Source organism: Streptomyces sp. TAA040 (assembly GCF_000424845.1).
The window spans coordinates 170,059-226,977 of record NZ_AUKR01000001.1 but is presented as its reverse complement, the minus strand read 5'-3'; the positions used below and the strand labels follow the sequence as shown (position 1 = coordinate 226,977).

The following is a 56,919-nucleotide window of genomic DNA, read 5'->3' as shown; positions in this document are numbered from 1 at the left end:
GTGCGCTGGTTCATGGCGGCCGGCGGGTCCCCGTGGGCCGCCCGGCGGGTCGGCCACGGCACCATCCAGGAAGTCGTCCGCAAGACCCTGCTGACGTACTGGAACACCGTCGCCTTCCAGGCCCTGTACGCGCGCACGGGCGGCTGGGCCCCCAGCCCCACCGACCCCGAGCCCGCTCGCCGGCCGCTGCTGGACCGCTGGCTGCTGAGCGAACTGCACGCCCTGGTGGACCAGGTGACGGTCGCCATGGAGGGCTACGACACCCAGCGCGCGGGCAAGCTGCTGTCCACCTTCGTGGACGACCTCTCCAACTGGTACGTACGCCGGTCCCGGCGGCGCTTCTGGCAGGCCGACCCGGCCGCGCTCCGCACCCTGCACGAGGTGCTGGAGACGGTCACCCGGCTGATGGCGCCACTGGTGCCGTTCATCTCCGAGCGGGTGTGGCAGGACCTGGTCGTCCCGGTGGCCCCTAACGCACCCGAGTCGGTGCACCTGGCCGACTGGCCGGTGGCCGATCCGGACGCGGTGGACCCGCAGTTGTCCGGGGACATGCTGCTCGTACGCCGCCTGGTGGAGCTGGGACGGGCCACCCGCGCCGAGTCGGGTGTCAAGACCCGTCAGCCGCTGTCCCGGGCACTGGTGGCCGCACAGGGCTTCGAGCTCCTCGACGAGGACCTGCGCGAGCAGGTGGCCGAGGAGCTGAACGTCAGCAGGCTCGCCTCGCTGTCGGATGTCGGCGGCTCGCTGGTGGACACCTCCGCGAAGGCCAACTTCCGCGCGCTGGGACGCCGGTTCGGCAAGGGCACCCAGCCGGTCGCCAGGGCGATCGCGGAGGCGGACGCCGCCGCGCTCTCCGCCGCGCTGCGCGCCGGCACTGCGGCGGTCGAGGTGGACGGCGAGCGGGTGGCGCTGGCCCCCGAGGAGGTCATTGTCACCGAGACGCCCCGGGAGGGCTGGTCCGTCGCCTCGGACACCGGCGCGACGGTCGCCCTGGACCTGGAGATCACGCCCGAGCTGCGCCGTGCCGGACTGGCCAGGGACGTGATCAGGCTCATCCAGGAGGCCCGCAAGAACTCCGGCCTGGACGTGGCGGACCGGATCGCGCTGCGCTGGCGGACGGCGGACGAGGAGCTGGCCACCGCGCTGGCCGAACACCGCTCACTGATCGCCAACGAGGTCCTGGCCACCGACCTCGGCGACGGGGTGCCGGACGACTCGTTCGGTGCGCCGTTCACCGACGAGGCGCTGGGGCTGGGCTTCCGCTTGCGCAAGGTCTGAGCAGCCGCGCCGCCCGAGCCGGGCGGCGCGGCGCGGCGCGGAGGGGAACTGTCCCGCGGGACAGTTCCCCTCCGCCTTCCGTCCCTCCGCCTCGCGCCGGCCCGTGCTCCGGGCGCGGCGAAGGGCCGGGTCCGCTGCGGACCCGGCCCCTGCGATATGCCGTGGTGTGGGCGCCCGCCGCTACGCGCGGCGGGCAGCTCCGCTCGTCAGCTGTCGTCCTCGTCGATGAGGAAGCCGCGCATCGGCGACGGGGCCTGCTGCATGGGCTGCGGGCCCTGCGGCCTGACCGGTGCCATCGGCTGCGTCATCGCCGGGGACATCTGCTGCTGCCCGCCGTAGCCCTGGTTGCCGCCACCCTGCGAGTGTCCGCCGTGGCCGCCCATCTGCTGGTTGCCGCCCATGGACTGGTTGCCACCCATCTGCTGGTGGCCGCCCATGGTGTTCCCGGAGGGCGCACCCGCCGAAGCCATCGAGGGCGAGGCCGGCAGCGAGGGGGCCGCCGGCGAACGCGGCGGGGCGAGCGAGTCGTCCGCCTGGTTCTCCAACTGACGCAGCTGGCTCTCCAGGTAGGACTTCAGCCGGGTGCGGTACTCCCGCTCGAAGCCGCGCAGGTCCTCGACCTTACGCTCCAGTGTGGCGCGGGCGGACTCCAGCGAGCCCATCGCCACCCGGTGCTTCTCCTGGGCGTCCCGCTCAAGGGCGTCCGCCTTGGCGCGGGCGTCCCGCTCCAGACCCTCGGCGCGGCTGCGTGCCTCACCGACGATCTTGTTGGCCTCGGAACGCGCCTCGGCGATCGCCTGGTCCGCGGTCTGCTGGGCCAGCGAGAGCACACGCGCGGCGCTCTCGTTGTTCTGGCCACCGCCGCCACCGCCCTGCTGCTGCGCCTGCTGCATCTGCGGCGGACCGCTGTGGCCGCCCATGGGGCCGCCCTGGCCCATGGGGCCGGGGCCGTGCGGACCGCCCTGGTGCTGCTGGTGCTGCTGTTGCTGGGGGTGCTGCTGCTGGTGCTGCGGGTGCTGCGGGTGCCCGCCAGGACCCGCCGGGAGTTGAGGAGCCCCGCCGGGGAGTTGGGGCGGTCCGCCCATCTGCTGGCCGGGGTGCTGCTGCTGGCCGGGGTGCTGCTGACCGGGAGGGTGCTGCTGGCCGGGGTGCTGCCCCGGGTGCTGCTGCCCCGGAGGCACCGGCTGCGGTCCGGATATGGCAGCGGGCACCGGGGCGCCCCCGGGTCGCTGCTGTTGCTCCTGGGGAGGCTCCTGCTTGCGCATGCCCTGTTGCTGCTGGTTCTGCGCCGCGGCCCGAGTCGCCGCGGCCAGCTTGGCGCGCAGGTCCTCGTTCTCCCGGAGCAGGCGGGTCAGTTCGGCTTCGACCTCGTCCAGGAAGGCATCGACCTCGTCCTCGTCATAGCCTTCTCGGAGGCGGACGGTCGTGAACTGCTTGTTCCGCACGTCCTCGGGGGTCAACGGCATCTCTTCACCTCAACGTAGGTCATCGGCATATCGGCAAGACCGTACTCGCTCACAGGCTGGCCACCACGGTGATCAGGATGTAAACGATGATCATCAATACGAAGAAGGACAGGTCGAGCGCCACACCCCCGAAGCGCAGCGGCGGGATGAACCGCCGCAGCAGCTTGAGTGGCGGATCAGTGACAGTGTAGGTGGCCTCCAGAACGACCACCATCGCCTTGCCGGGCTGCCATGAGCGGGCGAACATGAAGACGTAGTCCATCACCAGCCGGAAGATCAGCACGCCGAGAAAGCATTGCAGCGCAACCAGGATCACCTGTTGTGCGATGTCCATTCCGCGCTTCCCTCTCCCCTGCGGTCCTCCGGCCTGGTGGCCGGGGTCGATCCGGTGTCGTGACTCAGCTCTGGTTGAAGAACCCGCCCTCTGCGATGCGGGCCTTGTCCTCCGCCGTTACATCGACGTTAGCAGGAGACAGGAGGAACACCTTCTGCGTCACCCGCTCAATACTCCCGTGCAGCCCGAAGACCAGTCCGGCCGCAAAGTCGACAAGTCGCTTCGCGTCCGTGTCGTCCATCTCGGTCAGGTTCATGATCACCGGCGTGCCCTCGCGGAAGTGTTCCCCGATGGTACGGGCCTCGTTGTAGGTCCGGGGGTGAAGTGTGGTGATCCGGTACGGCTCCCGCTCCGACACGACCTTGGGCATGATCACCGGCGCACTCTTCTCCAGGTTCGGACGATCAGGTGTGATGGATGACACGGGGGCGATCCGGGCCGCTCGTCCCCCGTCGCCGACGAGGGCGGGAGATTGCTCACGTTCCCGTTGAGCGGGCGGGTGGACGGCCCGGACGGGCTCCTCCGGCTCCACTTCCTGCACCACCGGGTGGGCCTGGTGGCGCCGCCGGTCGCGCTCGGGCTCGGGCTCGGGTTCGAATTCGTCGTCGGGGTCGTAACCCCGGCCGTCATAACCATCGTCCTCCACGAGGCCGAGGTAGACCGCCATCTTGCGCATCGCGCCGGCCATGCTCCGCATCCTCCGCTCGGTGGTGGATCGGCTCCGTCACCGGTGGGCCTGGAATCCACGCGGTCCTCCCCTTCGTCGGGAATGACCATATTTTCTGCTGTGGTCCGACTTTCTTCGTGACGTTACCGGAGCCCGGGGCGGACTCCGAGTACCGCAGTGCCGACGCGTACATGTGTCGCTCCGGCCGCCACGGCGTCCTCCAGGTCCCCGCTCATCCCCGCCGATATCATGCTTGCAGCAGGAACCCGCCGCCGCAGGCCGGTTGAGATTTCGGCCAGCCGCCCGAAGGCCGCTCGCGGGCGTCCCGCCCAGGGTCCCTCCAGCGGCGCCACGGTCATCACCCCGGCGAGTCGCAGGGCGTCGGCATCCGCCACCGCGTCGGCCAACTCGTCCAACCCGGCCGGTTGCGCGCCACCGCGGCCCTCCGCGGCATCCGGTGACTCCTTGTCGAGGGCCACCTGGAGCAGGCAGCCCACCTCGCGGCCGTGCTGAACGGCGGCCCCGGAGAGCGCGGTCACCAGCCGCAGGCGGTCGACAGAGTGGACATAATCGCAGTATCCCGCCACGGAACGGGCCTTATTGGTCTGCAACTGCCCCACGAAGTGCCAGACCAGCGGGAGGTGGGCGCAGGCGGCCGCCTTCGGTGCCGCCTCCTGGTCCCGGTTCTCGGCGACGTGCCGGACACCCAGCTCCGCGAGCAGCCGAACGTCGGACGCGGGCCTGGTCTTGGTGACCACGATCAGGGTCACCTCGGAGCGCGGCCGGCCGGCCGCGGCGCACGCCGCGTCGATGCGCCGCTCCACGCGCTCCAGGTTCGCGGCCAGTTCGGCCCTGCGCGCCGCGGTCTCCGTCATCGTTCCGCTCACTCCTCCAGCCATACGTAACTCGCCAGCCGACCCGTGGTCCGCTCCCGGCGGTACGAGAAATGATCCGCCGACTCCAGTGTGCAGACACCGGCGTCGGCGACCCGGGGCACTCCGAGTCCGGTCAGTTGCGCGCGCACCCCGGCCGCCACGTCGAGCGCCGGCGTGCCCCGGCGGGTGACGGCGTACGCCTCCGGGACGACCGTCGCCACCTCCTCGCGCATCTCCCCGGGTACCTCGTAGCAGCGGCCGCACACCGAGGGACCGGTCCAGGCGGTCATGCGCGCCGGCTCCCCACCCCGTGCGGTCATCGTCCGGACCGCCGCGGGCACGACACCGGCCAGCAGTCCCGGGCGCCCGGCGTGCGCCGCGCCCAGGATTCCCGCCACCGGGTCGGCCAGCAGCACCGGCGTGCAGTCGGCGGTGAGCACCGCGAGCGTCAGCTCCCGCCGGGCGGTGACCACCGCGTCGACCTCCGGGAGCGGCTCCCCTGGCCAGCGGTCGTCGACGACCGCGACCTGCCGGCCGTGCACCTGGTTCATCCAGACCACGGTGTCCGCGGCACGCCCCAGGGCGGCCGCAGCACGCTCCCGGTTGGTGCGCACCGCCCCGGGGTCGTCCCCCACGGCACCGCCCAGGTTGAGGCCGGCATACGGAACGGCGCTCACCCCGCCCCACCTGTCGGTGAAGGCGAAGTGCGCGCCGCTGCCGGATTCGTGCTGCCGTATCACGTCGTGCCGGGCTCGGAGGCGATCGGCGGGAGGAGCGTCACTTCAGGAAGTCCGGGACGTCGAGCTCCTCGGCCTGGCTGTCCTGGTACGGACGGGCCGGCGGCACCTGCGGGGTGCTCGGCGCGGGCGCCGGGACCTCGCTGACGGGCGCCGGGTCGACCGGAGCGGGCTCCGGCTCCTCCTCGCGGGCGGGCACACTGCCGAGCCCGCCGAAGCTGCCGCGCTCCGGCTCGGTGGAACCGGCGGCACGGGCCGGCGGCTGGCCGTCCTCCTTGCCGTAGGCGCCGAGCACCTTGTCGCGGTTCTTCGACGGGGGCTGGCCGCCGTCGAACCCGGCCGCGATGACGGTGACCCGCACCTCGTCGCCGAGCGCGTCGTCGATGACCGCACCGAAGATGATGTTCGCCTCGGGGTGGGCCGCCTCGCTGACGAGCTGCGCCGCCTCGTTGATCTCGAACAGGCCGAGATCGGAGCCGCCGGAGATGGACAGGAGCACGCCCCGGGCGCCGTCGATCGACGCTTCGAGCAGCGGTGAGGAGATGGCCATCTCGGCCGCCGCGACGGCCCGGTCGTCGCCGCGGGCCGAACCGATCCCCATCAGGGCGGAACCGGCCTCCGACATCACGGACTTGACGTCGGCGAAGTCCAGGTTGATCAGGCCCGGGGTGGTGATCAGGTCGGTGATGCCCTGAACGCCGGAGAGCAGCACCTGGTCAGCCGACTTGAAGGCGTCGAGGACGCTCACCTGCCGGTCCGAGATGGAGAGCAGCCGGTCGTTGGGGATCACGATGAGGGTGTCGACCTCGTCCCGCAGGAGGGCGATGCCGTCCTCCGCCTGGTTGGCGCGGCGGCGGCCCTCGAAGGTGAACGGACGGGTGACGACGCCGATGGTCAGCGCGCCGAGCGAGCGAGCGATGTTGGCGACGACGGGGGCCCCGCCGGTTCCGGTGCCGCCGCCCTCGCCGGCGGTGACGAAGACCATGTCGGCCCCCTTGAGGACCTCCTCGATCTCCTCCCGGTGATCCTCCGACGCCTTGCGGCCGACGTCCGGGTTGGCCCCGGCGCCCAGACCGCGGGTGAGCTCGCGGCCCACATCCAGCTTGACGTCGGCGTCGCTCATCAACAGGGCCTGCGCATCGGTATTGATCGCGATGAACTCGACGCCCTTGAGACCGACCTCGATCATCCGGTTGATGGCGTTCACGCCACCGCCGCCGATACCGACGACCTTGATGACTGCGAGGTAGTTCTGCGGTGCTGCCACGTCGAAGGCCTCTCGCCTCGAGTTACGTGTCGCCGCTCCACGGTTGGTTGCGGTGCGCGCGACCTATGCCGATGGGACGGTTCCGAATGCCGACCCGAACCCTAACGATGAAGTTTAGGGTTACCAGTGCTGTCGTTCCTTGAAGTTCTCGGAACGGACACTAAGTCGACAAGCGCTGCGCGTTCAACGAACACGCCGAACCTCCCGTTTTTCTTTTCACCCTATGTGATCAGGCATTGCGCTAGCCAGTCAGGGGGCAGGGCGCTCCGTCGGTGCGTCAACTTCCGGCCACCGCCGGGGCGCTGGGAACGCTGACATCGAAGTGTCCAGCCTTCCCACGGGCCTTCAGCAGCGCACCGAGCGCCTCCGCCTTCGCCCCGCTCCCTTCCCGACTCCCCCACATCACCGTACGTCCCCCGCTGAGTTCCAGCGTGATGGAGTCGTAACTGCGGACCCGGATGGTGCCGGTGTCCCGGCGGACCGCGACGGGCAGCGCCGAGGCCACCTCGACGGCCGCCCGGCGCAACCGGTCGGCGCCGAACCGGCGGTCGGCGGCGGACGACTCCGGCTCCAGCACCAGGAGCGGGACGCCCTCCGGACGGCTCACGACCGTCGCGTAGGGCAGGCCCGTGCGGTCCACCTCGACGTACTTGCCGGGATCGGAGGACTTCTCCAGCACCACCTCGGGGCGGCGCTCGGTCACCTTGACGGCGACCGCGTCCGGCCAGCTGCGCACCACCTCGACCGAGGCGATGCGGCGGAGCCGCTCGGTGAGCCGGTCGGCGACCGCGTCCTTGTCGACGCCCGCCATCGGCTCACCGAGCGGGATGTCCGCCACCGTGCGCACCCGCTCCTCGGACAGCACCCGGGTCCCGCTGACCGCCACCCGCTCCACCCGGAGCCAGGAGGACCCGTACAGCGCCCAGGCGCCGAACGAGCCGCCGGCGACCAGCGCCACCGAGACGACCAGCGCCGTGCGGCGGCGCGGGAGCCGCAGTCGGCGCCGGGCGCGCTGCACCGGTGGTTCACCGGAGCCCGGCTGCCGGGCCCGGCCACCGCGTTCCTCCACGGTGGCTGTGCCACCGGTTGCGCCGCCCACGCTTCCCCGCTTCCCGCGCCCCGGCCGGGATCAGCCCTGCCGACGCGCCGCGATCGCTTCGAACACCATGCCGACCAGGAGTTCGTCGGCGTCCGGACGGCCGAACTCGGCCGCGGCCCGCGCCATGTCGTAGAGCCGGTGCGGGTCGGTGAGGACGGGCAGGACCTGCTCCTGGATCCATTCCACCGTCAGCTCGGCGTCGTCGACGAGCATTCCGCCGCCGGCCTTGACCACCGGCTGGGCGTTGAGCCGCTGTTCGCCGTTGCCGATCGGCAGCGGGACGTAGGCGGCGGGCAACCCGACGGCGGAGAGTTCGGCGACGGTCATCGCACCGGCCCGGCACAGCATCATGTCGGCCGCGGCGTAAGCGAGGTCCATCCGGTCCAGATACGGTACCGGGAGATACGGCGGCATTCCCGACATGTTGTCCGTGTGCGGCAATTCGTTCTTCGGTCCGACGGCGTGCAGGATCTGCACACCCGACCGCTGGAGCGACGGCGCGGCCGCGGCCACCACCTCGTTCAGCCGCCGTGCGCCCTGCGAGCCGCCCGAGACCAGCAGGGTGGGAAGGTTCTGGTCCAGCCCGAAATCGGCGCGGGCCTGCGGGCGCGCCGCGTTCCGGTCGAGCGTGGCGATGGAGCGGCGCAGCGGGATGCCGACGTACCGGGCGTGCCGCAGCTTGCTGTCCGGCGAGGAGACGGCCACGTGCTGCGTGTAGCGTGAGCCGATCTTGTTGGCGAGCCCCGGCCTGGCGTTCGCCTCGTGGACCACGATCGGCACGCCCAGCCGCTTGGCCGCCAGGTAGGCGGGCAGGGCGACGTAGCCGCCGAAGCCCACCACACAGTCGGCCTTGGTGCGCTCCAGCACCTGCTCGGTGGCCTTGATGGTGCCCCGCAGCCGACCCGGGACCGTGATCAGCTCCGGGGTCGGCTTCCGCGGCAGCGGCACCGCGGGAATGAGCTCCAGCGCGTAGCCGCGCTCCGGCACCAGCCGGGTCTCCAGGCCTCGTTCCGTGCCCAGTGCCGTGATCCCCACGGTCGGGTCCTGCCGACGCAGGGCATCCGCGAGGGCGAGCGCGGGCTCGATGTGGCCGGCGGTCCCCCCACCGGCGAGTACGACATGCACCGAAATTCACCGCTCTCCGGACGGCGGGCTCTTGACGCGCCGTCTCATCGTCTTCCGTCTCACCCCAGCCAGCGTCCCGCGGACACCAGGCTGCCGCATGGCCAGTGCCGCGTGTGCGGCGGGGTCGCTGCGCGCGAAAGCGATCAGCAGCCCGATGGCGAACATCGTCGGCAGCAGGGCCGACCCCCCGTAGGAGAACAGCGGCAGGGGCACACCGGCGATGGGCAGGAGCCCGAGCACCGCACCGATGTTGATGACGAACTGGACCAGGAGCCAGGTCGTCACCCCTCCCGCGGCATACCTGACGAAGGGGTCCTCCGTGCGTCCGGCCACGCGGATACCCGCATAGCCTAGAGCCGCGAAGAGGGTGAGGACCGACAGCGTCCCCGCCAGGCCCAGTTCCTCACCGGTGATGGCGAAGATGAAGTCCGTGTGGGGCTCGGGCAGTTCGCCCCATTTCTCCACGCTCGCCCCGAGCCCGGAGCCGAACCAGCCGCCGGAGGCCAGCGCGTAGGTGCCATGGAGGGCCTGCCAGCACCGGTCGTCCGGGCCCGGCTCGGTCGCGCCCAGGCAGGCGAGGCGGTTCATCCGGTGCGGACTGGACAGGATGAGGACGGTGCCGACCACCACGGCCGCCCCCAGCGCGCCGGCGAACAGGCGCATCGGCGCACCGGCGAGCCAGAGCAGGCCGAACAGTATGCCCGTGATGATCATCACGGTGCCCATGTCGTCACCGGCCATCACCAGTGCGCACACCAGCAGCGCGCCGGGCACCAGCGGCACCAGCAGGTGCTTCCACTGCCCCAGCAGCCGCTTCTCGCCCTTGCGGGCGAGCAGGTCGGCCCCCCACACCAACAGCGCCAACTTGGCGAACTCGCTGGGCTGGAGCATGAACGGGCCGCCGAGGCGGATCCAGTTGGTGCTGCCGTTGACCTCCACTCCCACGCCGGGGATCTGCACCAGGAGCAGCAGGAACAGCGCGGCGGTCAGCATCGGGTAGGACAGCGCGCGCAGCAGCCGCACGGGCATCCGGGAGGCGACGAGCAGCAGCACTGCGCCGAGCGCCGCGGCCACCAACTGCTTCCGGAAGTAGTAGGTGGCCGGCAGGTCGTAGCGCAGCGCCTGGATCTGGGAGGCGGAGAACACCATCACCAGCCCGAGCAGAGTGATCAGCAGACTGCCGCCGATGATGAGGTAGTAGGCGGTCAGCGGGCGGCCCCAGGCCCTTCTGGCCCGCTCGTGGGCCCGCCGTGCCGCCTGGACCGCCGGTGCCCACGGCGGTGTTCCAGGCGGCGCGGGCGGCGGGGCGCCGGACGGGCCGCGGGACCGCCCGGGCGGCCGCCGGGCCGTCCGGGCCCGCCGGGTGAGCCGGTTGTCCGCCGTCATCTGTCCACGTCCCCTCCTGGAACCCGCGCGGGCGGCCCCGGGGTGGGAACCGGCGGGTCACTGCTCGTGCACTGCGCTGCCGTCCGCCAGGTCGCCGACGGCGGCGGCGAAGGCGTCGCCGCGCTGACCGTAGTTGGTGAACATGTCCATCGAGGCGCAGGCCGGGGCCAGCAGCACGGTGTCGCCGGGGCGGGCGAGGTCCGCTGCCGCCCGCACCGCCGCCGCCATCGACCCAGTGTCCGTCCGGTCGAGGTCGACGACCGGCACATCCGGGGCGTGTCGCCGCAGGGCTTCGGCGATGGTGCGCCGGTCGGCACCCATCAGCACCACCCCCCGTAGCCGGGGCGCCGAGGCCGTCACCAGCTCGTCGAAGGCGGCGCCCTTGGCCAGGCCGCCCGCGATCCACACCACCGGGTCGTAGGCCGCGAGCGAGGCCTGTGCGGCGTGCGTGTTGGTGGCCTTGGAGTCGTTCACGTAGGCGACGCCGCCCACGTCCGCCACCCGGGCGATCCGGTGGGAGTCGGGGCGGAAGGCCCGCAGCCCGTCCCGCACCGCCTGGGCAGGCACTCCGTACGCCCGTGCCAGGGCGGCCGCCGCGAGCGCGTTGGCGATGTTGTGCGGGGCCGCACCACCGGTCCCGGGCGCGATGTCGGCCACCTCGGCCAGTTCCTGCGCCCGCGCGCCGCGGTCGGGGAGGAACGCCCGGTCGACGAGGATGCCGTCGACCACGCCGAACTCGGAGGGCCGCGGCACCCCGGGGGTGAAGCCGATCGCCCGCGCCCCCTCGGCCACGTCCGCCTCCCGGACCAGCGCCTCGGTCGCCGGATCGGCCGCGTTGTAGACGCAGGCCACCTGGTTGCCGGCGTAGATCCGGCCCTTGTCGGCGGCGTACGCCTCCATCGAGCCGTGCCAGTCCAGGTGGTCGGGGGCCAGGTTGAGCACCGCGGCGGAGTGCGCACGTACCGAGGGCGCCCAGTGGAGCTGGTAGCTGGACAGCTCGACCGCCAGCACGTCGTGGGGCACCTCGGAGAGCACCACGTCCACGATCGGGGTGCCGATGTTGCCGACGGGGGCGGTACGCAGTCCGGCGGCGCGCAGGATGGCGGCCAGCATCTGGACGGTGCTGGTCTTGCCGTTCGTGCCGGAGACCGCTAGCCAGGGCGCCGCGTTCGGGCCGCGCAGCCGCCAGGCGAGTTCCACGTCGCCCCAGACCGGGACGTCCGCCTCGGCCGCGGCGGCGAACAGGGCGGAGCCGGGCGACCAGCCGGGGGAGGTGACGACCAGCTCGGTGCCCTCGGGCAGGGTGTCGCCGTCGCCCAGCCGCGCGGCGATGCCGGACTCGGCGAGTTCGGCCGCGCGTTCGCGGTGCGTGGGACCGTCGCCGCCGTCCAGGACCGTGACCTCGGCGCCCAGCCCGGCGAGGACCCGGGCGGCGCTGACGCCGCTCACCCCGAGGCCGGCCACCGCGGCGCGGCGGCCGCGGAACTCCCGGGCGGCTGCCCGGGACTCCGCGTCCGCCGCCCGGCCGCCGGTCACTTCCGCGCCGCCCAGGCCGCGTAGAAGAGCCCGATGCCGACGATGGCGCACATGCCCTGGATGATCCAGAACCGGACGACCACCAGGACCTCGCTCCAGCCCTTGAGTTCGAAGTGGTGCTGGAGCGGTGCCATCTTGAAGACGCGCTTCCCGGTGAGCCGGAACGAACCCACCTGGATGACCACCGACATGGTGATCAGGACGAACAGTCCGCCCAGGATGGCGAGCAGCAGCTCGGTCCTGGAGAGGATCGCCAGACCGGCGAGCGCGCCGCCGAGGGCCAGTGAACCGGTGTCGCCCATGAAGATCTTGGCGGGCGAGGTGTTCCACCACAGGAAGCCGAAGCAGGCGCCCATGAGGGCCGCCGCGACCACCGCGAGGTCGAGCGGGTCACGGACCTCGAAGCAGCTCGGGCTGCCGGTGATGGCGCAGGAGTCCTGGTACTGCCAGACACCGATGAAGGTGTAGGCGCCGAAGACCATCACCGAGGCGCCGGTGGCCAGCCCGTCCAGTCCGTCGGTGAGGTTCACGCCGTTGGACATCGCCAGGATCATGAACAGCGCCCAGATGACGAAGAGCACCGGGCCGATCTGCCACCCGAAGTCCTCGGTGAAGGACAGCCGGTCTGAGGCCGGGGCGTTGCCCCGCAGGTCCTCGAAGTTCAGCGAGAGGACCGCGAACGAGATGCCGACGACCAACTGGCCGAGCATCTTCGCCTTGGCCCGCAGCCCCAGGCTGCGCTGCTTCACGATCTTGATGTAGTCGTCCAGGAAACCGACCAGTCCCATGCCGCCCATCAGGAAGAGCACCAGGAGACCGGACATGCTCGGCTCGCTGCCGGTGAGCATCTTGGTGAGCGCGTAGGCCACGAAGGTGGCCAGGATGAACGCGATGCCACCCATCGTGGGGGTGCCGCGCTTGCTGTGGTGGTCCCGCGGGCCGTCGTCCCGGATGAACTGCCCGTACCCCTTGCGGGCCAGCAGCTTGATCAGCAGCGGGGTGCCGATCAACGTCAGGAAGAGCCCGATGACCCCGGAGAAGAGGATCTGCCTCATCGACCGGCGACCTCGCCATCCACGTCGGTGAGCAGGTCGTGCGCGACCTGCTCCAGGCCTGCTGAACGGGAAGCCTTCACCAGTACGACATCCCCCGGACGCAGTTCACTGCGCAACAGGTCGATCGCCGCCCGAGCGTCGGACACGTGCACCGACTCCTCACCCCACGAACCCTCGTTCTTGGCGCCCATGTCCAGCCAGGCGGCCGCTCGGCCACCGACTGCCACGAGCTTGCTGACGTTGAGTCGGACGGCGAGCCGTCCGACCGCGTCGTGCTCCGCGAGCGCCGCCTCACCGAGTTCGGCCATCTCCCCGAGCACCGCCCATGTACGACGTCCACTGCCCCTGGTCCGTCCGCCGGCGATCGCCACGAGCGCGCGGAGCGCGGCCCGCATCGACTCCGGGTTCGCGTTGTACGCGTCGTTGACGACGGTCACGCCGTCGGCGCGTTCGGTGACCTCCATCCGCCACCGGGAGAGCGTGCCCGCGTCGCTGAGCGCCTGTGCGATGTGCTCGGCGGGCATGCCCAGTTCATGGGCAACGGCCGCCGCGGCAAGCGCGTTCGACACGTGGTGCTCACCGTACAGGCGCATGGTCACGGTGCTGCACCCGGAGGGTGTCCGAAGACGGAAGGACGGCCGTCCGTCTTCGGTCAGCTCGACGTTCTCGGCGCGCACCGCGGCGTCCGGGGAGATGTCGCCCTCGCCGAAGAACAGCACCCTGGCGCGGGTGCGCCCGGCCATCGCGCGGACGAGCGGGTCGTCGCCGTTGAGCACCGCCACGCCGCCGTCCACCGCGGCGGGCAGCCCCTCGACCATCTCGCCCTTGGCCTCCGCGATCTGCTCACGGCCGCCGAACTCCCCGATGTGGGCGCTGCCGACGTTGAGCACCACGCCGACGCGGGGCGGGGTCAGCCCGGTGAGGTAGCGGATGTGGCCCTTGCCGCGGGCTCCCATCTCCAGCACCAGGTGCCGGGTGTCGCGGTCGGCCCGCAACGCGGTCAGGGGCAGGCCGATCTCGTTGTTGAGCGAGCCGGGCGTCCACACCGTGGGGGCCAGGCGCTCCAGCAACTGGGCGATGAGGTCCTTGGTACTGGTCTTGCCGGCCGAGCCGGTGAGGGCGACCACGGAGGTGCCCAGCGCGGCCACGGAGCGGCGGGCCAGCACGCCCAGTGCGGCGACGACGTCCTCGACGACCACCGCGGGCGCCCCCACCGGCCGGGTGGCGAGGACGGCCACCGCCCCGGCGGCCACGGCCCGCCCGGCGAAGTCGTGGCCGTCCACGTGCTCGCCGTCGAAAGCGGCGAACAGGCTGCCCTCGGCGGCCTGCCGGGAGTCGATGACGACCGGGCCGGTGACGCGGACCCCGGGGTCCGGTATGTCGTGCGGTTGCCCGCCGGTCGCCTCGGCGATCTCGGCGAGAGTCAGGGGGATCATCGGTTCAGCCGCCCCTCGATGGCCAGCCGCAGCACCCGGCGGTCGTCGAACGGCCGGATCACCCCGTGGATGTCCTGGCCCTGCTCGTGGCCCTTGCCTGCGACGATCACGGTGTCGCCCGGTTCGGCCCTGGCCACGGCGACCGCGATGGCCGCCGCCCGGTCCTCCTCCAGCAGGACCGTCCCGCGCTCGTGCTGCGGCACCTCGGAGGCGCCGGCGAGCATGGTGGCGAGGATCGCCAGCGGATCCTCGGAACGCGGGTTGTCCGAGGTCAGCACAGCGGTGTCGGAGAGCCGCGCCAGTGCCGCCCCCATCGAGCGGCGCTTGTGCGGGTCGCGGTCGCCGCCGCATCCGAGGACGGCGTGCACGCTGCCCTCGGTCACCCTGCTCACCGCCCGCAGCACCGACTCGACGGCGTCGGTCTTGTGCGCGTAGTCGACCAACGCCAGGAAGGGCTGGCCGGCGTCCACCCGCTCCAGCCGGCCGGGGACGCCCGGCACGGCGGCCACCCCGTCGGCTGCCGTCCGCGCGTCGATGCCCGCGGCGACGAGGGCGACGAGGGCGGCGAGGGCGTTGGAGACGTTGAACGCGCCGGGCAGCGGCGCCTCGGCCGCCACCCGCGTCCCGTCGGGGCCGACCGCGGTGAAGGTGGAGCCGAGCGGTCCCACCTCCACGTCCTCGGCGCGCCAGTGGGCATCCGGGTGGCCCTCGGCGGAGAAGGTGACGACCGGGACCTCGGACTCCCGCACCAGCCTCAGCCCGTACTCGTCGTCGATGTTGACGACCCCGGTGCGGGAACGCGCGGTGGTGAAGAGTTGGGACTTCGCCCGGAAATAGTCCTCCATGTCCGGGTGGAAGTCGAGGTGCTCGGGACTGAGGTTGTTGAACACCGCCACGTCGAAGACGCAGCCGTCGACCCGGCCGAGCACCAGCGCGTGGCTGGACACCTCCATGGCGACGGAGGTGACACCGCGTTCGCGCATCACCGCGAACAGCGCCTGGAGTTCGGTGGCCTCCGGGGTGGTCCGCTCGGACTTGAGCCGCTCGTTCCCGATCCGGGACTCCACCGTGCCGATCAGGCCGGTGAGCTCGCCCTCCTTGGCGGCGGCCCGCAGCCCGCCGTCGATCAGGTAGGCGGTGGTGGTCTTCCCCGAGGTGCCGGTGATGCCGATCTGGAGCAGGTCGCGGCCCGGCTCGTCGTAGATGGTGGCGGCGAGCCGGCCCATGCGGGCCCGCGGGTCGGGCACGGCGAGCACCGGCAACCCGGCGGCCTCGGCGCGTTCGACCCCGGCGGGGTCGGTCAGCACCGCGGCGGCGCCCAGCGAGCGGGCCTGGCCGGCGAAGTCGGCGCCGTGGAACCGGGCACCCGGCAGCGCGGCGTAGATGTCGCCGGGACGCACCGCGCGCGAGTCGTGCGTGATGCCGGTGACGGCGGCGTCGGCTGCCGGCTGCCCCGGCGCCGGGACGTCCAGCGACCGGGCGAGTTCCCCGAGCGGGACCGGCCGGAGGCCGGTGGGGCGGGGCGGGGCGGATGGGTTCTGATCAGCTTGTGGCACGGCGGTGAGATTACCGGGCGGAGCGGGACGGCCGCGAAGCGAGGGGCCCGGCGGGCCGGCGGCGTCGGTGGTCGAGGTCACGTGCGTGCTTCCCCTCATTCACCCGGGGTGAAGGTGGTGGGCAGCCCCGGGGGCTTCTTTCCGCTCGGTGCGGCCTGGAGGGTCTTGAGCGAGAACTGCATCACTTCCTTGGTGACGGGTCCGCAGACCTCGCTGCCGTAGTAGCTGCCCTTCTTGGGGTCCTGGACGGCGCAGTAGACGGTCACCCGCGGATCGTCGGCGGGCGCGAACCCGGCGAAGGAGGCGGTGTAGCCGTTGTAGCGGCCGGTCTGCGGGTCCACCCGGTTCGAGGTGCCGGTCTTGCCCGCGACCCGGTACCCGGGGATCCGGGCGACCTTGCCGGTGCCCTCCTCGTCGGCGACGACCCCTTCGAGCATCCAGGTGAGCTTCTTCGCCGTCCCGGCGCTGACGACACGCCGTTTGTCGGGCTCGGGCGCCGCGGCGTACCGGCCGTCCGGGCCGATGGTGCCGCGCACCAGCGTCGGCTCGATGCGCACGCCGCCGGCGGCGATCGTGGAGTACACCGAGGCGGCCTGCATCGCGTTCACCGAGACGCCCTGGCCGAACGGGATGGTGTGCTGCTGGGAGGCGTTCCAGTCCTGCGGGGCGGCCAGCAGGCCGTCCGTCTCGCCGGGGAACCCGAGCCCGGTGGGGCGGCCGACGCCGAAGTCGCGCAGGTAGGAGTACAGCACCTCGTTGGCCTGCTCCTGCGTGGTGCCGAGCCGTTCGGCCGCCAGGATGGTGCCGATGTTGCTGGACTTCGCCAGCACCCCGGCCAGCGTCAGGTAGTACGTCTCGTGGTCGTGGTCGTCGGCGAAGGCCCGGCCCGCCCTGGACAGCCGGTTGGGCACGGTGACCCGGGTGTCGGGGGCGGCGACGCCCTCCTCCAGCACCGCGGCCATCGTCATCAGCTTCGCGGTGGAACCGGGTTCGTAGACGTCCTGGAGCGCCGGATTGCCCAGGGCGCCGGCGCCGACCGAGGAGAGGTCGTTGGGATCGTAGCCCGGCGCGTTGGCCATCGCCAGGATCTCCCCGTTGCGGGTGTCCTGGACGATCACGTAGCCGCTGTCGGCGTCCGACTTCTCCACCTGCTCGGTGATCGCCCGCTGCGCCGACCACTGGATGTCCCGGTCGATCGTCAGCTCCATACCGGTGCCCGGGGTGGCGGAGCGCTCCTCCGAGCCCGCGGTCGGCACCCGGCGGCCCGCGGACTGGGCGTAGGTGATCCGGCCGTCGGTCCCGGCGAGGCGCTTGTCCAGCTGCGCCTCCAGGCCGCCGCCACCGTCGCCCTCGGAGTTGACGAAGCCGAGCACGCCGGCGGCGAGCTCCTTGTTCGGGTAGACGCGCTTGGCCCGGGGCTCCGCGTAGATGCCCGCCAGCACGTTGGTGCCGGTCTCCTTCTGCTCCTTGTCGGCCAGGGCGCTCTTGAGGTCCTGGATCTGCCGCCAGGCCTGCGGGCTCTGCCGGCGGTCGAGCATGACGTACCGCGGGGCGGGCGGATCACTCAGCTTCCGGGTCAGTGCGGCCTCGTCCAGGCCCAGTATCGGGCCCAGCAGCGCGGCGGCACGTTCGGGGGCGTCGGGGATCCCGGCCTGCTCGGGCAGGAAATAGTACGGGTCGGCGGTGATGTCGTAGGCGTCGACGGTGGTGGCCAGCTCGCGTCCCCAACGGTCGGTGACCGTGCCACGCTCGGCCGCGATCGGCACCGTGACGTAGCGGTTGACGTCGGCCTGCTCGGCGTAGCTGGCCGCGTCGACGACCTGCACCTGGAGCAGCCGCACGGTGAAGGCCAGCACGATCATCGTCAGACCGATGCTGAGCAGGCGCAGCCGCGGCCTGGGGCGGCCCAGCCGCAGCGTGCCGCCGCCCGCGGCCTGCCGCCGCGGGGCGCGCGCCTTCGGCGGACGCGCCCCGGAGGCCGGTCGGGGGCGCGCGGCAGGGCGGGGCCGGGCGGCCGCGGGCTTCGCCGCGCCGGAGCCGGCCGGTGCGGCCCTCTCGGGCCCGCCCCCGCGGGTACGGCGGGTACGGCCGACCGCCGGCCGCGCGGCGCGCGGCGGCGCGGAGCGGGACGGACGGGGGACACGACGGCGCGGTTCCCCGCGCCCCCTGGCGGCCCCGGTGCGGTCCTCGGGGTCCTTGGGGCTCACCGGGCGGCCCCGGCACTGCGTACGTCACTGGGGGACGTCACGACGTCACCTCCCTGGATCGAGGACGGCCGGTGCGGGGTCGCCCGCTACGGAGCCGTCCGGGCGGAGGAAGACCGGGCTGCCGCCCGGGACCAGGCCGAGTTCGCGGGCGCGGCGGTCCAGCGCGTCCGGGGCCGCGTAGGCGTCCACGTCCTCCTGGAGCGCCTGCTCCTCGTCAGTCCACTCCTTGGTCTGCTGCTTGAGCTCGCTCAGTTCGAACGACCCCTGGTTGACCGAGGCGTTGAGCAGCAGCAGGACGAGCAGCCCGCTGCCCAGCAGCAGGACGATCAGCAGGACGAACGGGGTACGGGCCGCTCCGCCGCTGCCTGCGGGCGTCATCAGGTGCGAGAACCGGCCCGGGCGGGGCTGGGGTGTCATGCCGCGTTGTCCTCCCGAATCCGTTCCGCGGCCCGCAGCCGGGCCGGGGCGGCACGGCGGTTGCGGGCGACCTCTTCCTCGTCGGGCAGTTCGGCACCGCGGGTGAGCAGCCGGAGCCGCGGCTGGTAGCGCTCGGGGACGACCGGGAGCCCGTGGGGTGCGGTGCCGGTCGCGCCGGCCGTGAGCACCTTCTTCACCAGCCGGTCCTCCAGCGAGTGGTAGGAGAGCACGGCGATCCTGCCGCCGACCGCGAGGGCGCCGACCGCCGCGGGTATCGCCCGCTCCAGCACCGCCAGCTCCCCGTTGACCTCGATGCGCAGCGCCTGGAAGGTGCGCTTGGCGGGGTTGCCGCCGGTGCGTTTCACGGCCTGCGGCAGGGCCTCCCGGATCAGCTCGACGAGCCGCGCGCTGTGCGAGAAGGGTTCCTTCTGCCGCTCGCGCACCACCGCCTCCACGATCCGGCGGGCCTGCTTCTCCTCGCCGTAGCCACGCAGCAGCCGCACCAGGTCGCCGGCCGGGTAGGTGTTGAGCACCTCGGCAGCGGAGACCCCGGTGCTCTGGTCCATCCGCATGTCCAGCGGGGCGTCCTGCGCGTACGCGAAGCCGCGGTCGGCCTCGTCGAGCTGCATGGAGGACACGCCGAGGTCGAAGAGGACGCCCTGCACCGCGGGCGTCCCGAGCCGGTCCAGGACCGCGGGGAGTTCGTCGTACACGGCGTGCACCGCGGTCACCCGCTCGCCGAACCGGGCGAGCCGCGCGCCGGCGAGTTCGAGGGCGGAGCGGTCGCGGTCGAGGGCGAGCAGCCGGGCCTCGGGGAAGCGCTCCAGCAGGGCCTCGCTGTGACCGCCCAGGCCGAGCGTGCAGTCCGCCACCACCGCCCCCGGCCGCTCCAGGGCGGGGGCGAGCACATCCAGGCACCGCCGCAGCATGACGGGTACGTGCCGCTGGTCGCTGCTGGTCATGCGCCCTCCGAGGTCCGGCGCGGGCTGCTGCGGGTACAGCTCGGTCCCCGCCCGCTCTGAAGGGGAAGCAGCCTCCTGGCACCGGGGAAGCGGTGTCGGGCAGCCGTGAGCGGGAGGAGGTCGAACCGCCGTGTGCGCGGCCGCGCACAGGGGGGATGCCGGGCCGGGGCCCGATCTCGGCTGGACCCGCGCTCTCGCGCCTCCCACTTCGCGTCACTTTAGTCCACCCGTCCCCCCGGTCAACCAACCCCGGGGGCGCGTCACCCGACCGGCTCGCGGCCGCGCTCCGACCCGGCGCGCAGGCTGTTCGGCCGCGTGCTGTGGGGTAGCTCACAGGCCACTCCGCTGCCCGGCCCGCCCGGCCCCGCAGCGGGCCCCGCCGGCCTCGCCCGGATACCGTCTCCCCATGCCGACCTCACCGAACGACGGCACGGTCACCGACCGTCTTGTCGTAGCCAACAAAGAGTACGCGTCCCGCTTCACCGACCCCGGGATGGACGCCCAGCCGGTGCTGGGGGTGGCCGTGGTCGCGTGCATGGACGCCCGGCTGGACCTGCACGCCGCTCTGGGCCTGGAACTGGGCGACTGCCACACCATCCGCAACGCGGGCGGCGTGGTCACGGACGACGTCATCCGCTCCCTCACCATCAGCCAGCGCGCCCTGCGGACCCGGTCGGTGGTACTGATCCACCACACCGGCTGCGGCCTGCTCGACCTCACCGAGGACTTCCGGCAGGAACTGGAACTGGAGGTGGGGCAGCGCCCGACATGGGCGATCGAGGCCTTCCGGGACCTCGACCAGGACGTACGCCAGTCGATGGAGAAGGTACGCACCTCTCCCTTCCTCCCGCACACTGATGAAGTGCGCGGGTTCGTCTTCGACGTGACGACGGGGCTGCTGCGGGAGATCGATCCGCAGATCGGCACGGAACGGTGACGTGAGAGTCGATGTACATGAAGAATGAACCGTCCAGGGCATCCGTCGGCGACGCGGTGCCGGCGTGTTTCCGGTCGGATCGGTCCCGGTACCCCGGGAGCGTTCTGTGCAACGGGCCGAGGAGGGCCGGGTGACGACCTATGACGAGCGAGCGAGACTCAGCGATCTGACCACCACCGCGGACGCAATCCGCCGCGCGATGGAGCAGGTGATCGAGGGCAAGCCGGAAGTCGTACGGCTGTCGCTGACCGTCCTGCTCGCCGAGGGCCACCTGCTGATCGAGGACGTGCCGGGGGTGGGCAAGACCATGCTCGCCAAGGCACTGGCGCGCTCGGTCGACTGCTCGGTGCGGCGCATCCAGTTCACGCCGGACCTGCTGCCCTCCGACATCACCGGGGTGAGCGTCTACGACCAGCAGCGCAAGGAGTTCGAGTTCAAGCCCGGGGCCGTCTTCGCGCAGATCGTGATCGGCGACGAGATCAACCGCGCCTCCCCCAAGACCCAGTCGGCCCTGCTGGAGTCCATGGAGGAGCGCCAGGTGACCGTGGACGGGCAGACCTACCGGCTGCCGGACCCGTTCATGGTGGTGGCCACGCAGAACCCGGTCGAGATGGAGGGGACCTACCCGCTGCCCGAGGCGCAGCGGGACCGCTTCATGGCCCGGGTCTCCATCGGCTACCCGAGCCAGGAGGCCGAACTGGAGATGCTGGACGTGCACGGCGGCGTGTCGCCGCTGGAGGACCTCCAGCCGGTGGCGCACGCGCACGACATAGCCAAGCTCATCGAGGCCGTCCGCAACGTCCACGTGGCCGAGTCGGTGCGCCGCTACGCGGTGGAACTGGTGACCGCCACCCGCAACCACCCGGAGCTGCGGCTGGGCGCGTCTCCGCGAGCCACGCTGCAACTGCTGCGGGCCGCCAAGGCCGGGGCGGCCCTCGACGGCCGGGACTTCGTCCTCCCCGACGACGTGCAGGCACTGGCCGGCCCGGTGCTCGCCCACCGGCTGCTGCCGACCGCGCAGGCCCAGCTCGACCGGCGCTCGGCCGAGCAGGTGGTGACCGAGATCGTGCAGCGCACCGGCGTGCCGGACACCGGTCCACAGCGATGGCGGGACGGCCCCTGGCGGAACGACCAGCAGCCGCCGCGGAGGCCCTGATGGCGGCCGGGGACGGTGGCGGACAGCACGGGTCGCTGCGTGCCGCACTGGGCGGCCTCACCACCCGCGGCCGCTCGTTCCTGGCCGCGGGACTGGCGGCGGCCGTGTGCGCCTACGTGCTGGGCCAGGGCGACCTGCTGCGGGTGGGGATGCTGCTGGCGGCCCTCCCGACAGTCGGCGTCCTGGTCCTCCACCGGACCCGGCACCGCGTCACCGGGTCCAGACTGCTCGCCCCGAACCGCGCTCCGGTGGGCAGCCACGCCCAGGTGCGGCTGCGGATCGACAACATCTCCAAGCTGCCCACGGGGCTGCTGATGCTCCAGGACCGGGTGCCCCAGGTGCTCGGTCCCCGCCCGCGGTTCGTGCTCGACCGGGTCGAACCGGGCGGCCGCCGCGAGGTCTCCTACCGGGTGCGCTCCGAACTGCGGGGGCGCTTCCTCCTCGGGCCGCTGCAACTGCGGTTGACCGACCCGTTCGGCATGGTCGAGCTGACCCGCAGCTTCAGCGCCCGGGACACCCTGACCGTCGTCCCGCAGGTGGTGCACCTGCCCCCGGTGCGGCTGGCCGGGGACAACTCCGGCTACGGCGACGGGCGGCACCGGGCGCTGGCCCTCGCCGGCGACGACGACGTCATCCCGCGCGAGTACCGGCACGGGGACGACCTGCGTCGGGTGCACTGGCGCTCCACCGCCCGCTACGGCGGGCTGATGGTCCGCCGGGAGGAGCAGCCGCAGCAGGCGCACTGCACGGTGCTGCTCGACACCCGGCGGATCGCCTGGCGAGGCGGCGGACCCGGCTCCGCCTTCGAATGGGCGGTGTCCGGCGCGGCCTCGGTGGTGATGCACCTGCTCGAACGCGGCTACGGGGTCCGGCTGCTGACCGACACCGGCAGCACCGCCCCCGGCCCGGCCGGAAACGGTTTCGACGGGGACCCCTCGGACACCGCGGGACTGCTGCTCGACACCCTGGCCGGGGTGGAGCAGTCCGCGGACCCCGGACTCTCCCGGGCGTACGACGCGGTCAGGGCGGGCAACGAGGGGCTGATCGTGGCCTTCCTCGGCAGTCTGGACGCGGCACAGGCAGCGATCGCCGGCCAGATCCGGCAGCGGGCCGCCGGCGCGGTGGCCTTCGTCAGCCGAGAGCCCGGGCTCCTCCCCGCCTCGGACGGACCCGAACCCGTAGCCGGCGGCGAGGAGGGCGCCGCCCCCGCGCCGGACCCGGACGACGAGGGCGCGGCGGTCCGCCGGCTACGGGAAGCGGGCTGGACAGTGATCCCCTACTCCCCCGACGAGCCGCTGCCGGAGCTGTGGCGACAGGCCGACCGGGCGGCGACGAGCGGCGGAGGCATCTCCTGATGAGCGCACGGATCCGGCTGGCGCTGTGCGCCTGGATCGCCACGATGGCGTCCGCGAGCGCCCTTCTGCCGCTGGTCGAACCGTCCGACTGGCTGCTCCAGGTGGCGCTGCTGCTCGGGCTGCAGAGCGCCGTCGGGGCCGCGGCCCGGCGGACGCCGCTGCCGCGTCCGCTCGTCGCCGCGGTGCAGGCGCTGCTGGCACTCCCGCTGCTGACCTTCGTCTTCGTCCGGGATCACGCCTTCCTCGGACTCGTCCCCTCACCGGACAGCCTGGCGACGCTGGGCGCCCTGGTGACCGAGGGCAGCGAGGACGTCGGCCGCTTCGCCACCCCCGCCCCGCTGACCGAGGGCATCCGGCTGCTTCTGATCGGCGGCGTGCTGCTCGTCGGGCTGCTCGTCGACGTCCTGGCCGTCACCTACCGCAGCGCCGCGCCCGCCGGGCTGCCGCTGCTGGCCCTGTACTCGGTGGCGGCCGGCCTCGCGCAGGACGGCACCCGGTGGCTGTGGTTCCTGTGCGCGGCGGCGGGGTTCCTGCTCCTGCTGCTGGCGGAGGGCCGGGACAGGCTCGCCCAGTGGGGCCAGGTGTTCAGCGGCGGCCCCGGCCGGCCCGCCCGCGCCGCGAGCCCCGCCTACGGCGACCGGACCAGCGCACCCCTGCGCCACGGCCACCGGATCGGCGCCGCTGCCCTGGGCATCGCCCTGCTCGTCCCCGCGCTGCTGCCCTCGCTGGACAGCGGACTGCTCGACCCGACCGGCCGCGGGGGCGGCGGCAACGGCACCGTCTCCGCGGTCAACCCGCTGGTGGCGCTCCAGGACAGCCTCAACCAGCCGGAGAACCGCACCGTCCTCACCTACGAGAGCGACGCGGAGAGCGAGCAGGACCTGTACACGCGGATCGTCGCGCTCGACCAGTTCGACGGCTCCGCCTGGAAGCCTTCCGAGCGGCGCATCCAGGCGGTGCCGGACCCGCTGCCGCAGCCGATCGGGCTGTCCGCGGGGGTGGAGACCGAGACCGTCACCACCCGGGTGGCAACGGCCGACTGGTACGCGCAGAGCTGGCTCCCGATGCCCTACCCGGCGCAACGTGTCCAGGTCGACGGCAGGTGGCGGTTCGAGCCTGTCGGGCGAACCCTCGTCGGCGACCGCGGGCAGGACACCAAGGGCGCCCGCTACGAGGTGGAGAGCCTCGTCGTGCGGCCGACCGTCGAGCAACTGGCCAACGCGCCGCAGCCGCCCGCCAGCCTCCAGCGCGAGTACACCAGCGTGCCGGACTCGCTTCCCGGGGTGGTGGCGGAGACCGCCCGCTCGGTGACCGCGGGCTCCGCCGACAACTACGAGCGGGCCCTGGCGCTCCAGGAGTGGTTCGCCCGGGAGGGCGGCTTCAGCTACAGCACCGAGGTGCGCGCCGGCACCGGCAGCCAGGCGATCGCCCGCTTCCTGGAGCAGAAGGAGGGCTTCTGCGTCCACTTCGCCTTCTCGATGGGCGCCATGGCCCGCACCCTCGGCATTCCCGCGCGAGTGGCGGTCGGGTTCACCCCGGGCCGCTCCGCCGGCTCGGACGCCATGGAGATCGGGCTCCAGGACGCGCACGCCTGGCCGGAGCTGTACTTCGAGGGGGTCGGCTGGACCCGCTTCGAGCCCACGCCGTCCCGGGGCAGCACCCCGGTGTACGCCCGGCCGGCGCTGCCGGAGCCCGGCGAGGAGGAGACACAGCTCCCGGAGGAGGAGCAGGCCCCCGAGGTGCCCAGCGAGGCGCCCATCGCCGAGGAGGAGTGCCCGCCGGAGCTCCGCCGGACCGGTGAGTGCGGCGAGGAGGAGCAGGACGCGGGAGCAGTCCCCGCCGAGGACGGCTTCCCCTGGCAACCGGTCCTGCTCGGGGCCGGAAGCACGGCGCTGGCGGCCCTGTTGCTGCTGCTGCCGCTGCTGTGGAGGACACGGGCCCGGTCGGGGCGCGTCGGCCGTCGGTCCCAGCGGCTCGACCCGGCGGCACGGACTCTGGCCGCCTGGCGGGAGATGCTCGACACCGGGTGGGACCACGGTGTCGTCCCCGAGGACTCGGCCACACCGCGCGCCGCGGCCGCCCGGCTGGCGGCGTCCGGCCGGCTGGGCCCGGAGGCCGCCCGGTCGGCCGAGCGGCTCGCGGCCGGGGTGGAGCAGGTGCTCTACGCCCCGTACCCGCGGCCCGCGGCGGGACAGGCCGCGGACGTCCAGCGGGTGCGCTCCGGGCTGCGGGCCTCGGCCCCGCGCGGCGAACGGCTGCGGGCGCTACTCCTGCCCCGGTCCGCCGTCCGGGTGGTGTGGCGCGCCTCGACCGGATGGACAGCCGTGGTGGGCTGTCAGCGGCAGCGTGCAGAGCGACTCGCCCGCCGTCTGCGGCGCAGGCTGCAGAGGGCCTGAGCCGGACGGGTGAGCGGGTCCCCCCCCCGGGGCCGGATCGCCGGACGCACGACAGGGGCCTCCCGGGCGGCCGGGGAGGCCCCTGTCGTGCGTGGGCGGCAAACGGGCTCCGCCCGTCCCCCCGGGGGGGCTGCGGCCCCTGAGCCGCTACCCCACCTGCTGGTCCGCTACTGCTGTTCGTCCCGACGACGCTGCCAGCGCTTCTCTATACGGTTCATCATGGAGCTGCGCTGCTGCTTGGGTTGTCGGCGACCGCTGCGGGAGGCACCGGCACCGGCTGCCTCTCCACCGGCCTCCGCCTCGCCCTCGCCCGCCTTCGGGTCCTTGCGCCAACCGGTGACGGCGAGCACGGCGCAACCGAGCATCACGAGGAAGCCCACCACGCTCACCCAGATGATCTGCGCCACCATTCCGGACATCAGGAGCGCAATACCCACCAGAAAGCCCGCGACCGCCTGGTAGACCCGCTTGCGGGTCGGCGTGCGCAGATCGCTTCCCTCGAGCGCTGTCGCGAACTTGGGATCTTCGGCGTACAGCGCTCGCTCCATCTGCTCGAGCATCCGCTGCTCGTGCTCAGAGAGCGGCACGGAGTCCTCCTAATCGTCGGTCGCGGGGGCGACCGGATGCGACCCTTCAAGAATAGGCAGGGAATCGCCCCCGTGAAACCCGCCCTCTACGCCAATTCCTCCCACCGGGTCGGTCACGACCGACGGATCGCAGCAGTGGCGAGTTCATTCCCCTGCGGCGCCCCCGTCATGCCCGACGGTGTCCTTCGATCATACGGCGCGTAGTAGGTGATCGGGGGCCTGCGGTCCGGGCACCTCCGCCAGTACGTGCAACTGGGTGGCGACCGCGTGGAACGCCGGAATCTCCGCGGCCGCCGCTTCCAATTCGGCCAGCGCCCGCAGGGCGTCCGGCTCCGCGTCCACGAGTGCCCCGGGAACCAGGTCGCTGAACACCCGGACTCCGTGGACCGAACCGATCCGGAGTCCCGTCCCGGCCACGAGCCCGCTGAGCTGCTCGGCGGTGAAGCGTCGCGGCACCGGGTCGGCTCTGCCCCAGCGACCCTCGGGGTCGCCGAGGGCGTGCCGGGCCTCGGAGAAGTGGCCGGCCAGAGCACGGGCGAGCACCGCGCCGCCCAGCCCGGCCGCCAGCAGACTCAGGGCACCGCCTTCGGGGCGCAGCGCGGCCACCGTGTTCCGCAGGGCCTCAGCCGGGTCGTCGACGTACTCCAGCACACCGTGGCAGAGCACGACGTCGTAGCCGCCGGGCTCGATCACGTCCAGCAGGTCGTGGGCGTCGCCCTGGACACCGCGCACCCGCTCGGCCGTGCCGTCCTCCTCGGCCGCCCGGCGCTCCAAGGCGAAGAGGGCGTTCGGGCTCGGATCGACGACCGTGACGCGGTGCCCCAGCCGGGCGGCGGGCACCGCGAAGTGACCGGAACCGCCGCCGGCGTCGAGGATCTCGAGGGAGTCCCGCCCGGTGGCCGCGATCCGGCGGTCCAGGGCTTCCCGCAGCACCTCCCAGACCACGGCGGTACGAAGGGATGCGCGGGGGCGGGACATGGGCGTTGCTCCTCGGCTGCTCAGGGGCGGGCAGGGCCCCACCCTATTGCCTCGCCGGGGCGGGGGGGTTCCGACTCGACGCGGGGTCGCGGGAATGCCGGCTGCGCGCTCAGCATCCGCTCGACCGTACGGAGGAAGACACCGACCGCACCCACCAACGCGTCCGCCTCCGGTGCGCTGACGGCGTTTCTGATGCCGGCCTCGGCGCGCGCCCGGCGGGCCGCTCCGGCGGCGAAGTGCAGGCTCCATTCGGCCAGCTCGGGAGCTATCTCGGGGAGCACCGCCCAGGCGCTGCGTATCCGTCGCCGGGCGCGTTCGTTGTTCTCCGGGCGGCCGCGGACGGCGAGCACGGCAGCCGCGGTGCGCAGCGCCGCCAGGTGGGCGGCGACGTAGCGGTCGGCGGGGAGTTCCAGGGCGGACGCCTCCTCCAGGCCGTGCTGAGCCTGGGAGAGCAGGTCGAGAGCGGCGGGCGGTGCGGTGGCGCGGCGCAGTACGGGGTGGACATCGCTCGGGGGCCCGTTCAGCTTCATGGGCTGGTGCCTCCTTCGCTTTCCTTCGCTTTCCCTCACGTGCTCGGCTCTTTCCGACGTACCCCCACATCATGGACCACGCCACTGACAATCCGCCCTGACCTGGGGCAACGCCCCTGAACCAGCCGATCGGGCCACGGAGTCGGGCACCTGCGGGAAGAAGAGGACAATCGTGCGTATGAGAAGCGGCACGAGCAGTACCGGAAGCACCCGGCGGGACGCGACCCGGCAGAAGCTGTACGAGGCGGCGGTCACGCTGATCGCCGAGCAGGGCTTCTCGGCCACGACGGTGGACGAGATCGCCGAGCGGGCCGGCGTGGCCAAGGGCACGGTCTACTACAACTTCGGGAGCAAGACCGAGCTGTTCGAGGGGCTGCTGCGGAACGGGGCGGAACTGCTGACGGCCGAACTCCGGGCGGCGGCCGAGGGATCGGCTGCGGCGGGCGGTAGCCGGGTGGACGCGCTCGACGCCATGGTCCGGGCGGGACTGGTCTTCATCGACCGGTACCCGGCCTTCAGCCGGCTCTACGTCGCCGAGCTGTGGCGCACCAACCGGGCGTGGCAGCCCACCCTGCGGGTAGTGCGCGAACGGACGGTGGCGGTGGTCGAGGAGGTGCTCCGGCTGGGCGTCGCCGAGGGGGAGCTGAGCCCCCGGACCGACGTCGGACTCACCGCCGCCGGACTGGTGGGCATGGTGCTGGTGACCGCACTCGACTGGCAGGCCTTCCAGCGGCACCGCTCGCTGGACGAGGTGCACGGAGCGCTCTCGCTGCTCCTTCAGGGTCGCGTGGGCGGCCACGGACGGGAGGAGCCGGCCCCGGTGGCACGATCCGCGCCGAGCGCTGCCCGCTCCGGCGCCTGAGCTGCCCGGTGCGGAGGCGCTCGGCCGCACGGGGCGGGGACACGGCACGGGCGGCCCGCGGCGCAAGGCCCCGGACCGCCCGCTCCCCCGTGTTCCCCCGTACCCCCGTACGGTCGCCCCCTGCGGTGCGGCGCCGCGGTGTTCCGCCGCCCCGTGCCGGCGGTGCACCGCGGCGCCCTCGCCGTGCTCCACACTCTGCCGTCCGGCGGCCCGCCGCCCCATCCGCGCGGGTACTCAACCGGAGGGCTGAGTACCCGTACTCAACGCAGGTCACCCCCGGGTGCGGCGTCGGGCCGGGGCGCGCACTGCGGCATGGCCACGGGCGGTTAGAGTCCCTGCTCATGGCACGGATCGCAGTGATCGGCAGCGGATTGGGCGGGATGGCCGCGGCGGCCCGGCTGGCTGTCGCGGGGCACCGGGTGACGGTGTTCGAGCGCGGCGCGACGCACGGGGGCGGCGTGCGGGTGTACCGCCGGGACGGGTTCGGCTTCGACACCGGGCCGGGGCTCCTGCACCTGCCCGCGGTGTGGCGGGACCTGTTCGTGAAGACCGGGCGCGAGCCGCTGGAGGACGTGGTCGGGTTGCACCAGCCCCGCCCCGCCGCACGGCACCACTTCCCGGACGGCACGGCCGTCACCCTGCCGGGGGTGTCCCGGGCCAAGGTCGTCGCCGGACTCGACGGTGCGCTGGGAGCCGGTGCCGGAGCGCGCTGGACCTCGGTGATCGACCGGGCGCGCCCGGTCTGGGAGGCGACCCGCAGGCCGCTGCTGGAAGAGCCGTTCACCGGTTCCGGCCCACCGCCCGGGCTCGGGCCCGACCCCTACCCGGCCGTCCGCCGCCGCGGCCTGCTCCGGCGCCGGGCACCCTCCCTCGCCGAGGCCGCGGCGGACGAGCTGCGCGACCCCCGGCTGGTGGCGATGCTGGAGAGCGCCGCCCTGGAGCACGGCTGCGATCCCCGGGCCGTTCCGGCGAGCGCCGCCGTGCTGGCGTACGTGGAGCAGACCTTCGGGAGCTGGTACGTCGAGGGCGGTGTCGGGGCGCTGGCCGACGCGCTGCACGCGCGCTGCCGGGACCGCGGGGTGCGGTTCGTCTTCCACGCGGAGGTGGCCGCCGTACTCACCGAGGGGGGCCGGGCGTCCGGAGTACGCCTCGCGGACGGCGGCAGCGCCGACGCCGACCTGGTGGTCTGCGCCACGCCGGCGCTCCCCCCGCTCGGCGTCCCGGACGGCGTCGGGCCGGACGGCGTCGGGCCCGACGGAACGCGGCCGCCGGGCCCGCGGCCCCCCGGGACGGGACGGTTCCGGGTGCTGCTCGCCCTCCGCGGCCCGCGGCCCGCGGACGCGGCGCACCGCACGGTGGTGCACCCGCCCGACCGCGCCGCGGAACTCGGCGCGCTCGACGGCGGAGCCGCAGCCGGGGCACCCGGCACCGCTCCGACGGTCACGGTGCTGCGCCCGGACGACCCGCTGCTGCGGCCCGGCCCGGGCTACGAGGCGGTGACGCTCGGTGCCACGGTCCCGGTCAGGGGCGACGTGGACTGGAGCGCACCGGGGACGGCGGAGCGCTGCGCCGAGGCGTTGCTGGCCGCCGCCGACACGGCCGGGCTGGGGCTCGCGGAGCGGCTGCTGTGGCGGGAGGTGCGCACCCCCGCGGACACCGAGCGGGAGACGGGCGCGCCCGGCGGCGAGGTGCCGGCCCCGGCACTGATGGGGGCGGCCCTGCCGGGGCGGTCCGCACCGCCCGTGCCACGGGCCAACTCCGGTCCGCTGCCCGGTCTGTACCTCGCGGGGGGCTGGGCGCACCCCGGGGGCGGCACCGCGCACGCCGGGATGTCGGGGGCGCTCGTCGCCGGCCTGATCGTGGAGGGGGACGGCTGGAGCGGCTCGCGCTGATCCGGCCCCTGCATCGGGCCTGCCGCAGAGCCCTGTCCCGGCCCGCGGCCCGCGACTCCCGGCGGGCCCGGCTGCCGCCGTATCCGGCCGCCGGCCCGGCTCCGGGAGCCGGAGCGCACGGGCTCAGCCGCGGTGGCCGTAGTCGTAGCCGCTGCCGTCCTGGTTCGGGTACTGCTGGTCGGCCTCCGGGTCCCGCTGGTGCGGGACCCAGACGCCTCCGGGCGGTGTCTGCTGGTAGGCGGCCGGGTCGGGGGCGTACTGCCTGTCGCCGTATCCGTAGCCGCCGTCCGCCGGGTACTGCTGGGCGTGGCCCTGGGTGTCCCAGGCCCCCGAGTCGTAGGGCTGCGCCTGCTGCGGGTCGTACGGTGGTATGGAGGAGCCGTCCGGCCCCCAGGAGCCGGCGCCCTGCGGGTCGGATTCCCAGGAGCCGGGAGCCGCGGAGCCGCCCGGGGCCTCCTGCGGGTACCCGTAGGGGGCGTACGGGTCGTAGGACTGCTGCTGCGCCGCCGAGGTGCCCCCGATGTACGGATCGGAGTAGGCCGCGTACTGCTCGCCGTACTCACCCCCGGCGTAGCCGTGCTCGATGCCGTCCTGGTAGGGCTGCTGGTAGCCGCCCTGCTCGCCGCCGTACCCCCCGCCGTACCCCTGCGCGGCGGCGTAGTCCTGCCCACCGCCGTAGTCCTGCTCGCCGTAGCCGCCGTAGCCCTGCTCTCCGGTGTGCCCGGTCCCCTGGTGGCCGCCGCCGTCCCAGCCGAACGCGCCCTGGCGGTCCCCGTACCCCGCGGCGGCGTACTGCTCCTGCGGCGTGCCCTGCTCGTAGGGGTCGAAGACCTGCGCGGCTGCCCGTTCCCCCGCGTCCCCCTCGCGCTGCTCCGGGTCCCCCTCGGCGTTGCGGTCGTATACCCCGTACTGGCCGGTGTCGTCGGGGAGCGGCTCGGGCTGGTACGCCGCCGTCTGCTCCAGGTGCGAGACCTCCAGGACGGCCTCGCTGCCGGGCTCCTCCTCGGCGCCCGGCGCCGCGCCGCGGCGCCGGGGGCTCGCCCCGGGCTTGCCCCCTATCGCCCAGCCGGTCGAGAACCCCTGGCGGAAGGAGAGGGTGACGAAGGTCTGGCCGGTGGCGAAGGCCGCCGTGCCGACGGCGATCACCGGAACCGAGGGCATCAGGACGCCCAGCACGACGCCGACGAATCCGAAGAAGGCCAGCAGCCGCCAGCGCAACCGGGCCTTGTACTGGAGCAGCACTTCGCCCAGCAGCCAGAGCGCGACAACTCCGAACGCGATGTAGAGGACCGCCCAGCCCATGTCGCCCCTCTTACCGAACCCTAGGCCCGTCGGTGCAGGCCCAGGTTCTCGTAGATTTCCAGCGTCGCCGTGGAGTGGTTGAGCGTGATGAAGTGAAGGCCGGGGATGTCCTCGGCCTTCAACGTCGCGCAGAGCTCCGTGGCGTACTCGATCCCGACCGAGCGTACAGCCGCCGGGTCGTCTTTGACCGCGAGGATCCGGTTCGCCAGCTCCGGAGGGAAGGTGGCATTGCTGAGCTGTGCGAACCGCTCGATCTGCCGCACGTTCGTGACCGGCATGATCTCCGGAATGATGGGGGTGTCGCAACCCGCCTCCGCCACCCGGTCGCGCAGCCGGAGATAGTCCTCGGCCCGGAAGAACATCTGGGTGATCGCGTAATCGGCCCCGGCCCGGCACTTGTTGACGAAGTGGCGCACGTCGCTGTCCCAGTCGGAGGACCGCGGGTGCATCTCCGGGTAGGCAGCCACGCCGACGCAGAAGTCACCGGACTCCTTGATCAGCTGTACGAGTTCGGAGGCGTGGCCGACGCCCTCCGGGTGCCGCACCCACTCCCCCAGCGGGTCGCCCGGGGGGTCGCCGCGCAGGGCCAGCATGTTGCGGATGCCCGCCCCCGCGTACTGCCCGATGATGTTGCGCAGCTCGGCGACGGAGTGGTTGACCGCCGTCAGGTGCGCCACCGGGGTGAGCGTGGTCTCGGTGGCGATCCGCTCGGTGGCGCGGACGGTGCCGTCCCGGGAGGATCCGCCGGCGCCGTAGGTGACCGACACGAAGGTCGGGCCGACGGCCTCGATCCGGCGGATGGCATTCCACAGGGTGCGTTCGCCCTTGTCCGTCCGGGGCGCCATGAACTCGAACGAGTAGGAGCGCTCACCGGAGGCGAGCAGCTCGCGGATGGTGAGGGCACGGTCCGTTCTGGTGGAGGAGATACCGAGGGCCATACACAGAGGCTAGCGGCAGCGGGCGCTCGTGTCCGGGGTGCGTCCAGGCATCGGACGGCATCGAGCCGCGGATTGGCCGATCAGCGCTCCCGCAGCCGGGCGCTGAGGGACGCCGCCACCGCGGCCGGGTCGGCCGCCGCGGTCAGCGCCCGCACCACCACCACCCGCCGCGCCCCGGCCCCGAGCACCTCGTCGAGGTTGTCCTCGTCGATGCCGCCGATGGCGAACCAGGGGCGCTCGGCGGGCCGGACGCCGGCCTCCGCGACGGTGCGCTCCGCGGCGGCCCGCGCCCCGGCCTTCGCCGCGTACCGGACCAGCGCAAGCCCGGGCGCCGGACGCCCCGGCTTGGTCGGGGTCGGCCAGCAGGGCCCGGTGCAGAAGTAGTCCACTCCCGGCTCGGTCAGGGCAGCGTCCACCTCGGCCTCGGCGTGGGTGGACCGGCCGATCAGCACCGCGTCCGGCCCCGAACCGAGGAGGGCCCGGGCCGCGGGGACCGGCAGGTCGCCCTGGCCGAGGTGGAGGACGTCCGCCCCGGCGGCATGGGCGACGTCCGACCGGTCGTTGACGGCGAGCAGCGCGCCGTGCCGGCGGCAGGCGTCGGCCAGCACCGCGAGGTGCTCCAGCTCCTCGCCCGCCTCCATGCCCTTGTCGCGCAGCTGGACGATGTCGACCCCGCCCGCCAGCACCGCGTTGAGGAAGTCGGGCAGGTCGCCCTGCTCCCTGCGGGCGTCGGTGCAGAGGTAGAGCCGGGCGTCGGCCAGTCGCTCACGGGCCGAGGGTGCTGCGGACACGGGTGCTCTCCCCCTGGGTCGGACGGGTACGGGCCTGCGGGCCGTGCGGGCGGCGGCTCAGACGGCCAGCGCCTGTGCCCGTCGTTTGACCTCGGTGCCGCGGTTCTCGCAGAGGGCCTGGGCGGGAGTGCCGGGAAGGGTGTCGTCAGGGGTGAACAGCCACTCCAGCATCTCCTCGTCGTCGAAGCCGTCGTCCCTGAGCACCGTGATCGTCCCGATCAGGCCCTTCACGACGCGGCCCTCGCCGATGAAGTCCGCCGGGACCATGAGCACCCGGTTCTCCCCGCGGCGCACCGCGATGAGCTGGCCGTCCCTGACCATCTGCCGGACCCGGGTCACCACGACGCCGAGGCGCTCCGCGATGTCCGGGAGGGTGAGCCAGGCGGGGACGAGCGCGTCCGTCTTTGCATCGATCTCGTTCACATCCCAAGCCTGCCATCAGCGGCCGACAAACAACAGCCGCGCTCCCCCGGGGGGCTCAGCGGGCGGCGCGCTTCAGCGGCACGGCGGGGTCGGCGGCGAGCGCCGGGTCGAGCACCGCGCCGCGCTGGACGAGCCGGCGGCCCTGTGCGAGGTCGCGCGGCCGGCCGACGGCGAGCAGCGCGTTCAGCATCCCGTCGCGCAGCCAGCAGACCGACCAGGAGGCGCCCGACGGGTCCCCGCGCCACAACAGCTCGTCGTCCGCCCGGCAGTGCCCGGCGAACTGGACGAACCGGCCGAACTGCTCGGACCAGAAGTACGGCACCGGGTCGTACGCCTGCGCTCCGCCGCCCACCGCCTGCACTGCGGTGACCCCCAGCACCGCGGTCGCGGCCACCCGGGGGGCCTGGAGCGCGTTGTCCCAGTGCTGCACGAGCAGCCGCTCGCCGTAGCGGGCGGACGGGAAGGAAGCGCAGTCGCCCACCGCGTGCACCACCGGGTCGGAGCTGCGCAGCCACGCGTCGGCGTGCACCGCCCCGTCCGCGTCGAGCCGCAGCCCGGAGTCGCGCAGCCAGTCGGTCGCCGGCCGGGCGCCGATGCCCACGACGACGGCGGCGGCGGGCAGCTCCGTGCCGTCGGCGAGCCGCACCGCGCCGGGCCGCACCCCCGCGACGGCGGACCCGGTCCGCAGCTCGGCGCCGCTCTCCTCGTACCAGCGGCGCATGTGCCCGGAGATCTCCGCCGGCAGCGTGCCGGCCAGCGGCCGGGGGGCCGCCTCCACGACGGTCACCGGGCAGCCGGCTTCCCGGGCCGCGGTGGTGAACTCCGCCCCGATCCAGCCCGCGCCGACGACGACCACCGGCCGCTGCGCGGTGAGCACCGGGCGCAGCGCGGCGGCGTCGTCCAGGGTGCGCAGCAGGTGGACACCGGGCACGCCCTCGGAACCGGGCAACCCCAGGGGCCGCGCACCGGTGGCGAGGATCAGCCGGTCGTAGGGCAGTCCTCCCGCGTCGGTCTCGACGAGGCGTTCGGCCGGGCGCAGGGCCGTGGCCCGCCTGCCGAGCAGCAGTTCGATGCCGAGAGCCTCGAAGTCGACCTCGAAGGCAGAGCTCTCGGTCTTCCCGCTGAGCACCGCCTTGGAGAGCGGCGGACGGTCGTAGGGACGGTGCGGTTCCTCGCCGACCAGGGTGACCGCGCCGGGCCACCCCTGCTCCCTGAGCTGGACGGCGCTCTGCACTCCGGCCATGCCTGCGCCGACGATCACGACGCGCTGCCGGCGCTGTTCGCTGGGTGGGATCACCCGAGCACTCTAGACCCGGACTTCGCGCGTCGTTGATTCGTATGGTGTGACCGGTTTGAGCGTGTCCCGGACCAGTGGTCCGGTGTTGGGTGGAGTGTGTCGAAGTCTTCCCGATTCCCGCGGCCACGTTCCCAGCGTCAGCGTTTCGAAGGAGCGGTGACGTCCGTGGTGGAAAAACGTCTGGGCGCTCTGCCTGTCGTTTCCGCGTTCACTCGTCGGCTGGATCTGGCCGGGATCGTCGACGCGGTCTGCCCTGGCGGAGCCAGGGCTCTGGTCACGCACGGGCAGGTGGTCGAGGCGCTGGTCGCCAACCGGCTGACCGCGCCCGCACCGCTGGTGCGAGGGGGGACTGGGCCCGGATCTGGGCGGTGGAAGAGGTCTTCGGAATCGACGCCGGCCTACTCAAGGACGACCGGCTCGCTCGGGCGCTGGACGCGGTCGCCCCGCACCTGGAGCACATTGCCGGGACGGTCGGAGCCAGGGCGATCGCCGAGTTCGGCATCGACGTGTCCCGCCTGCATTGGGACATGACCAGCATGTCCGTCCACGGGGACTACCCGGCCGAAGGCCAGGACGAGGACTTCCCGATCATCAGCTACGGGCACCCCAAGGACCGGCGGGTGGACCTGCGACTTCCTGCTGGTCGCCGACTCCAAGCTCGTGTGCCATGCCAACGTCTGCGCTGCTGGTGGCCGGGGTGCACTTCGTTGCCCCGGTGCCCGCCGCGCAGATCAAGGACGAGGTCTATGCCGCTCTGAGTCTGGAAGGGGGCACGGTGGTGGACTGGGTGCCCGAGCGGGACGCGGACAAGCCGGCCGAGCGGCGTGAGAAGTACCGGGTGCTGGAGGACACTCACACCCTGAAGGGTGCCAGGAAGAGCGATCCCCGAACTCACCGTCCGCCGGCTCCTGGTCCACTCCACCGCGAACGCCGCAGGCCAGCAGGCCGCCCGGGCCAAGCGCCTGGCCAAGGCCACCGAGGAGATGAACAAGCTTGTCGCCTCGGCCGGCGGACGGCACTACAAGAGCACCGAGAAGATCATCACCCGCATCGGTGTGATCACGGCCAAGCGCCGGGTCACCTCCTGCCTGCGTTCCACCGTCACCGGGGACGACAGGGGCATCCCCTCACTGACCCGGCACTTCGACCAGAGAGTTCTGGACGCGGAGGCCCCCGTCGACGGCTGGTACGCACTGCTGACCACTCTGCCCGCCGAGCAGGCAGACCCGGCCCAGGTCCTGATCCACTACAAAGGGGCAGGGTGCGGTCGAACGCTGCTACCACGACTTCACAGGCCCCCTGGCAGTCGCACCGGTCTTCGTCCAGCACAACCGGCACGTCGCGGCCCTGATCCAGGTCATCTGCCTGGCCCTGCTGGTGTTCTGCCTCATCGAGCGGCAGGTCAGACGGGCCCTGGGCCCCGAGCAGACCACGACCGGGCTCTACCCCGACAACCGCCGGGTCCGCCTCACCGGCGCATGATCTTCTACCATCTCGCCGAACTCACCCTGCGGATCGGCCACATCACCGATCCACCAACCATCCAGATCACCCGTGGCGTTCAACTCCACCTCCTCGAGACCGACATCGGACAAACCCGCTGGCCACAGACCTGAAACGACGACTCGCGGAGTCCGGATCTAGAGGCTCCACCTCGTGTCCCGGTGTGCCCGTGCCGGGGCGCGGGAGCCGTCCGCCGCGGGAGCGGGCCGCCGGGGGCGTCCTCCCCGTTCCACGCGGCGCGCAGTAGGCTGGCACCGCACGACGCACTCACGGGAGTCCGGCGCCACCGGGCTGAGAGGGAGGCTGGAGCGGCCTCCGACCGTCGAACCTGATCCGGGTCATGCCGGCGAAGGGAGGAGCTGGAACCCATGCACGTGGTGATCGTCGGCGGCGGGCCGATCGGCCTGGTGACCGCCTGGCGGGCCCGGCAGCGCGGGATGCGGGTCACCGTACTGGACCCGGACCCCGGGAGCGGTGCGGCCCGGGTGGCGGCGGGGATGCTGGCCGCGGTCAGCGAACTGCACCACGGCGAGGAGGCGCTGCTCGACCTCAACCTCGCCTCAGCCGGCCGCTACCCAGACTTCACCCGGGAACTCGACGAGGCGGGCGGCGGCGGGGTCGGCTACCGCGCCTGCGGCACGCTGGCCGCCGCCCTGGACGCCGACGACCGGGCCCGGTTGCGCGAACTGCACGCACTCCAGCAGCGCTGCGGTCTCGACTCACAGTGGCTCAACGGCCGGGAGTGCCGCCGGCTGGAGCCGATGCTGGCCCCCGGTGTCCGCGGTGGACTGCGGGTGGACGGCGACCACCAGGTCGATCCGCGGCTGCTCTCCGCGGCCCTGCGCGCGGTGTGCGAGCGGTCCGGTGTGCGGCTGCGCCCCGAGCGGGCGGCCCGGCTGCTGGTCCGCGCGGACCGCGCGACCGGGGTGGCCGCGGAGGGCGGCGAGGAGCTGCCCTCCGACGCGGTGGTGCTGGCCGCGGGCAGTGACAGCGGCCTGCTGGACGGCGTTCCGCCGGACGCCGTGCCGCCGGTGCGACCGGTGAAGGGCCAGGTGCTGCGGCTGCGGATGACCTCGGCCACCGGTCCCCTGCTGTCGCGCACGGTCCGCGCCGTGGTGCGTGGCGGCCAGGTCTACCTCGTGCCGCGGGCCGACGGAGAGCTGGTGGTGGGGGCCACCAGCGAGGAACTCGGCTGGGACACGACGGTGACGGCCGGCGGCGTTTACGAACTGTTGCGGGACGCCCACGAGCTGGTGCCCGGCATCACCGAACTGCCGCTGGTGGAGACGCGGGCGGGTCTTCGTCCCGGCTCACCCGACAACGCACCGCTGCTCGGGCCGACGGCACTGCCCGGCCTCCAACTGGCCACCGGGCACCACCGCAACGGTGTGCTCCTCACCCCGCTCACCGGCGAGGTGCTCGCCGAGTCGCTGGAGACCGGTGAACTGCCCCCGTACGCACGACCCTTCTCACCGCTGCGTTTCCAACCCGCACCCAGGGAGCTGCCGGTATGCGCATCACGGTGAACGGCGAGGTCCGCACCGAACCGGAGGGACTGCGCCTCGACACGCTGGTGACCGTGCTGACCCGGGCCCCGAGCGGGGTCGCCGTCGCCGTCAACGAGGCCGTGGTGCCCCGCGGACAGTGGGCCCGGGCCGTGCTCGGCGACGGCGACCGCGTCGAAGTCCTCACCGCCGTCCAGGGAGGCTGAACGCCCGATGACCGAGTCGTCCGCACCCGAAACCGCACCCGAGGGGACCGAGGACCCGCTGCTCCTGGGCGGGATGCGGTTCGGCTCCCGCCTGGTCATGGGCACCGGCGGGGCACCGAGCCAGGACGTTCTGGAGCGCTCGCTCCGGGCCTCCGGGACGGAGCTGACCACCGTCGCGATGCGGCGGCTCGACCCGTCGGTCGGCGGTTCGGTGCTGTCCGTGCTGGAGCGGCTGGGCATCCGTGTGCTGCCGAACACCGCGGGCTGCTACACCGCGGGCGAGGCGGTGCTCACCGCCCGGCTCGCCCGGGAGGCGCTGGGCACCGACCTCGTGAAGCTGGAGGTCATCGCCGACGAACGGACCCTGCTGCCGGATCCGGTGGAGCTGCTGGACGCCGCCGAGACCCTGGTGGACGACGGCTTCACGGTGCTGCCCTACACCAACGACGACCCGGTACTGGCCCGGAAGCTGGAGGACGTCGGCTGCGCGGCGGTGATGCCGCTGGGCTCGCCGATCGGCTCCGGGCTGGGCATTCGCAATCCGCACAACTTCGCACTGATCACCGAGCGGGCCGGGGTGCCGGTCGTCCTGGACGCCGGTGCGGGCACCGCGTCGGACGTGGCGCAGGCGATGGAGCTGGGGTGCGCCGCGGTGATGCTCGCCTCTGCGGTGACCCGGGCCCAGCAGCCCGCTCTGATGGCGGAGGCGATGCGCCACGCGGTACGGGCCGGGCGGCTGGCGTTCCGGGCCGGCCGGATCCCGCGCCGGCACTTCGCCCGGGCGTCCTCGCCGGTGGAGGGCCGGGCCGGCTTCGACCTCGAGCGGCCGGCCTTCGGAGACTGACGGCCCGGCCCCTACGGCCCCGGCGGGCTTCCCGCAGCTGGCGGCGGGGCGCCGGTGCGCCGCGGGAGGGACGTGTCGCGCGCCGGACGCGGTCCTGTCACCGTTCCGCTGCATTCGGTGCAGGCGACGCGCCTCGGCTGCGGCGCGGGGGCGGGCGGCTCGTAGACTTCCGTACTGTGGACGCAGCCCTGCAGGACCCGTTGATCGGGCACGTGCTGGACGGCCGGTACCGCGTGGACGCGCGGATCGCGGTCGGCGGCATGGCCACGGTCTACCGGGCCCTGGACACCCGGCTGGACCGGGTGCTCGCGGTGAAGGTGATGCACCACGCGCTCGCCGGGGACCCCCGTTTCGTGGACCGGTTCATCCGGGAGGCGAAGTCGGCGGCCGGGCTGGCCCACCCCAACATCGTCGGCGTCCACGACCAGGGCACCGACGGCGTCTGCGTCTACCTGGCCATGGAGTACGTGGCCGGCTGCACGCTGCGCGACGTGCTGGCCGAGCGGGGCGCCCTGCGGCCGCGGGCCGCCCTCGACGTCCTGGAACCGGTGCTCGCCGCCCTCGGCGCGGCCCACCGCGCCCAGTTGGTGCACCGGGACGTGAAGCCGGAGAACGTGCTGATCGGTGACGACGGCAGGGTCAAGGTGGCCGACTTCGGCCTGGTGCGGGCGGTGGACGCGCAGACGTCCGCGTCCGGGACCGATCTCATGGGCACGGTGTCCTACCTGGCACCGGAGCAGATCGAGCACGGCCACGCCGGCACCACCGCGGACATCTACGCCTGCGGCGTGATGCTCTACGAGATGCTCACCGGCGGCAAACCCCACACCGGGACGACCGCCGCGCAGATCCTGCACCAGCACCTGACCCGCCCCGTACCCGCGCCGTCCCTGGCCTCCCCGGGGGTCGCGGAGGCGCTGGACGGGCTGGTCGCGGCCAGCACCGCCAGGGACCCGGAACAGCGCCCCTCCGACGCGGCCGCGATGCTCCGGCTGGTGCGCGACGTCCGTGCGGGGCTGAGCCCCGAGCAGCTCGACGCGGTGCCCCCGCGGTCCGCCGGCGACGACGGCACTCCCGGAGCGGCCGGCTCACCCACCACGGTGCTCACGGACACCACGGCGGTGCTGCCGGACGGCCGCACCGCAGCCACCACCGCCTCCGACGAGGAGGCGCCCCGGGGGGCGCCTCCTCGTCGGAGCGGCCGGCGGACCGCGGACCGCTCCCGGCGCCCGGTGCCGGCCCTGCTCGGCGCGGTGCTGGCGGTGCTCGGGCTGGTGGCGGGGGTCTGGTACATCAACTCCGGCCAGTTCACCGAGACGCCGGGCGTCCTGCGCATGCCGGTGGCCGAGGCGCGGCAGGCCATGGCGGACGCCGGGCTGGGGGTCGAGGAGGAGCACAAGTACAGCGGCACCGTGCCCCACGGACGGGTGATCGGCTCCGACCCGGGGCCGGGCGAGCGCGTCCGGCAGAACGCCTCCGTCACCCTCACCGTCTCCCGCGGCCCCGAGGTGGTGAAGGTGCCGGACCTGGCGGGCATCCCCCTCGCGGACGCGCGCGAGCAGCTCGAAGATGCCGACCTGAGCCCGGCCACCGTCAGCCGCGAGTTCAGCAACTCGGTGCCGCAGGGCTCGGTCGTCCGGACCGACCCGGCGGCGGGCAGCGAGAAGCGGCCCGGTGGTGCCGTCTCCCTCGTGGTCTCCAAGGGCGAGCAACTGGAGGTACCGGACGTCGCCGGTCTCGGTGCGGACGCGGCCGGCGAGACACTGCGCGAGGCCGGGTTCCAGGTGCGCACCGCGCCGGAGCGGGCGCACTCCCCGCAGGACGAGGGAACCGTGGCCGAGCAGTCCCCGGAGGCCGGGGCCACGGGGGCGAAGGACGACAGAGTGACGGTGACCCTCTCCAAGGGCCCGGAGACCGTCGACGTCCCCGACGTGGTGGGGCAGAGCGAGGACGAGGCCGTGCGGACGCTGGAGGACGCCGGCTTCCGGGTGAAGGTGCGCAAGGTCTTCTTCACCGGCGAGGTCTTCAACCAGTCCGTGGACGGCGGCGAGCCCGCGGAGAAGGGCACCACGATCACCGTCTGGGTACGCTGAGCCGCCCGCCCCGTACCGCCCACCCCCTTGACCGCGAGTGCGAATGCAACTCCGTACCGTGGTGGAAACCCGGGGCCGCTGTGATCCCGGGCATAGGACGCAGCTCACCCACTACCCGACCTAGTGGGCGCCTCACCTGCGACGACCGGCGACTTGCCCGGTTCGGACCACTCTCGGGCCGCCCCCGCCGACGAGCCGGCGTAGTACGTCACATTGTTGCCCGGTGAATTTCCTACCGCTAAGACTTTCTTTCGTCGCACCGTGTCGCCGATCCCACGGCGCACGCCACCGCCCGACCGACGGGCGACTCCCCCGACGGAAGAGGACGACCGCAGCATGCCCGCATTCAGGATTCCGAACCGGCTCCGCACCGTGCCGGCAGCCCAGCGGCTCTCGGTACTGGGCATCAGTGCCGCCGCCGGGGCCGCGACCCTGGCGCTGAGCCTGGCCCCGGGCGCCGACACGGACGGGAGCCGTACCGTGGCGGCGGACTCGGCAGCCAGCAGCGTGCTCGCCGACGAGCCCGCCAAGGGCTCGGGGGCGACCAGCCAGGACCGCGCCGTGCACCAGTGGGCCGCGGACGAGGTCCGGCGCGCCGCCGACGCCGACAAGCGCACCGGGCAGGACGAGAAGGCCGCGAAGGACGAGGAGCGGCAGGCGGGCCGCGAGGCCGCCGCCGGACGCGGGGGGAGCACTCAGGCGAAGGCCTCGCGCTCGAACGACCGCACGGCACGGAGCGTGGCCGCACCGAGCTACGCGAACAACCTCGACGGCTGGATCCGCCAGTCGCTGGCGATCATGAAGTCGCACGGCATACCGGGAAGCTACGACGGTATCCACCGCAACATCATCCGGGAGTCGGGCGGCGACCCGCAGGCCCTCAACGGCTGGGACATCAACGCGCAGAACGGCACCCCGTCCATCGGGCTGCTCCAGGTGATCCAGCCCACCTTCGACGCGTACCACGTCTCCGGCACCGCGCGGAGCCTGTACGACCCGGTGGCCAACATCGTCGCCGCCTGCAACTACGCCGCCGACCGCTACGGCTCGATCGACAACGTCGACGGAGCCTACTGAGCGGGCCGTCGGACCGGGCCTGGCATCCTGTACCCGGTGAGCACCCGCACCCCCTCCTCCGTCCCGCGGCGCGACGCGCCTCCCCGGCCGCCCGGCCGGACCCGCAACCCGATCGGCGGCCACGTCCCCGTCGCCGGCGGACTGGCGGCCACCGGCCTGCCGTACGCCCGCCGCATCGGCGCGGAGGTGGTCCAGGTCTTCGTGGCCAACCCGCGCGGCTGGGCGACCAACCCCGGCGACCCCCGCCAGGACGAGGCCTTCCGCGCGGGCTGCGCCGAGGAGGGGCTCACGGTCCACGTCCACGCCCCGTACCTGATCAACCCCGGCTCGCACACCCCTGCGACCGTGGAACGGTCGGTGGACTCGCTGCGGCACTCGCTGCGCCGGGGCCGGGAGATCGGTGCCGACGGCGTGGTGGTGCACACCGGCTCCGCCACCGGCGGACGGGACCGGACCACCGCACTCGCCCAGGTGCGGGAGCGGCTGCTGCCGCTGGTCACGGAGCTGACCGACGCGGCGGACCCGTGGCTGCTGCTGGAGCCGACCGCGGGCCAGGGCGCCTCGCTGTGCTCCCTCGTCTCGGAGCTGGGCCCCTACCTCGACGCCCTGGAGCACCATCCGCGGGTCGGTGTCTGCCTGGACACCTGCCACGCCTTCGCCGCCGGCCACGACATGGCCGCACCCGGCGGCATGAAGCTGCTGCTGGACGAGCTGGTGGATGTGGCCGGACCGGGCCGGTTGCGGCTCGTGCACGGCAACGATTCCCGGGACGTCTGCGGCGCTCGCAAGGACCGGCACGCCAACATCGGCAGCGGGGAACTCGGCGCCGAGCCGTTCCGCGACCTGTTCACCCATCCGGCCACGGACGGGGTGCCGCTGGTCATCGAGACGCCCGGAGGTCCGGAGGGCCACGGGCAGGATGTCGCCCGGCTCAAGGAGCTGCGCGCGGAAGCGGCCGCCGGGACGGCCTGACGCCGCGGCGCCGACGCCCGCCGGGCGTCCCGGACGCCGCACGCCGGTGCTTCTGCCCGATGCTCACCACTCCGGGCCGTCGCCCGGCTCCTCCTGGTACGCGTAGCGCTGCTCCCGCCAGGGGTCGCCGATGTTGTGGTAGCCGCGCTCCTCCCAGAAGCCGCGGCGGTCGGCGACCATGTATTCCACCCCGCGGACCCACTTGGGGCCCTTCCAGGCGTACAGGTGCGGCACCACGAGCCGCAGCGGGAATCCGTGCTCGGCGGTGAGCAGCTCGCCGGCCCGGTGGGTGGCGAACAGGGTGCGCTCGGCGAGGAAGTCGGACAACCGCAGGTTGGAGCTGAAGCCGTACTCGGCCCAGACCATCACATGGGTGACCTCGGGGGCGGGCGGCGCGAGTTCCAGGACCCGGGCGGCCGTCACCCCGCCCCACTCGACGCCCCGCATGCTGAACTTGGTGACGCAGTGCAGGTCGCCGGTGACGGTCTCGTAGGGGAGGGCGGTGAACTCCTCGTGGTTCCAGCAGTGCTTCTCACCGTCCGCGGTGGCACCGAAGACCCGGAACTCCCATCGCTCCGGCTTGAAGCGCGGCACCGGCCCGTAGTGGGTGACCGGCCAACCCCGCTGGTTCCGCTGGCCCGGCGGCAGTTCCGCCCGTTCGCCTGCGCGGCTCTCCGGATGACCCATCCCCCCATGGTGACAGACCGGGCGCCCCGGTCCGGACGGCACCCCGCCCGACCTGCGATATCGGGGCAATTTCGGTAAGCCTGCACTTACTGGACGTGATCGCGCGGTCAGTGCGAGGATCGGCCGCAACCGACCCCCTCACGCCTGGAAGGAGTCGCCGCCATGCAGGGCGATCCCGAGGTCATCGAATTCCTCAACGAGCAGCTCACCGCGGAGCTGACCGCGATCAACCAGTACTTCCTGCACGCCAAGATGCAGGAGAACTTCGGCTGGACCAAGCTCGCCAAGTACACCCGCGCCGAGTCGTTCGACGAGATGAAGCATGCCGAGGTGCTCACGGACCGCATCCTCTTCCTGGACGGACTGCCCAACTACCAGCGGCTGTTCCACGTCCGGGTGGGGCAGACCCTCACCGAGATGTTCCAGGCGGACCGGCAGGTCGAGGTCGAGGCGATCGACCGGCTCCGGCGCGGCATCGAGGTGATGCGGGCCAAGAGCGACATCACCTCGGCCAACATCTTCGAGTCGATCCTCGCCGACGAGGAGCACCACATCGACTACCTGGACACCCAACTCGAACTGGTGGAGAAGCTCGGCGAGGCGCTCTACATCGCCCAGTTGCTGGAGCAGCCCGACGGCGCCTGAACGCCCCCGGACGAGCGCGGGGGCCGCGCCGCACGGCAGGGCGCTAACCGGTCCGGCGTGCACAACCGGTTCCTCGCGCCACGCGGCCCGTATTCCGGCCCCGCGGCCGTTCCGAGGCCGAGGCGCACTCCCGGGCCGGGCGCTCGCGGCCCCCGACGGGCTCGGGCTCAGGCCGCCTCGACGGCCGGATCCGGCACCTCACCGGTCGGCGAGGACACCCCGGCGGCGAGCGGCTCGCGCCGCGGGCAGCCCCCCCGGCCGAGCAGCCCCTGGATCCGGCGGACGCACGAACCGCAGTCCGTGCCGGCCTTGCTGGCGGAGGCTATCTGGCGCGGCGTGCAGGCACCGGCCGACGCGTGCTCCCTGACCTGCTGCTCGGTGATACCGAAGCAGGAGCAGATGTACACGCGAACCACCTCCGGACGACCCCTCTGGTGAGGTTAACCTAACCTTACCCGCGCCCCGCTGTCCAGAAAAGCGCGGAAGGGGCGGATCACCGTGATCGCACCCCTCCGCTCCCGGCTCGCGCCCGCCGGGCGGCTCTCACTGGTCCCGGTACATCTCCGCGACCAGGAAGGCCAGGTCGAGCGACTGGCTGCGGTTGAGCCGCGGGTCGCAGGCCGTCTCGTAGCGCTGGTGCAGATCGTCGACGAAGATCTCGTCGCCGCCGCCCACGCACTCCGTGACGTCGTCCCCGGTCAGCTCCACGTGGATGCCGCCCGGGTGCGTACCCAGTGCCTTGTGCACCTCGAAGAAGCCCTTGACCTCGTCGAGCACGTCGTCGAAGCGCCGGGTCTTGTGCCCGGAGGCCGCCTCGAAGGTGTTGCCGTGCATCGGGTCGCAGACCCAGGCCACCCGTGCGCCGGACGCCGTCACCTTCTCCACCAGGGTGGGCAGCTTCTCACGGACCTTGTCCGCGCCCATCCGGGTGATGAAGGTGAGCCGGCCCGGCTCGCGGTCGGGGTCGAGCCGGTCGATGAGGGTGAGCGCGTCCTCCGGCGTCGTGTCCGGGCCGAGCTTCACCCCGATCGGGTTGCGGATACGCGAGGCGAACTCGATGTGCGCGCCGTCGAGCTGCCGGGTCCGTTCGCCGATCCACACCATGTGCCCGGAGACGTCGTAGAGCTCGCCGCTGCGCGAGTCGGTGCGGGTGAGCGCGCCCTCGTAGTCCAGCAGCAGCGCCTCGTGCGAGGCGAAGAACTCGACCGTCTTGAACTCCTCCGGGTCCACCCCGCAGGCGTTCATGAAGTTCATCGCCCGGTCGATCTCCCTGGCCAGGGCCTCGTACCGCTGCCCGGAGGGCGAGTTCCGCACGAAGTCCTGGTTCCAGGCGTGCACCTGCCGCAGGTCGGCGTAGCCGCCGGTGGTGAAGGCGCGCACAAGGTTCAGCGTCGAGGCGGACGCCTGGTACATCCGCTTGAGCCGCTGCGGGTCCGGCGTCCGGGCCTCCTCGGTGAAGGCGAACCCGTTCACCGAGTCGCCCCGGTAGGTGGGCAGGGTCACCCCGTCCCTGGTCTCGGTCGGCTTCGACCGGGGCTTGCTGTACTGCCCGGCGATCCGGCCGACCTTCACCACCGGCACCGAACCGGCGTAGGTAAGGACCGCGCCCATCTGGAGCAGCGTCTTGAGCTTGTCGCGGATGTGCTCCGCGGAGACGCCGTCGAAGGCCTCCGCGCAGTCGCCGCCCTGGAGCAGGAACGCCTCGCCGCGGGCGACCGCGCCGAGCTGCTCCTTGAGGTGGTCGCACTCCCCGGCGAAGACGAGCGGCGGATAGGACGCGAGCTCGGCGATCACGTCGCGCAGAGCCGTCGAGTCCGGGTATTCGGGCTGCTGCGCCGCGGGCAGGTCTCGCCAGGTGCGGGCACCGGCGTCGGTATTGGCGTTCACGGTCACACCGCAAGGTTACGGGGTGGACGGGACCGGCCCGGGCGCTGACCGGCAGATGAGACGGACCGTCCACCCCCGCGCCCCGGGTCGGGCGCGCCGGGCGCGGTGACGGCGGCCGCAGCCCGCACCGGCTGGTGTAGGGTCCGGCTCATGTTCGCGCTCACCGACACCCGTGCCTGGTGGTGGCCCGCCTCTCCGGCGGCCCGCTGACCGCGCGTTTCGGTGAAACGACGCGAACGGCCGCCCCTGGGGCGGCCTTTTTCGTTTCCGCGGGCCGCTCCGTCTCGTCACTCGATCCGGAAGGCCGACCCGTGCCGATCGACCGCCTGCTGTCCCACGACTGCCCGCCCTTCGCCCTCCTGCGCAGACGCACGCCCGGCCGCTCCCCCGACGTGGTGGAGGTGCTGATCGGCCCGACCTCGGAAGTGGAGCGACTCGCCGAGCTGCCGGACGCCGAGCTGGGCGCACTCGCCCTGGTGCCCTTCCGGCAGATCCGGGAACGCGGCTTCGAGGCCACCGACGACGGCACCCCGCTGACCGTCCTGGTACCCACCGAGCGCCACGAGCTGGACCTGGCGGAGGTCCTCTCAGCACTGCCCGCGCACCCGGTCCGGGTCCGCGACGGCGCCTTCGACGTCGACGACGCGGCCTACGCCGAGACGGTGCGCCGGGTGGTGGCCGACGAGATCGGTGCGGGCGAGGGCGCCAACTTCGTCGTGCGCCGCGACTTCCGCGGCGTGATCGACGGCTACGGGCCGGCCGACGCGCTCGCCCTGTTCGGCCGGCTCCTCACCCAGGAGCGCGGCGCGTACTGGACCTTCGTGGTGCACACCGGCGCGCGCACCCTGGTCGGCGCCGGCCCCGAGGTGCACGTGAGGATGACAGGCGGGACGGTGGTGATGAATCCCATCAGCGGCACCTACCGGTACCCGCCCGAGGGGCCGAGCCCGGAGGGGCTGCTGGACTTCCTCGCGGACCGCAAGGAGTCCGAGGAGCTGTCGATGGTGGTCGACGAGGAGCTCAAGATGATGTGCACCGTCGGCGACCGGGGCGGGGTCGTCGTCGGCCCCCGGCTGCGCGAGATGTCCCACCTGGCGCACACCGAGTACGAACTGCGCGGCCGGAGCACCCTGGACGTGCGCGAGGTGCTGCGGGAGACGATGTTCGCGGCGACCGTGACGGGCAGCCCGGTGGAGAACGCCTGCCGGGTGATCCGGCGGTACGAGCCCACCGGACGCGGCTACTACGCCGGCGCGCTGGCCCTCCTCGGCCGGGACGCCGGCGGGGCCCGGACGCTGGACTCCCCGATCCTCATCCGCACCGCCGACATCGACGCAGCCGACGGCAGTCTGCGCGTGCCCGTCGGAGCCACCCTGGTCCGCGGTTCGGACCCGGCCGCCGAGGTCGCCGAGACGCACGCGAAGGCCGCCGGTGTGCTGAACGCCCTGGGGGTCCTGCCCGGTGGTGGAGGCCGGGAGCCGGACAGTCCCGGCCCGGCGCCGGGCGACGACCCGCGAGTGCGGGCGGCACTGGCAGCCCGGCGCGCGGACCTCGCCCCCTTCTGGCTGCGGATGCAGGACCCCGGTGGGCATGACGGCGGCGGGCCGGGCAGTGTGCCCGGCCCGGAGGGGGACGGGGCAGCGCCGGACCGTGCCGAGATCCTGGTGGTGGACGCCGAGGACACCTTCACCGCGATGCTGGCGCACCTGCTGCGCTCCACCGGCGCCGCGGTCACCGTGCTCCACCACGACGAGCCCGGCCTGCGCGAGGTGGCGCTCGGCCACCGGGGCCCGGTGGTGCTGGGCCCCGGGCCCGGCAACCCGGGCGACACGGATGATCCGCGGCTGGTGCGGCTGAGCGCGCTCGCCGCCGCGCTGCTGCGCGGGCACCGCGACGGGCTGCTCGGGGTGTGCCTGGGCCACGAGCTGCTCGCCGCCGAGCTGGGACTCGACCTCGTCCGCAGGGATCTGCCGTACCAGGGCGCCCAGGAGGAGATCGACTTCTTCGGCCGACCGGAGCGCGTCGGCTTCTACAACTCGTGGACCGCTCGCTGCGACCGGGACACCGAGCGCGAACTCGCCGCACACCGGGTGGAGCTGAGCTTGGAACCGGTCAGCGGGGAGGTGCACGCGCTGCGCGGGCCGGGCTTCGCCGGGGTGCAGTTCCACCCGGAGTCGGTGCTCACCCGCAACGGCCCGGGAATCGTCGCCGACCTGCTGGCCGCGGTGGCCGTCGGCTGAGCGCGGACCGTCCCCGCCGCGGCTCCCGTGGCGGGGACGGAGGCCGCACGGGCCGGGGACGGCGTCAGGGCGCGGGGGCGAGCGGCTTGCCCGGGGCGACGAGGACGTTCTCCCCGACCCGGCCGGCCAGGTAGTCCTCCACGTTGTCGACGGTGGTGCCGACGATCTCCCGCACCGCGTCCTCGGTGTAGTAGGCCTGGTGGGAGGTGACGAGTACGTTGCCGAACGTCATCAGCCGGGCGAGGGTGTCGTCGGCGATCACCTCCAGCGACCTGTCGAAGTGGAAGAGGCCCGCCTCCGCCTCGTAGACGTCCAGTCCCACGCCCGTGAGACGGCCCGCCTTCAACTGCTCGACCAGCGCTTCGGCGTCGACCAGCCCGCCCCGGCTGGAGTTCACCAGGACGGCGTCGTCCCGCATCGTCCGGAGCGCCTCGGCGCCGATGAGGTGGTGGGTGGCGGCGACCAGCGGGACGTGCAGGCTGACCAGGTCGGCGGTGGCCAGCAGTTCGGGCAGCTCGGTGTAGCGCATGCCCAACTCGCGGCAGGCGGGGTTCTCGGCGGCGTCCCACCCCAGCAGTCGCATGCCGAATCCGTGGGCGATGCGGGTGAAGGCCTCACCGATCTTGCCCGTCCCGATGACGCCGACGGTGCGTCCGTGCAGGTCGCGGCCCAGCAGGCCGTCCAGCCTGAAGTCGAAGTCGCGGGTCCGGCGGGCGGACCGCACGATGCGGCGGTTGACCGCCATCGCCAGGGTCCAGGCGAACTCGGCCACCGAATAGGGGGAGTAGTGGGACACCCGGGCGACTGTGAGGCCCAGCGCCTCCGCGGCGGCCAGGTCGATGTTGTTGAAGCCGGTCGCCCGCTGCGCGATCAACCGCGTGCCGCCCCCGGCGAGGACGCGCAGCACGGCGGCGTCCAGGACGGCGTTCACGCTGACGCTCACGACCTCGTGCCCGGCCGCGATCGGCGCGGTGTCCCGGTTCATGAACACGTCGAGGCAGCGCACCCGGTGCCGTTCCGCGAAGGCCGCCTCGATCAGCGGTCGTTCGTCCGCCTGCACGCCGAATGCCAGGATCTCCATGGACTGCATCCTAGGGGCGCCGACCGCGGGAGGGCGCCGACGCGAGCGCCGGTCAGCCGAAGAAGACCTCGTTCTCCGCGTAGCGGGAGGCGTCGACCGTCCTCACTCCGTCGACGGCCTCGGCCAGCGGCACCCGCACCACCTCGTTGCCCCGGAGCGCGACCATCGTGCCCCAGGCTCCGGCGTGCGCGGCGTCCACTGCGTGCAGGCCGAAGCGGGTGGCCAGCATCCGGTCGTACGGACTGGGGGTGCCCCCGCGCTGGATGTGGCCGAGGACGGTGGTACGGGCCTCGTGACCGGTGCGCTGCTCCACCTCGTTCCCCAGCCATTCGCCGATCCCGGACAGGCCGGTCAGGTCCACACCGCCCTCGGCGGGGAGGGCGCTGTCGGCGACCACGACGATCGGCGAGTAGCTGGCGCGGAAGCGGGACTCCACCCACTCGCAGACCCGGTCGAGTGCGAAGGGATGCTCGGGGATCAGTACGCAGTTGGCGCCGCCGGCCAAACCGGCGTGCACCGCGATCCAGCCGCTGCTGCGGCCCATCACCTCGACCACCAGCACCCGCTTGTGCGACTCGGCGGTGGTGTGCAGCCGGTCGATCGCCTCGGTGGCGACGTTGACGGCCGTGTCGAACCCCACGGTGGTGTCGGTGCCGCAGATGTCGTTGTCGATGGTCTTCGGCACGCCGATGCACGGCACCCCGTGCTCCGACGAGAGAGTGGCCGCGGCGGTGAGGGTGTTGATGCCGCCGATCACGAGGAGCGCGTCCACCCGGTGGCGGGCCAGCGTGCGCTTGATCCGCTCGGGTCCCTCCGGGCCGGAGAGCAGGTCGGTCCTGGAGGAGCCGAGGATGGTGCCGCCGCGCGGCAGGGTTCCCCGCACCGCCGGGATGTCCAGTTCCACCGTGTCGTCGTCGAGGACGCCGCGCCAGCCGTCGCGGAAGCCGATGAAGTCGTCGCCGTGGTCCTGCACGCCCTTGCGGACCACCGCCCGGATGACCGCGTTCAGTCCCGGGCAGTCGCTTCCGCCGGTGAGCACTCCGAGCCGCATGCCGTCTCCCTGATCAGTGGCGGGTCCTCCGGATCACCCGACACGTTACGTCAGCCGGGCTCACGCGTCGTCCAGCCCGCGTTCCATGGCGTAGCGCACCAACTCCACCCGGTTGTGGAGCTGAAGCTTCCCGAGGGTGTTCTGGACGTGGTTCTGCACCGTGCGGTGCGAGATGACCAGCCGCTCGGCGATCTGCTTGTACGAGAGCCCCTTGGCCACCAGGCGCAGCACCTCCGTCTCCCGCTCCGTCAGGTGGGGAGCGGCGCCGCCGGAGCCGCGGCGCGGCGGCTCGCCGGCCAGCCGCCGGTACTCCCCCAGCACCAGCCCGGCCAGTCCGGGGGTGAACACCGCGTCACCGGCAGCGGTCCGGTGGACCGCTGCCACCAGCTCCTCGGTGCTCGCGGACTTGACGAGGTAGCCGGTGGCGCCGGACTTCACCGCCTCCAGCACGTCGGCGTGCTCGCCGCTCGCCGAGAGGACCAGCACCCGCAGCGCGGAGCCTTCGCCCACCAGCCGCTTGCACACCTCGACACCGGGGATGTCCGGCAGGTTGAGGTCGAGGACGAGGACGTCGGGGCCCGCGGCGGCGGCGCGGCGCACCGCCTGCCGGCCGTCGCCGGCCGTCGCCACCACCTGGAACCCGGCCGCCGCGAGGTCGCGCGCGACGGCGTCCCGCCACATCGGATGGTCGTCCACGACCATCACCTTGGGGGCCGGTGCTCCGGCCTCGCTCGGGGTCCGTGTCTCAGCCATGTCTGGGCACTCTCAGTTCGACTTCCGTGCCCTGGCCGGGCACCGACAGCAGGCGGGCGCTGCCGCCCACCTCTTCCAACCGGCCGCGGATGGACAGCGAGACGCCCATCCGCCCCTCCGCCTCGGCCTGCGCCAACCGGTGCTCGGGGATGCCCGGCCCGTCGTCGCGCACCGTCACCAGCACCCCGTCCGGTTCGTCCTCCAGCAGCACCCAGGCGGCGGCCGACTCGCCCGCGTGCCGGCGTACGTTGTCCAGAGCGGCGGCGGCCGCGGCGGCCACCGCCCGGGCGGTCCCGACCGGCAGCGGCACCGGGGCACCGGGCCCGGAGACGGTGACCCGGGGGCCGGCCTGCGACGCGAGCAGGGTGCGCAGGTCCACCGGCCCGGGGCCGACCGGCGCGGGCACCCGTCCGCCGAGGTGCCGCCCCGCCTCCCCAGGGACCGCGTCGGCCGCCGCCGGAACGGCCCGGTGGTCCTCCTCGGCCGCCGGGGAGCCGGCGACCAGGGTCCGCAGCGCGCGCTCCTGCTCGCCGGCCAGCCGTCCCAGCTCGGCGGCGTCCCCGCCCAGCGCCGTGCCGCGGCGCTGGACCATGGCGAGCACCTGGAGCACCCCGTCGTGGATGTCCCGGGCGAGCCGCTCACGTTCCCGGGTGGCGGCCTCGATCCGCAGCGCCTCGGCCAGGGCGCGTTCACTGGCCCGTGCGACCTCCACGACGTACCCGATGGCGATGCTGGCGACCGTCACCAGCAGGACGTTGTGCACGGTGTCGCTGGAGACAGCGCTCTGCTCGACGACGTTGGCCGCGCCGACCAGCAGCGAACCGGCGGCGGCCCACCGCCAGCCGCCCTTGATCGCGAAGGCGAGCACCGACCCCGCGACCCAGATGGACGGCAGCGTCGGGCCGACCCGGTCCCCGGGGTCGGCGAGCGGGCTGAGCAGGACGCCCGTCAGCGCCAGGGCCATGTCGGCGGCCAGGAAGCGCTTGCCGCACCGCTGCGCGGAGGAGACCTGCCGCAGCGTGGCGAAGGTCCACAGGCCCAGCACGGACAGATAACCCACGCCCGGCAGCGGCCGGGCGTAGTCGTCGGCGTGGTAGCCGAAGAGGGCCACCGCGTAGGCCAGGGTCAGCAGCCGGTACCCGGCGAGCGCCCGCCACAGCGGCTGCTCCACGGACATCCGCTGCGGTGCTCTCTCGGTCATCTCTGCTCCCCCCGGGTGCCGCGGACGCTACGCGGCGCTGTCGCCCGGACGGTCGCCGCCGTGGCGGCCGTCCGCTCCGGCGGCCCGGCCCGCGGCGGCCCGCCGCTCGGCCTCGTCGGCCAGCTTCCGCTTGGCGGCCGTCGCGTAGATGTCGACGTACTCCTGGCCGGACAGGTTCATGATCTCGTACATGACCTCGTCGGTCAGCGAGCGCTGAATGAAGCGGTCGCCCTCCATGCCGTGGTAGCGGCTGAAGTCCAGCGGGGCGCCGATCCGGATGCCCGGCCGCATCAGGGTGGGCACCACCTTGCCGGGCGGCTGGATCTTCTCGGTGTCGATCATCGCGACCGGGACGACCGGGGCCCCGCTGGCCAGCGCGATCCTGGCGAGACCGCCCGGCTTCCCGCGGTACAGGCGGCCGTCCGGCGACCGGGTGCCCTCGGGGTAGATGCCGAACAGCTCACCGCGGTCGAGCACCTCCATGCCCGCGCGGATCGCGGCCTGGGCCGCGCCGCGGGCGCCCGAGCGGTCCACCGGCAGCTGCCCGGCTCCCTTGAAGAAGGCAGCCGTCAACCTGCCCTTGACTCCGGGAGAGGTGAAGTACTCGGCCTTCGCGACGAAGGTGACCTTGCGGTCCAGTACGGCGGGCAGGAAGAAGGAGTCCGAGAACGAGAGGTGGTTGCTCGCGAGGATGGCCGGCCCCTCGGCGGGGATGTGCTCCGCACCCTCTACCCACGGCCGGAACGCGAGCCTCAGCGAACCTCCGACGGACAGCTTCATCGCCCCGTACAACACCGCGGACCTCCTGTCTCCGACGTGCAGAACCCTATCCCCCGGGAGGGGGCCGGCAGGTACGGCACCGGAAACGTGCGGTGGCCCGCCTCGGGGCGTATCGGACTACCGGGTGACGGTACGCCCGCGTAGGGTGGCAGCATCCCCCGTCCCCGCCCCGCCCCCTGTCTTCTCCCCGCCCGGCCCGACGGCACTCCTGCCGTCCCGCCGCCCGACCGCCCCGAACGGAGACCAACGGTGCCTCTGCTTCCCGGGTCCGAGCCGATGCAGCACGAAGGCTCCGAGATCGGCGTTCTGCTGTGCCACGGCTTCACCGGCACGCCCCAGTCCCTGCGTCCCTGGGCGGACCACCTCGTCGCCCGCGGGCTGACGGTGTCCGTGCCGCTTCTGCCCGGCCACGGCACCCGGTGGCAGGACATGCAGGTCACCGGATGGCAGGACTGGTACGCCGCGGTGGATCGCGAACTGAGGTGGCTGACCGAGCGGTGCAGCCAGGTCTTCGTGTGCGGGCTCTCGATGGGCGGCGCGCTGGCACTCCGTCTGGCGGCCAAACACGGTGACGCGGTGAGCGGGGTCGTGGTGGTCAACCCGGCCGCGACCTTCTCGCGGGCCCAGGGGCTCGCGGTGCCGGTGCTCCGCCACCTGCTCGCCTCCTCGAAGGGCGTGGTGAACGACATCGCGAAGGGAGACGGCGAAGAGGTCGGGTACGACCGGGTGCCACTGCACGCCGCGTACTCGCTGCGGAACTTCCTCCGGCTGGTGCGCGGCGAGCTGCCACGGGTCACCCAGCCGCTGCTCCTCCTGCACAGCCGGGTGGACCACGTCGTGCCGCCGAGCGACTCGGCAGTGGTGCTCGGCTCCGTCTCCTCCACCGACGTCACCGAGACCGTGCTGGAGCACAGCTACCACGTGGCGACCCTGGACAACGACGCGGAGCGGATCTTCGCGGACTCGTACGGATTCATCACCCGCCTGGCGACGAGGAAGAGTGTTCGTGACGGAACGTGAGCATGGACGCGGGGAAGGACGCGAGCCGCTCGACGAGGAGGCCGCGTGGGCGCAGATCGTGGCCGGGTACGGTGAGGAGCCGTCGGACCCGGCCGCCGGTCCGCCCGGGGACGGCTCCGGTGAGCGGAGCGCCGAGGGCGCCGAGGGCGCCGAGGAGGACGGTCCCGCCCGTGCCGGTGACGGTCCCGAGGACGGCGAGGACCCCGGCGGGACGACACTGGTCGACGACGGACCGGGCGGGGCCGTCTCCTTGCGCAAGGAGGGCGACGGCGAGGACGAGGACGACCCGGACGGCACCGCCGAGGGCCCGGACGGGCCGGGCGGCGACCCCAGCATGCGGACGTTGACGGTGTACGCCGCCGGCGCCGGTCCCCGGGACTGGCGGGCCGCTCAGGGGCCCTCGGAGGACGACCACTTCGTCCCGCCGGAACCGCCGCCGCTACCCACCCCGGGGCCGGTGACCAAGTGGGCCTGGATCGCCGTGCTCGGCGGGCCGGCGCTGCTCTTCGGGTCCCTGCTTTTCCAGGTGGAGATGACCTGGTGGATCACCACACTGGGAGTCGGCGGATTCCTCGGCGGATTCGGCACCCTGGTTGCCAGGATGCGGGACGGCCGGGACGACGACGACTTCGAGGACCCGGGCCGGGGAGCGGTGGTCTGACCGTGCGGGCATCCGACCGCGGAAGTTCGTTGCCGGGTCCGGGCAATGCGCCGGGGTCCCTCCGCGGTGCACGCTGGGGGCGACCGCACGACGACCGGACGCCCGGGGGACCACCATGCTGTACCTGCTGCTGCTCTTCGCCTCCATCGCCCTGCTGACCGGCTGGCGGATCGTTCCCCCGCACCAGCGGGACGCCGCACGGTCCGCGGACCCACGAACCGCCCGGCGTCCCGCCGCGGGGCCGGAGCGCCGCGCGTCCGGCGCTCCGGGCCGGTGCCACCGGCGGACGGCGGGCCGGGGGCCGCGGCGGGACAGCGCCGCACCGGACCCGTGGCGCACGAGCGGCGGTTCCGGAGCGCGCTCAGCCGCTGCTGAGGCGGTCCGGCGGGACGCGCAGGGCCGCCAGCACCGGCAGATGGTCGGTGGCCGCGACGAGGTCCGCGTCCGACACTCCTGGGAGACCGACCGGCACCCCGCAGCCGAGCACCTCCAGCGCCGGCCCGGCGAGCACCGCGTCGATGCGCTGGTGCGGGCGGCGCGACTCCGAGGTGTGCTCACCGCCCCACGGCGCCACCGCCCATCCGTCCTGGAACTGGCCCGCGAGACGTCGGAAGGCCGGTCCCCCCGGGCGTTCGTTCAGGTCCCCCGCGACGACCGCGGCCGAGGGGGCGGTGACGGCGGGCAGATTGAGCAGCATCCACGCCTGCCGCAGCCGTTCCTCTCGTTGCAGACTGAGGTGGCAACTGACCACGCCGAGCGGCGCCGAGGAGCCGAACCGCAGCACCGCGGTGGCGAAACCCCGGCGGTGCAGCCCGGGCGTCCACGGCAGCAGTACGTCCCGGGTCCGCAGCACCCCGGCGTCGGGGGCGGCCATGATCAGGGTGCCGTTGCCGGTCGCCCCGCCGGTGACGTGTACCAGGCCGGTCCGGCGGGCCAAGCGCTCGGCGTGCCGACGCCAGCCGAAGAACCGGGGTGCCTCCTGCACGCACACCGCGTCCGGGGCGCAGGCCCTGATCACCCGGGCGAGGGCGGGCACGTCGTCGCGCATGGAGCGGATGTTGTAACCGAGCAGGCGGACCACCGCCGAGCCGTCGTTCCTGGTGCCGGACGCGGGCAGGTCCGCGAGGGTCGTCATGCCCTCAGGCTACGGGCCGCCCGGCACGTGGGCAGACACGCGCGGGCACGCCGCTCCATGCGGCACCCGCCCGGAACGGCGGGACGACGGGGCGGGCCGGTAGGCGCGTGGGAGGAGACGGTCGGCCGCGGGGACGGCCGATCAGCCCTGGGGGCGGCTGATCGGCCTGCCGTCGCTCGTGTCCGCAACGCTCCGCCGGATCGCGCGGTCAGCCCTGCCGGATCGCGCGGTCAGCCCTGCCGGGCAAGGTCTGCCGCTCCCACCAGGCCGGCCTTGCTGCCCAACTGGGCCGCCAGCACCTGGGCCTGGGGGCGCCAGTGGCCGCCGACCAGCCAGCGCCGGTAGGACTTGCGGATCGGTTCCAGCACCAGCTCGCCTTCGTCCGAGACGCCGCCGCCGACGATGAAGGCACTGGGGTCGAAGAGCGAGGCCAGGTCGGCCAGGCCGGCGCCCGCCCAACGGGCCAGCTCGCGGAAGGAGTCGACCGCGACCGGGTCGCCCTGCCGGGCCGCCTCGCTGACGTGCTTGCCGTGCACGCCCTCCGGAGTGCCGTCGCCCAGGCCGAGCAGGACCTCGGCGTTCTCCGGAGTGGCGGCCGCCCGCTGCCGCGCATAGCGCACCAGCGCGCTGCCGGACGCGTACTGCTCCCAGCAGCCCTGGTTGCCGCAGCCGCACAGCAGGCCGTCGGGCACCATCCGGATGTGTCCGAACTCGGCCGCCACTCCGAATCT

At 73.3% G+C, this 56,919-nt stretch carries 52 protein-coding genes, 2 pseudogenes and 1 riboswitch (2 of these 55 cut by a window edge); of the genes and pseudogenes, 20 read left to right on the top strand and 34 right to left on the bottom strand.

Annotated elements, in window-relative coordinates; all coding sequences use genetic code 11:
* Positions 1–1,278, top strand: the final stretch of a protein-coding gene (ileS, locus tag H300_RS0101030) for an isoleucine--tRNA ligase (protein ID WP_028425916.1). Its footprint begins 1,866 nt before the window's first position; only the last 1,278 of its 3,144 coding nucleotides appear in the window; the start codon falls outside the window, past its left edge; it ends in the stop codon at positions 1,276–1,278.
* 206 nt (positions 1,279–1,484) lie between these two features.
* Here the strand turns inward: ileS and H300_RS29055 are convergent, their stop codons facing one another.
* The 16 genes from H300_RS29055 to rsmH form a co-directional block, all read right to left on the bottom strand.
* The gene (locus H300_RS29055) at positions 1,485–2,744 is read right to left on the bottom strand and encodes a DivIVA domain-containing protein (protein ID WP_051269262.1); all 1,260 of its coding nucleotides are present in this window, start codon (positions 2,742–2,744) and stop codon (positions 1,485–1,487) included.
* Positions 2,745–2,793: 49 nt separating this feature from the next.
* On the bottom strand, positions 2,794–3,078 hold the full coding sequence (locus tag H300_RS0101015) for a YggT family protein (protein WP_028425913.1): 285 nt from the start codon (positions 3,076–3,078) through the stop codon (positions 2,794–2,796).
* Positions 3,079–3,142: 64 nt separating this feature from the next.
* Positions 3,143–3,766: a cell division protein SepF gene (locus H300_RS0101010; protein WP_028425912.1), complete on the bottom strand. Its 624-nt coding sequence runs from the start codon at positions 3,764–3,766 to the stop codon at positions 3,143–3,145.
* 122 nt (positions 3,767–3,888) lie between these two features.
* Positions 3,889–4,620: a YggS family pyridoxal phosphate-dependent enzyme gene (locus H300_RS0101005; RefSeq protein ID WP_028425911.1), complete on the bottom strand. Its 732-nt coding sequence runs from the start codon at positions 4,618–4,620 to the stop codon at positions 3,889–3,891.
* An 8-nt stretch (positions 4,621–4,628) separates the two neighbouring features.
* The gene (gene pgeF, locus H300_RS0101000) at positions 4,629–5,360 is read right to left on the bottom strand and encodes a peptidoglycan editing factor PgeF (RefSeq protein ID WP_028425910.1); all 732 of its coding nucleotides are present in this window, start codon (positions 5,358–5,360) and stop codon (positions 4,629–4,631) included.
* 37 nt (positions 5,361–5,397) lie between these two features.
* On the bottom strand, positions 5,398–6,624 hold the full coding sequence (ftsZ, locus tag H300_RS0100995; protein WP_028425909.1) for a cell division protein FtsZ: 1,227 nt from the start codon (positions 6,622–6,624) through the stop codon (positions 5,398–5,400).
* A 277-nt stretch (positions 6,625–6,901) separates the two neighbouring features.
* The gene (locus H300_RS0100990) at positions 6,902–7,723 is read right to left on the bottom strand and encodes an FtsQ-type POTRA domain-containing protein (RefSeq protein WP_051269260.1); all 822 of its coding nucleotides are present in this window, start codon (positions 7,721–7,723) and stop codon (positions 6,902–6,904) included.
* Between the two features lie 30 nt (positions 7,724–7,753).
* The gene (gene murG / locus H300_RS0100985) at positions 7,754–8,848 is read right to left on the bottom strand and encodes an undecaprenyldiphospho-muramoylpentapeptide beta-N-acetylglucosaminyltransferase (RefSeq protein ID WP_028425907.1); all 1,095 of its coding nucleotides are present in this window, start codon (positions 8,846–8,848) and stop codon (positions 7,754–7,756) included.
* Positions 8,849–8,854: 6 nt separating this feature from the next.
* Positions 8,855–10,234 (bottom strand): putative lipid II flippase FtsW, encoded by a 1,380-nt coding sequence (ftsW, locus tag H300_RS0100980; RefSeq protein WP_028425906.1) that lies wholly within the window; start codon positions 10,232–10,234, stop codon positions 8,855–8,857.
* A 57-nt stretch (positions 10,235–10,291) separates the two neighbouring features.
* Positions 10,292–11,770: a UDP-N-acetylmuramoyl-L-alanine--D-glutamate ligase gene (gene murD, locus H300_RS0100975; protein ID WP_051269258.1), complete on the bottom strand. Its 1,479-nt coding sequence runs from the start codon at positions 11,768–11,770 to the stop codon at positions 10,292–10,294.
* Entirely contained in the window at positions 11,767–12,825 is a 1,059-nt protein-coding gene (gene mraY / locus H300_RS0100970; protein ID WP_028425904.1) for a phospho-N-acetylmuramoyl-pentapeptide-transferase, read from the bottom strand. Before mraY ends, murD begins: the two co-directional genes overlap by 4 nt.
* Positions 12,822–14,261 carry a UDP-N-acetylmuramoyl-tripeptide--D-alanyl-D-alanine ligase gene (locus tag H300_RS0100965; RefSeq protein ID WP_028425903.1) on the bottom strand — a complete coding sequence of 480 codons (1,440 nt, stop codon included), beginning with the start codon at positions 14,259–14,261 and terminating at the stop codon, positions 12,822–12,824. The genes mraY and H300_RS0100965 overlap by 4 nt, the downstream gene beginning before the upstream one ends.
* Positions 14,258–15,916 (bottom strand): UDP-N-acetylmuramoyl-L-alanyl-D-glutamate--2,6-diaminopimelate ligase, encoded by a 1,659-nt coding sequence (locus H300_RS24350; protein WP_051269256.1) that lies wholly within the window; start codon positions 15,914–15,916, stop codon positions 14,258–14,260. Before H300_RS24350 ends, H300_RS0100965 begins: the two co-directional genes overlap by 4 nt.
* The gene (locus tag H300_RS24345; RefSeq protein ID WP_051269255.1) at positions 15,913–18,024 is read right to left on the bottom strand and encodes a peptidoglycan D,D-transpeptidase FtsI family protein; all 2,112 of its coding nucleotides are present in this window, start codon (positions 18,022–18,024) and stop codon (positions 15,913–15,915) included. The genes H300_RS24350 and H300_RS24345 overlap by 4 nt, the downstream gene beginning before the upstream one ends.
* Positions 18,025–18,069: 45 nt before the next feature.
* Positions 18,070–18,441 carry a cell division protein FtsL gene (gene ftsL, locus H300_RS24340; protein ID WP_037978791.1) on the bottom strand — a complete coding sequence of 124 codons (372 nt, stop codon included), beginning with the start codon at positions 18,439–18,441 and terminating at the stop codon, positions 18,070–18,072.
* Positions 18,438–19,403 carry a 16S rRNA (cytosine(1402)-N(4))-methyltransferase RsmH gene (gene rsmH, locus H300_RS0100945; protein WP_028425902.1) on the bottom strand — a complete coding sequence of 322 codons (966 nt, stop codon included), beginning with the start codon at positions 19,401–19,403 and terminating at the stop codon, positions 18,438–18,440. Before rsmH ends, ftsL begins: the two co-directional genes overlap by 4 nt.
* A gap of 406 nt (positions 19,404–19,809) precedes the next feature.
* Here rsmH and H300_RS24335 point away from each other — a divergent pair, with 406 nt between their 5' ends.
* The 4 genes from H300_RS24335 to H300_RS0100925 all read left to right on the top strand — a co-directional run bounded on the left by H300_RS24335 (position 19,810) and on the right by H300_RS0100925 (position 25,247).
* Positions 19,810–20,340, top strand: coding sequence for a beta-class carbonic anhydrase (locus H300_RS24335; RefSeq protein ID WP_037978790.1), 531 nt, complete (start codon positions 19,810–19,812; stop codon positions 20,338–20,340).
* A gap of 130 nt (positions 20,341–20,470) precedes the next feature.
* A complete protein-coding gene (locus H300_RS24330) occupies positions 20,471–21,496 on the top strand; it encodes an AAA family ATPase (RefSeq protein WP_051269323.1) in 1,026 nt (341 codons plus the stop codon).
* Positions 21,496–22,851 carry a DUF58 domain-containing protein gene (locus H300_RS0100930; protein WP_028425901.1) on the top strand — a complete coding sequence of 452 codons (1,356 nt, stop codon included), beginning with the start codon at positions 21,496–21,498 and terminating at the stop codon, positions 22,849–22,851. Before H300_RS24330 ends, H300_RS0100930 begins: the two co-directional genes overlap by 1 nt.
* On the top strand, positions 22,851–25,247 hold the full coding sequence (locus H300_RS0100925; RefSeq protein ID WP_028425900.1) for a transglutaminase TgpA family protein: 2,397 nt from the start codon (positions 22,851–22,853) through the stop codon (positions 25,245–25,247). The genes H300_RS0100930 and H300_RS0100925 overlap by 1 nt, the downstream gene beginning before the upstream one ends.
* Positions 25,248–25,414: 167 nt before the next feature.
* Here the strand turns inward: H300_RS0100925 and H300_RS0100920 are convergent, their stop codons facing one another.
* From H300_RS0100920 to H300_RS24325, 3 genes are all read right to left on the bottom strand, one after another.
* Positions 25,415–25,834 carry a DUF3040 domain-containing protein gene (locus H300_RS0100920; RefSeq protein ID WP_028425899.1) on the bottom strand — a complete coding sequence of 140 codons (420 nt, stop codon included), beginning with the start codon at positions 25,832–25,834 and terminating at the stop codon, positions 25,415–25,417.
* 189 nt (positions 25,835–26,023) lie between these two features.
* Positions 26,024–26,812, bottom strand: coding sequence for a methyltransferase (locus H300_RS0100915; RefSeq protein ID WP_078515616.1), 789 nt, complete (start codon positions 26,810–26,812; stop codon positions 26,024–26,026).
* A 20-nt stretch (positions 26,813–26,832) separates the two neighbouring features.
* Positions 26,833–27,342, bottom strand: a complete 510-nt coding sequence (locus H300_RS24325; RefSeq protein WP_051269253.1) for an SAV_6107 family HEPN domain-containing protein — start codon at positions 27,340–27,342, stop codon at positions 26,833–26,835.
* Between the two features lie 178 nt (positions 27,343–27,520).
* Between H300_RS24325 and H300_RS24320 the strand changes: the two are divergent.
* Both H300_RS24320 and H300_RS0100900 read left to right on the top strand, forming a co-directional pair.
* Positions 27,521–28,141: pseudogene (locus H300_RS24320) on the top strand (TetR/AcrR family transcriptional regulator); the annotation flags it as partial.
* Between the two features lie 404 nt (positions 28,142–28,545).
* Complete coding sequence (locus tag H300_RS0100900) at positions 28,546–30,096, top strand: phytoene desaturase family protein (RefSeq protein WP_078515615.1); 1,551 nt, start codon at positions 28,546–28,548, stop codon at positions 30,094–30,096.
* Positions 30,097–30,219: 123 nt separating this feature from the next.
* On the opposite strand, the gene H300_RS29665 is transcribed toward H300_RS0100900, so the two are convergent.
* The 5 genes from H300_RS29665 to H300_RS0100875 form a co-directional block, all read right to left on the bottom strand.
* Positions 30,220–31,398: a hypothetical protein gene (locus H300_RS29665; RefSeq protein ID WP_028425896.1), complete on the bottom strand. Its 1,179-nt coding sequence runs from the start codon at positions 31,396–31,398 to the stop codon at positions 30,220–30,222.
* Between the two features lie 20 nt (positions 31,399–31,418).
* Entirely contained in the window at positions 31,419–32,336 is a 918-nt protein-coding gene (gene metF, locus H300_RS0100890; protein WP_028425895.1) for a methylenetetrahydrofolate reductase [NAD(P)H], read from the bottom strand.
* 80 nt (positions 32,337–32,416) lie between these two features.
* Entirely contained in the window at positions 32,417–33,127 is a 711-nt protein-coding gene (gene thiE, locus H300_RS0100885) for a thiamine phosphate synthase (RefSeq protein ID WP_028425894.1), read from the bottom strand.
* 57 nt (positions 33,128–33,184) lie between these two features.
* Positions 33,185–33,550 carry an Rv2175c family DNA-binding protein gene (locus H300_RS0100880; RefSeq protein ID WP_028425893.1) on the bottom strand — a complete coding sequence of 122 codons (366 nt, stop codon included), beginning with the start codon at positions 33,548–33,550 and terminating at the stop codon, positions 33,185–33,187.
* Positions 33,551–33,605: 55 nt separating this feature from the next.
* Positions 33,606–34,844 (bottom strand): NAD(P)/FAD-dependent oxidoreductase, encoded by a 1,239-nt coding sequence (locus H300_RS0100875; RefSeq protein ID WP_486583463.1) that lies wholly within the window; start codon positions 34,842–34,844, stop codon positions 33,606–33,608.
* 99 nt (positions 34,845–34,943) lie between these two features.
* Between H300_RS0100875 and H300_RS32045 the strand changes: the two are divergent.
* From H300_RS32045 to H300_RS0100825, 9 genes and pseudogenes are all read left to right on the top strand, one after another.
* Positions 34,944–35,108 (top strand): annotated as a pseudogene (locus H300_RS32045) (hypothetical protein); the annotation flags it as partial.
* Between the two features lie 107 nt (positions 35,109–35,215).
* The gene (locus H300_RS32040) at positions 35,216–35,605 is read left to right on the top strand and encodes a hypothetical protein (RefSeq protein ID WP_028425891.1); all 390 of its coding nucleotides are present in this window, start codon (positions 35,216–35,218) and stop codon (positions 35,603–35,605) included.
* A gap of 108 nt (positions 35,606–35,713) precedes the next feature.
* Positions 35,714–36,463, top strand: coding sequence for a hypothetical protein (locus tag H300_RS31340; protein ID WP_158678301.1), 750 nt, complete (start codon positions 35,714–35,716; stop codon positions 36,461–36,463).
* Between the two features lie 146 nt (positions 36,464–36,609).
* A riboswitch (TPP riboswitch) is annotated at positions 36,610–36,723 on the top strand.
* A complete protein-coding gene (thiO, locus tag H300_RS0100850) occupies positions 36,719–37,876 on the top strand; it encodes a glycine oxidase ThiO (RefSeq protein WP_037978788.1) in 1,158 nt (385 codons plus the stop codon). Its footprint overlaps the riboswitch before it by 5 nt.
* Positions 37,861–38,061 carry a sulfur carrier protein ThiS gene (thiS, locus tag H300_RS0100845; RefSeq protein ID WP_028425888.1) on the top strand — a complete coding sequence of 67 codons (201 nt, stop codon included), beginning with the start codon at positions 37,861–37,863 and terminating at the stop codon, positions 38,059–38,061. Before thiO ends, thiS begins: the two co-directional genes overlap by 16 nt.
* Before the next feature lie 7 nt (positions 38,062–38,068).
* A complete protein-coding gene (locus tag H300_RS0100840) occupies positions 38,069–38,905 on the top strand; it encodes a thiazole synthase (protein ID WP_051269249.1) in 837 nt (278 codons plus the stop codon).
* Positions 38,906–39,081: 176 nt separating this feature from the next.
* A complete protein-coding gene (gene pknB / locus H300_RS0100835) occupies positions 39,082–40,998 on the top strand; it encodes a Stk1 family PASTA domain-containing Ser/Thr kinase (protein ID WP_028425886.1) in 1,917 nt (638 codons plus the stop codon).
* A gap of 336 nt (positions 40,999–41,334) precedes the next feature.
* Positions 41,335–42,075, top strand: coding sequence for a transglycosylase SLT domain-containing protein (locus H300_RS0100830; protein ID WP_028425885.1), 741 nt, complete (start codon positions 41,335–41,337; stop codon positions 42,073–42,075).
* A gap of 36 nt (positions 42,076–42,111) precedes the next feature.
* Positions 42,112–43,047, top strand: coding sequence for a deoxyribonuclease IV (locus H300_RS0100825; protein ID WP_078515613.1), 936 nt, complete (start codon positions 42,112–42,114; stop codon positions 43,045–43,047).
* A gap of 63 nt (positions 43,048–43,110) precedes the next feature.
* Here H300_RS0100825 and H300_RS0100820 read toward each other — a convergent pair whose 3' ends face one another.
* On the bottom strand, positions 43,111–43,734 hold the full coding sequence (locus H300_RS0100820; protein ID WP_028425883.1) for a sulfite oxidase-like oxidoreductase: 624 nt from the start codon (positions 43,732–43,734) through the stop codon (positions 43,111–43,113).
* Positions 43,735–43,896: 162 nt separating this feature from the next.
* Between H300_RS0100820 and bfr the strand changes: the two genes are divergently transcribed.
* Positions 43,897–44,379, top strand: a complete 483-nt coding sequence (bfr, locus tag H300_RS0100815) for a bacterioferritin (protein ID WP_028425882.1) — start codon at positions 43,897–43,899, stop codon at positions 44,377–44,379.
* Positions 44,380–44,546: 167 nt separating this feature from the next.
* Here bfr and H300_RS0100810 read toward each other — a convergent pair whose 3' ends face one another.
* On the bottom strand, positions 44,547–44,786 hold the full coding sequence (locus H300_RS0100810; protein ID WP_028425881.1) for a (2Fe-2S)-binding protein: 240 nt from the start codon (positions 44,784–44,786) through the stop codon (positions 44,547–44,549).
* Between the two features lie 136 nt (positions 44,787–44,922).
* Positions 44,923–46,272 (bottom strand): class II 3-deoxy-7-phosphoheptulonate synthase, encoded by a 1,350-nt coding sequence (locus H300_RS0100805; protein WP_028425880.1) that lies wholly within the window; start codon positions 46,270–46,272, stop codon positions 44,923–44,925.
* A 305-nt stretch (positions 46,273–46,577) separates the two neighbouring features.
* On the opposite strand from H300_RS0100805, the gene H300_RS0100800 reads away from it, so the two are divergent.
* Complete coding sequence (locus H300_RS0100800) at positions 46,578–48,506, top strand: anthranilate synthase family protein (protein ID WP_028425879.1); 1,929 nt, start codon at positions 46,578–46,580, stop codon at positions 48,504–48,506.
* 64 nt (positions 48,507–48,570) lie between these two features.
* Here the strand turns inward: H300_RS0100800 and H300_RS0100795 are convergent, their stop codons facing one another.
* The 5 genes from H300_RS0100795 to H300_RS0100775 are packed head-to-tail and all read right to left on the bottom strand — an operon-like array spanning position 48,571 to position 53,372.
* On the bottom strand, positions 48,571–49,587 hold the full coding sequence (locus H300_RS0100795) for a 2-hydroxyacid dehydrogenase (RefSeq protein ID WP_028425878.1): 1,017 nt from the start codon (positions 49,585–49,587) through the stop codon (positions 48,571–48,573).
* Positions 49,588–49,639: 52 nt separating this feature from the next.
* A complete protein-coding gene (locus H300_RS0100790) occupies positions 49,640–50,638 on the bottom strand; it encodes an ATP-dependent 6-phosphofructokinase (protein WP_028425877.1) in 999 nt (332 codons plus the stop codon).
* Positions 50,639–50,698: 60 nt separating this feature from the next.
* Positions 50,699–51,391: a response regulator transcription factor gene (locus H300_RS0100785; protein WP_028425876.1), complete on the bottom strand. Its 693-nt coding sequence runs from the start codon at positions 51,389–51,391 to the stop codon at positions 50,699–50,701.
* The gene (gene macS / locus H300_RS0100780; protein WP_028425875.1) at positions 51,384–52,592 is read right to left on the bottom strand and encodes a MacS family sensor histidine kinase; all 1,209 of its coding nucleotides are present in this window, start codon (positions 52,590–52,592) and stop codon (positions 51,384–51,386) included. Before macS ends, H300_RS0100785 begins: the two co-directional genes overlap by 8 nt.
* Positions 52,593–52,619: 27 nt before the next feature.
* Positions 52,620–53,372: a lysophospholipid acyltransferase family protein gene (locus H300_RS0100775; RefSeq protein ID WP_037978786.1), complete on the bottom strand. Its 753-nt coding sequence runs from the start codon at positions 53,370–53,372 to the stop codon at positions 52,620–52,622.
* A 249-nt stretch (positions 53,373–53,621) separates the two neighbouring features.
* On the opposite strand from H300_RS0100775, the gene H300_RS0100770 reads away from it, so the two are divergent.
* Positions 53,622–54,392, top strand: a complete 771-nt coding sequence (locus H300_RS0100770; RefSeq protein ID WP_028425873.1) for an alpha/beta fold hydrolase — start codon at positions 53,622–53,624, stop codon at positions 54,390–54,392.
* Entirely contained in the window at positions 54,379–55,053 is a 675-nt protein-coding gene (locus H300_RS0100765; RefSeq protein ID WP_028425872.1) for a hypothetical protein, read from the top strand. Before H300_RS0100770 ends, H300_RS0100765 begins: the two co-directional genes overlap by 14 nt.
* Before the next feature lie 361 nt (positions 55,054–55,414).
* On the opposite strand, the gene H300_RS0100760 is transcribed toward H300_RS0100765, so the two are convergent.
* Together H300_RS0100760 and H300_RS0100755 are read right to left on the bottom strand one after the other, a co-directional pair.
* Positions 55,415–56,188, bottom strand: a complete 774-nt coding sequence (locus tag H300_RS0100760; RefSeq protein WP_028425871.1) for an endonuclease/exonuclease/phosphatase family protein — start codon at positions 56,186–56,188, stop codon at positions 55,415–55,417.
* Between the two features lie 230 nt (positions 56,189–56,418).
* Positions 56,419–56,919, bottom strand: the 3' portion of a protein-coding gene (locus H300_RS0100755) for an ROK family glucokinase (protein WP_028425870.1). 441 nt of this gene lie beyond the right edge of the window; 501 of the gene's 942 nt are visible here — the last part of the coding sequence; its start codon lies off the right edge, out of view; the stop codon is at positions 56,419–56,421.

What these genes read in the sequence shown, in the direction of transcription:
- H300_RS29055 (WP_051269262.1), bottom strand. Translation starts at nt 2,744, where the DNA reads ATGCCGTTGACCCCCGAGGACGTGCGGAACAAGCAGTTCACGACCGTC.
- H300_RS0101015 (WP_028425913.1), bottom strand. Translation starts at nt 3,078, where the DNA reads ATGGACATCGCACAACAGGTGATCCTGGTTGCGCTGCAATGCTTTCTC.
- H300_RS0101010 (WP_028425912.1), bottom strand. Translation starts at nt 3,766, where the DNA reads ATGGCCGGCGCGATGCGCAAGATGGCGGTCTACCTCGGCCTCGTGGAG.
- H300_RS0101005 (WP_028425911.1), bottom strand. Translation starts at nt 4,620, where the DNA reads ATGACGGAGACCGCGGCGCGCAGGGCCGAACTGGCCGCGAACCTGGAG.
- ftsW (WP_028425906.1), bottom strand. Translation starts at nt 10,234, where the DNA reads ATGACGGCGGACAACCGGCTCACCCGGCGGGCCCGGACGGCCCGGCGG.
- mraY (WP_028425904.1), bottom strand. Translation starts at nt 12,825, where the DNA reads ATGAGGCAGATCCTCTTCTCCGGGGTCATCGGGCTCTTCCTGACGTTG.
- H300_RS0100965 (WP_028425903.1), bottom strand. Translation starts at nt 14,261, where the DNA reads ATGATCCCCCTGACTCTCGCCGAGATCGCCGAGGCGACCGGCGGGCAA.
- H300_RS24350 (WP_051269256.1), bottom strand. Translation starts at nt 15,916, where the DNA reads ATGAGGGGAAGCACGCACGTGACCTCGACCACCGACGCCGCCGGCCCG.
- ftsL (WP_037978791.1), bottom strand. Translation starts at nt 18,441, where the DNA reads ATGACACCCCAGCCCCGCCCGGGCCGGTTCTCGCACCTGATGACGCCC.
- rsmH (WP_028425902.1), bottom strand. Translation starts at nt 19,403, where the DNA reads ATGACCAGCAGCGACCAGCGGCACGTACCCGTCATGCTGCGGCGGTGC.
- H300_RS24335 (WP_037978790.1), top strand. Translation starts at nt 19,810, where the DNA reads ATGCCGACCTCACCGAACGACGGCACGGTCACCGACCGTCTTGTCGTA.
- H300_RS0100930 (WP_028425901.1), top strand. Translation starts at nt 21,496, where the DNA reads ATGGCGGCCGGGGACGGTGGCGGACAGCACGGGTCGCTGCGTGCCGCA.
- H300_RS0100925 (WP_028425900.1), top strand. Translation starts at nt 22,851, where the DNA reads ATGAGCGCACGGATCCGGCTGGCGCTGTGCGCCTGGATCGCCACGATG.
- H300_RS0100915 (WP_078515616.1), bottom strand. Translation starts at nt 26,812, where the DNA reads ATGTCCCGCCCCCGCGCATCCCTTCGTACCGCCGTGGTCTGGGAGGTG.
- H300_RS24325 (WP_051269253.1), bottom strand. Translation starts at nt 27,342, where the DNA reads ATGAAGCTGAACGGGCCCCCGAGCGATGTCCACCCCGTACTGCGCCGC.
- H300_RS0100900 (WP_078515615.1), top strand. Translation starts at nt 28,546, where the DNA reads ATGGCACGGATCGCAGTGATCGGCAGCGGATTGGGCGGGATGGCCGCG.
- H300_RS29665 (WP_028425896.1), bottom strand. Translation starts at nt 31,398, where the DNA reads ATGGGCTGGGCGGTCCTCTACATCGCGTTCGGAGTTGTCGCGCTCTGG.
- metF (WP_028425895.1), bottom strand. Translation starts at nt 32,336, where the DNA reads ATGGCCCTCGGTATCTCCTCCACCAGAACGGACCGTGCCCTCACCATC.
- thiO (WP_037978788.1), top strand. Translation starts at nt 36,719, where the DNA reads ATGCACGTGGTGATCGTCGGCGGCGGGCCGATCGGCCTGGTGACCGCC.
- thiS (WP_028425888.1), top strand. Translation starts at nt 37,861, where the DNA reads ATGCGCATCACGGTGAACGGCGAGGTCCGCACCGAACCGGAGGGACTG.
- H300_RS0100840 (WP_051269249.1), top strand. Translation starts at nt 38,069, where the DNA reads ATGACCGAGTCGTCCGCACCCGAAACCGCACCCGAGGGGACCGAGGAC.
- H300_RS0100830 (WP_028425885.1), top strand. Translation starts at nt 41,335, where the DNA reads ATGCCCGCATTCAGGATTCCGAACCGGCTCCGCACCGTGCCGGCAGCC.
- H300_RS0100820 (WP_028425883.1), bottom strand. Translation starts at nt 43,734, where the DNA reads ATGGGTCATCCGGAGAGCCGCGCAGGCGAACGGGCGGAACTGCCGCCG.
- bfr (WP_028425882.1), top strand. Translation starts at nt 43,897, where the DNA reads ATGCAGGGCGATCCCGAGGTCATCGAATTCCTCAACGAGCAGCTCACC.
- H300_RS0100795 (WP_028425878.1), bottom strand. Translation starts at nt 49,587, where the DNA reads ATGGAGATCCTGGCATTCGGCGTGCAGGCGGACGAACGACCGCTGATC.
- H300_RS0100790 (WP_028425877.1), bottom strand. Translation starts at nt 50,638, where the DNA reads ATGCGGCTCGGAGTGCTCACCGGCGGAAGCGACTGCCCGGGACTGAAC.
- H300_RS0100785 (WP_028425876.1), bottom strand. Translation starts at nt 51,391, where the DNA reads ATGGCTGAGACACGGACCCCGAGCGAGGCCGGAGCACCGGCCCCCAAG.
- macS (WP_028425875.1), bottom strand. Translation starts at nt 52,592, where the DNA reads ATGACCGAGAGAGCACCGCAGCGGATGTCCGTGGAGCAGCCGCTGTGG.
- H300_RS0100775 (WP_037978786.1), bottom strand. Translation starts at nt 53,372, where the DNA reads ATGAAGCTGTCCGTCGGAGGTTCGCTGAGGCTCGCGTTCCGGCCGTGG.
- H300_RS0100760 (WP_028425871.1), bottom strand. Translation starts at nt 56,188, where the DNA reads ATGACGACCCTCGCGGACCTGCCCGCGTCCGGCACCAGGAACGACGGC.